The organism is Actinomycetota bacterium, from assembly GCA_030682655.1.
Classification (GTDB): domain Bacteria; phylum Actinomycetota; class Coriobacteriia; order Anaerosomatales; family JAUXNU01; genus JAUXNU01.
Map to the genome: position 1 here is coordinate 1 of JAUXNU010000112.1, position 55,663 is coordinate 55,663.

The window sequence follows — 55,663 nt, forward strand, 5'->3', positions numbered from 1 at the left end:
TCGATGGTCCAGCGCTACAACGGCGATCTGGCGAACGACTGGGGCAACCTGTGCTCCCGCCTGTTCAACATGACCGAGAAGTACCTTGATGGCGTTGTTCCGGCCAGACCCTCCTTGGCGGACACAGATGCGGACGGGACGCTCAAGGCCATTGCGGGCTTCCTTCCGGAGAAGTACGAGGCGGCCATGTCACGCCTCGACTACGTGGCGGCGCTCGAGGCAACTTGGGATCTTGTGAAGGATGCGAACCGCTACATAGAGAACGAAGCACCATGGAACCTTGCAAAGGCCGAGGAAACGCGCGGCCGCCTCGAGGCAGTGCTCTACAACGCGCTTGAGTCGGTGCGAATCGCGGCATTGTTCTGCGCACCGGTGATGCCGGAGACGAGCGCTGACGTTTGGCGTCGACTGGACCTTGGGGATATCCAGCGCGTAACCGATATCGCCGCCGAGGGCCGGTGGGGTCAGCTGCCGGAGGGCAACAGGGTGAGCAAGGGCGAGCCGCTATACCCTCGTATCTACGAGGACAAGTAGGCACTGCAAGGGAGATCGGAATGGTGAAGGGACCGGTTGAGCTGCCCCGTGTCGGCGCGCCGACGGCGGACACTCACGCACACCTGGACATGCTGGACGACCCTGCGGGCGCCCTTGAGCGTGCTGCGGTCATGGGGGTCGTGTACATCCTGACGATCGCCGATGTCACCGAATCGCCCCGCGCCACCTACGAGCACCTCCCGAACTGGCTGGCCGTCGCCCGCCAGAGGCTCGACGACTGGGACGTCCCACGCGATCTGCAGCCTCACGTCCGTGTCGTCGTCGGGGCGCACCCCCACAATGCCAAGGACTACGACGACGCGGCCGAGAAGGAGCTCCTGGCGTTGCTAGATGAGCCTGAGACCGTTGGCGTCGGGGAGATCGGCCTCGACTTCCACTACGACCATTCTTCGCGCGATGATCAACGCCGCGCCTTTCGTGCCCAGCTCACGATCGCCGTCGAGAGGAATCTCCCGGTCGTCATTCACTTGCGGGAGGCGCACGAGGAGGGTATCGCAATCCTGGAGGAGATCGGCATTCCGACTGCCGGGTGCGTCGTGCACTGCTTCACCGGTGACGAGGAACTCGCCAAGCGCTTCCTGGATCTTGGCTGTTACATCTCGTTCGCCGGGCCGGTCACCTTCAAGATGGCCAGCGCCATCCGGTCGGCCGCGGCGGCGGTGCCGCTCGAACGGCTCTTGGTCGAGACGGATAGTCCCTTCATGGCTCCCGAACCGCACCGCGGTCGCACGAATGAGCCTGCCTGGGTCACGCTCACGGTCGAGAGAATCGCGGAAGTGAAAGGCGTCCATGCGGCAGTGGTCGCTGAAGCGTGCCTCGAGAATGCACTCGAGGTCTTTGGCGAGACCAAGGGAGAGTAGCCTGCGTGGCCCGCGACCCGATTTCGGGCGCGCCGCGTATCTTGTGCATCGCCGGCAGCCCAAGACGCCACGGGAATAGCGAGCGCCTTCTGGACGCCTGCGCCGCGGGCGTCGAGTCGGCCGGTGGCCTCGCCGAGACCCTCGTCGTCGTGGAGCGGGACATTCGTCCCTGCCAAGGATGCAACGCCTGTTCGTCCACGGGCGAGTGTGTCGTCCAAGACGGTATGCAGTCGGTCTACCCGATGCTTGATGCCGCCGCCGCGATCGCCATATCGTCTCCGGTCTACTTTGCTACCGTACCTGCGGTCCTCAAGGCGCTATACGACCGCTGCCAGCCGTACTGGGCACGTACTCACGTGCTGCACGAACCTCCGCCCGCAAGGCGTCAGGGCGCGCTCATGCTTGTGCGTGGGGGTGGCGATCCCTATGGGTTCCAGGCGGCCGTGTACACGACCAAGAGCGTCTTCGCGGGGCTCGGGGTGGACTATGCGGCGGAGCTCAAGGTAGAGGGACCGGACTCGCCGAGCGACATCGGGCGTCATCCGGATGCACTGCGAGATGCAGCCGAGATCGGGGCACAGATGGTACGCACTGTCCTCCATGACGGTGATGCGCTGGAGTGCGGACCAGCCTCGGACTGACCCTTCTGCGCTGTCTCCGAGAGGCTTGTTCCGTGGCGACCTGGCGGTTTGTGGGCGTCGGAAAAGTTCGGATATACTAGGCATTCGTCCCGTTGCCAGACTGTTGAGTTTCGAGAGGGTTGTATGGGAGAACGGCCGGCCAGCCCGGCGCGATTCCTCAAACCCCACTACATAGCCGCAGCTCTCATCCCAGTAATCATCGTTCTCCTGAGTGTCACTGGATTCGTATGGGCACATAAGGGCATCACCCTCGTTGTCGATGGGGACTCCCGCTACATCAAGACCCAGGCTGAGGATGTCGCCGGGCTGCTCGACGAAGCCGATGTCGTCATCGGCGAGGGAGATGTCGTGACACCCGCCGGGGATGCTTCCCTTCAGGACGGAATGTCAGTCGTCGTGTGTCACGCAGTCCCTGTGACTTTGTCGTTGTCAGGCGACCGCATTCGTCTGTATGTCGTCGGGCAGACGGTCGCCGATGCGCTTGTGGCGGCCGGAGTCGATGCGGGTACCGGGACTGTTGCGGATCCTCCGCTTGAGACGCCCCTCACTCCCAACATGCTGATCACCGTCAACGACGTCTTCCTTCGCGTGGTGCAGGAAGAAGTCGAGATACCGTTTGAGACCGTCACCGAGCGGGACGCATCTCAACCGCAAGGCGCGCGCGAGGTTATCACTCAGGGAGTGCCGGGCCGCATGCTTCGTATATACCGGGTCGTGGTCACGGACGGCGTCGAAGGCGCTCGCACCCTCACGGCGGAGCGGGTTCTGATCAAGCCGGTGGACGAAGTCGTCGCGGTTGGAATCAAGCGCTCCTCTGGGCGTTTGACCATTTCGCGCGGGAAGTCGAGGCCCCCCTCTTCGGGGGAGAAGATCTCCGTAGTGTCAACTGCCTACGCCCCCGGTGTTGACGGAGTTGACTGGCGTACGGCCACGGGCGCGCGCGCCGGCTACGGCGTTATCGCGGTCGACCCGAGCGTCATTCCCCTCGGCACCCACGTCTACGTTTCCGGATATGGATACGCGGTTGCCGCCGACACGGGTGGCTCCATCCGGGGAAATCGTATCGACGTGTGCTTCGACACCAGGGCCGAGGCGATCGCCTGGGGCCGCCGCACCGTGACCGTTACCATCCTGCCGTAGGGGTCGCACGTGCCTCACTCACCGCTGGCCACGCCGCGGGCGACAATCGACGTGCTCGAGGCTCACGGACTGCGCCTTCGGGCGTCTCTGGGCCAGAACTTCCTGGTTGACGACAACATCGTCGGACGCATCCTGGCGCTGGCGGCGCTTTCCGGGGACGAGTCCGTGCTGGAGGTCGGACCGGGAATCGGGACGCTCACGCTTGCTTTGTGTAGGGTGGCTGGAGCTGTGGTCTCGGTGGAACGCGACGAGCGATTCGCTCGCGTCCTCGCGGACACGGCCGAGGAGTGCGACAACCTCTCGGTTGTCATGGGCGATGCGGTGAACGTCCCCTCCCACGAACTGCGGACCCGCCTCGGCCCACCGACCGATTTCGTCGCGAACCTGCCCTATGGGGTGGCAGCGACGGTCATCCTCCGCTACTTCCAGGAGATCGACTCACTCGAAACAGCCGTGGTCATGGTTCAGGCCGAGGTTGCGGACCGCATCTCCGCGGTGCCCGGTACCAAGGACTACGGGTCGTACACGGTCAAGCTGAAGCTTCAGGCCGACGTTGCGGGTCGTTTCGCCGTGTCCCGCACGTGCTTCCTGCCGCCCCCGCGGGTCGATTCGGCAGTCGTGCGTCTCGAAAGGCGTGTGCACTCGGAGTCGCCCGAGGTCGTAGCGGCTGCCTCCCGGATGGCAGATGCGGCGTTCGCCCAGCGCCGCAAGACACTTCGCAATTCTGTGCGGGCGGTGCTTGCCGCCGACGCGGACCACATCGAGTCTGTGCTCGCGGCCTCCGGAATCGACGGTTCCCGTCGCGCCGAGACACTTTCGGTGGAAGAGTACGTCTTCCTTGGCCGGAATGCGCTCGAATTGGGCCTTCTACCTTGAGTTTCGCCTTTTCCTGGGGTATAATGCCCGTTTGAGCCAGAAGGAGGATGTGTATGGATTTGCAGTCCCAGCATGAGGTAGTCGGGCGCATTCGCGGAGATCTCGAGTCCCTCATGGGAACGCGAATGCGTCTGAAAGCGAACATGGGTCGCTCAAAGATCATCGAGCGGGAGGGCACCCTAGAACAGACTCATCCGTCTCTGTTTGTGGTCAAAGTGGACGAGAAGCGAGATCGGACGGCCCGTGTGTCATACAGCTACGTGGACGTCCTAACGGGAACAGTTGAACTGACGCACGTCGATAGCGGAGAGAACCTGCTGCCCTGGCTGAACTAGCAGGAGCGAAATCGGCAGAAACGACGACGCGGGGCCACAACGCTCCGCGTCGTGTCGTTAGGGGAGTGAATGGGTCCGTCCGTAGTTGCCGTCAAGGCCCACGCGAAGGTCAATCTGTATCTGGAGGTCGGCGCGAAGCGCCCTGACGGATACCACCGGGTCGACACGGTGCTGCACACCCTTGCACTCCACGACACCGTGACAATCCGCGAGGCAAACGGACTAAGCGTGGTCTGCGCGCCCGATATCGGGGTGGCGCAGGAACACAACCTCGTCTACCGAGCTGCGGTGTCGCTCGCTGAGACGCTCGGCCGGCGGGTGGATGTCGCGATATCTGTCGACAAGCGCATTCCCGACGGAGCAGGCCTTGGAGGCGGCAGCTCGGATGCCGCAGCCACACTGGCGGGTCTTGCGATGATGTGGGAAGTCGATCCGGAAGACCCGCTGCTCATCACGGTCGCTGCCGCGCTCGGTGCGGACGTCCCCTTCTTCCTTGGCGGCGGAGCTGCGCTCTATGCTGGCCGAGGAGACGAACTCGTGACCGCCCTGCCTCCCATGTCCGTGCCTGTTGCACTGGTCAAGCCGCGCGAGTCGGTGTCGACCGGCGCGGCCTATGAGGCGTTCGATCGGCTCCCGCATTCGGCAGGTCCTGGAGCGAATCGCCTCTCGGACGCATTGCGCGCGGGGGATAGGGTAGATACGGTCGCGTCGCTTCACAACAACATGACGGAAGCGTCCGTGGGGCTGGTTCCGGCCATCGGTGAGGCGCTAGCATGGTGTCAGTCGGCACGGGGTGTTCTCGGCGCTGCGATGGCGGGGAGCGGGTCGGCGGTGTTCGCTGTGTGCGAAGACGCCGGGGCGGCGGACCGGATTGCACGGGACTCGAGCATGCAGGGCTGGTGGGGATCTTCCACCACCACGGCTCCGGAAGGCGCGGTAGCGGTCAGAGTGGAGGAGCGGCAGTGAAGGTCGATGTTGTCATTCTTGCGGGGGGCGACGGTGCCGTCATCGACCCCGCGTGCCGGTTCAAGGGCCTCGTGACGATCGCCGGCAAGCCAATGGTGGAATGGGTTGTCGACGCAATGAGGGACGCTGAACTCGTCGCCGAGGTGGCCGTCGTCGTTCCCAGTGCGGAGGACTTGGGTGTGTGGGCAGATTCCGTAGACAAGCTGGTCATTTCCGACGGCTCCTTCCTCGACAACCTTCTGGCCGGCATACGATCGTTCCGCTCCGACAGGCGTGTTCTCCTGGCGACCGGCGACGTTCCTGCCCTCACAGGAGAGGCAGTGGACGACTTCGTGAGCCGCAGTCTGACCTCAGGGGCGGACTTCACCTATCCACTCATCCGCAGGGCAGACATGCTCGAGCAGTTCCCGGGCAGCGAACGGACCTTCATCAAGCTGCGGGACGGAGAAGTCACCGGCGGGAACATGATGGTCGCCAATCCGGTGCTCGCGGAGCACTGTCGTGAAGTCGGCCAAAGACTGTTCGACACCCGGAAGAACGCCGTGCAGATGGCGCGCGTCCTTGGCTTCCGGTTCGCGTTCAAACTCGTCACCGGCCGCCTCGAAGTCGCCGAGGTCGAGGACAAGATTCGCGACTTGCTAGGGGGAAGCGGAGCGGCCGTATACACGCCATATGCGTCCATCGGGGCCGATGTCGACAAGCCGGTGGATGTGGTCGTTACCGAACGCGTGCTGTATGAGGGGTCAGCTCGCGGTAGGATTGTGGGGACCGGCGCAGAATCAAACAGCTAGAACTCGGGTCTCGGTACTATGGGGGTGTCCGAAGGCCAGAGTGCCGCCAAGGGGGGAACAAGCACGATGGACATCACAAAGGTGACCCTGCGCCCGGTCTCGATGAACAAGGTGTGCGCGATAGCAAGTATCGTGCTGGACGACGCCTTCGTCGTCCACGACCTGCGGGTTGTCAACGGCGACAAGGGTTTGTTCGTGGCGATGCCGTCCCGGAAGCTTCCGAGCGGGGAGTTTCGCGACATCTGTCATCCGATCAACACGGACACGCGGTCGCGCATCCAGCAGGCCGTACTCGATCAGTTCAACGTCGAGGGCGGTGTGGGCGCCTTCGCTGCTGCTGCCGCCGCAGTGCCAGGCGAGTAGTACGCCGTCTCCCTCCCGGTTCGACATCTGCTCGTGCGTGTGAGCGCGTCCCGGTTGACGCTGCCCACACCCATTCATACACTCGGTATGCTCTGGGGCGTAGCCAAGTGGCAAGGCAGCGGACTTTGGCTCCGCCATCCGTAGGTTCGAATCCTACCGCCCCAGCCATTCAGCCTTGACCGGGAAACCCGTTTCAGCACATGACCGAAGGAGCGCACATGAGCGCAGTGGCCCTCATCCTGGCCGCGGGCGAGGGGACTCGGATGAAGTCCGACATCCCCAAGGTCGCACACCGGCTCCTTGGCGAGCCGATGGTGCGTCTCGTTGTGCAGGCCGCTGCGGAAGCCGGTTGTGAGCGGGCTATCGTCGTCACCGGTCATCGCGCCGATATTGTCGAGACGCTTGTCGAGGATGTGGGGTTCGTGCGCCAGGACCGCCAGCTCGGAACAGGGCATGCGGTCATGTGCGCGCGTGACGCACTCGCGGACTTTGGCGGTTCGCTCGTGGTGCTCTCCGGCGACACGCCACTGCTGCGGCCCGAAACCATTCGCGCGCTTGTGGACGAGCGCGAGTCGACCGGTGCTGCTGTTGCGGTACTCACGACCCGTATGTCCGAGCCCACCGGCTATGGGAGGATCGTCCGTTGCCCGGACGGTACGGTGGAGCGAATCGTGGAGCAGAAGGACGCTTCCGCCGCCCAGCTCGCGATCGACGAGATCAACACCGGCACATACTGCTTCGACTCCCGCGCTCTCTTTGAACACCTGGAGCGGCTGGACACGGACAATGCCCAGGGCGAGTACTACCTGACCGACATGGTCGCCATCTTCGCGGCCGAGAACCTGGGCGTGGCCGCTGTCATGACCGAAGACCCGATGGAGACCATGGGCGTCAACAGCCGTGTCCAGCTTGCCGAAGCATCAGGTGTGCTGCAGCGCCGCATCAACGAGCGGCATATGCTCGCCGGTGTGACCATGACCGATCCGGGACTCGTATGGATCGGGCCGCGCGTGGAACTCGGTCGCGATATCGTGATCGAGCCGATGACGTTCCTCATGGGCGATACCCGCATCGGCGACCGGGTGGTTCTGGGTCCCGGCACGCGCATCACCGACTCCTTCATCGCCGAGGATGCGACCGTCGATTCTTCCGTAGTCACGGGCGCGAGCGTAGGTCCCGCGGCTACCGTCGGGCCCGTCGCGTATCTCAGGCCAGGCACGGTGCTCGGAGCACGCGCGAAGGCGGGAACCGCCGTCGAGATCAAGAACTCCACGGTGGGCGAGGGTTCGAAAGTCCCGCACCTCTCCTACATCGGGGACGCCACGATAGGCAAGGAAGTGAACGTCGGAGCGGGTACGATAACGTGCAATTACGATGGTGTACGCAAGCACAAGACCGTCATCGGCGACGGCGCTTTCATCGGCTCTGATACCATGCTCGTAGCTCCGGTTCGAATCGGCCGCGGAGCGGTCACCGGTGCGGCGAGCGCAATCACGCGCGACGTCCCCGACGACGCCCTCGGAGTCGAGCGTTCGGAGCAGCGCACGATCGAAGACTGGCTCGAGCGCAAGAGCGGAAGTTCGACCGGTGAGAACGACTAGGGAGTGAGTGGACAGACGATGAGCGAGTCTGGCAAGCGCATGATGGTCTTCAGCGGGACCTCCAACCCCGAGCTCGCCGAGGGCGTTGCGAGTCATCTCGGTATCGAGCTCGGCAACGTCAAGATCTCGAAGTTCGCCAACGGCGAGATCTACGTGCGTTTCCTTGAGTCGGTCCGTGGAGCAGATGTGTTCCTGCTCCAGTCGATCAGCGCACCAGTCAACTCGTCGCTCATGGAGCTGCTCATCATGGCCGATGCGGCCAAGCGAGCGAGTGCGCGGACGATCACCGCTGTGATCAGTCACTATGGATATGCCCGTCAGGACAAGAAGTCCGCAGCTCGCGAACCGATCACGGCCAAGCTCGTTGCGGATCTTCTGACCACCGCCGGCGTGGACCGCGTGATCGCGATGGATCTGCACCAGGGTCAGATACAGGGGTTCTTCAACCAGCCCGTGAACCATCTCACGGCGCTGCCGATCCTCGAGGATTACTTCCGCAGTCTCAATCTCGAGGACGTGTGCATCGTGTCCCCGGATGTGGGCCGCGTGAAGGTCGCCAAGAAGTTCGCCGACATGCTCGGAGCATCGTTGGCCATCATGCACAAGGGCCGCCCGCAGCACAACGTCGCAGAGATCACGCACGTCATCGGTGAGGTCGAGGGCAAGAACTGCATCATGATCGACGACATGATCGACACGGCGGGCTCGGTATCCGAGGGTGCCAAGAGCCTGATGAATTCCGGAGCGCGTTGCGTCTACGTGTCGGCAACGCACGGCATATTCTCACCGCCGGCTTTCGAGCGGATCGAGTCATCGCCGATCGAAGAGGTCGTTGTGACCAACACCTTGCCGGTGCCCGAGGACAAGCGCGGCAGCAAGATCAGGGTACTGTCGGTCGCGCCGCTGTTTGCGCATGCCGTCCAAAACGTGTACAACGACGAGTCGGTGTCCGAGCTCTTCGATCCGGACTTCCAGCTATAGTCACGAGACAAGGCACGCGGCGAGCGCACGACGCCGCCGCTCGAAAGGAGAACGCGAGATCATGACCGAGAGCACCACGATAATCGCACGACGCCGCGACATCATCGGCAAGGCGAACCGCCGCATGACCGATGAGATTCCCGCTATTCTGTACGGAACCGGCCGCGAGGCTCTGCCCGTCGCTGTCGACCGGCACGACTTCGAGCTGTTCATAAGCCACCACGGTGCGGGCTCGACGCTCGTCTCCATCAGCGTTGAGGGCGAAGCCACGCCCGTCAACGCCATGGTCAAAGAGGTTCAGACGAGCCCGGTGAAGGGCACGATCCTCCACATCGACTTCCTGGCCGTACGCATGGACCAGATCATCCAGGCATCGGTCGGTCTCCACTTCATCGGCGAGAGCCCCGGCGTGAAGGCCGGCGGTGTTCTGATGCAGAGTGTCCACACGGTCACCGTCGAAGCGCTGCCGGCGGAGTTGCCGGAGGCTATCGAGATCGATGTCTCCGCGCTCGAATTGGGTGATTCGCTGCACATGAGCGATCTCGTCGGCCCCGAGGGCGTCACCATCGTGGACGACCCCGAGGTACTCGTCTGCTCCGTGACGACGCCGACCGCCGAGCCCGTCGAAGAGGAACTCGTTGCCGAGGAAGGCGCGGAGCCGGAGGTCATTGGCGAAGAGTCTGACGACGGGAAGTCCGAGGAGTCGTAGGGCAACAGATGGCCCATCTGGTCGTGGGCCTGGGCAATCCAGGCCCGGAGTACGGCAATACGCGGCACAACGCGGGGTTCATGGTCGTCGAGCTGCTCGGCGAGAACCTCCGGGCGTGCTATTGGCGGGACGATGCAGGCGCCAAGACGGCCGTGGTGCGCTTTGGCGACGACGATCTCGTGCTGGCAAAGCCGCAGACCTTCATGAACCTTTCGGGCAAGACGGCGGTCAAGCTCTGCGCCGCCTACGAGGTCCCATTGAGCAGCCTCGTGGTCGTACATGATGACCTCGACCTGCCGCTCGGGACGGTGCGTGCCAAGCGCGGCGGCGGCCATGGAGGGCACAACGGGTTGCGTTCCGTCACAGAGGAGCTCGCCTCCGATGCGTACGGGCGCGTCCGCATCGGTATCGGGCGCCCTCCGGGACGCATGGATCCCGCCGATTTCGTGCTCGAGCCAATGAGCGCCCGCGTCGCCGAGGAACTTGCGGCATCCATACCGGCCGGCGCCCAGGCGGTCATCCACATCCTCGAGCACGGGATCGAGGATGCCATGCAGGAGTTCAATACGCGGGAATAGGGCTTGCGCCGTCCTTGGCGCCTACTGCAGGTAGTTCATCGGATTCTCGCTCGCGTACTCGCTGCCGTTCCACACGCGCACCTCGAAGTGCAGGTGCGGACCGGTCGAGTAGCCGGTAGATCCCACTTCGGCGATGTGTTGGCCCTTGACGACCGCCCGCCCGTTCGAGACGAGGATGCCCCCGTCGAGCAGGTGGTTGTACGTGGAGACGACGCCGTCGCCGTGGTCGACCCAGACCACGTTGCCGTATCCGCCGTTCCAGCCGTAGCTGGTCTTGATGACGGTTCCGTCACCGGAGGCCACGACATCGGCGCCCGAACTCGCACTGATGTCGATGCCGTGATGGAACTTCTTGGTTCCGAAGATGGGGTGGATGCGCCAGCCGTATGCCGAGGAGAGCGATCCTCCCGGAACGGGCCAGGCCATGACGCCGTTGTAGACACCGCCACCCTGCGAGGCCCGCATGGCCGAGGCGATCCGCGCAGCCTCGCGCTCCTCCTCCTCGGCCAGTGCTTTCATGCGGGCGGCATCCTTCTCGGCCGCCTCCATCATCGCGTTCTTCTGATTCTGAACAGCCCGCTGCTGGTTCGCAACGGCCTGGCGTGCGCCGCGCATCTCGCGGAGGTTCTTCTCGACGGTCTCTGCCTCGGCGCGTTTCGCCGAGACGGTCGAGAGATCCCGATCGAGTTCCGCCTTTGCGGTCTCGAGGTCGGTCTTGGTTGCGGCGAGACCGAGCGCGATGTCGTTGTTCGACTCGATGACCCGTTGCACGAGGGTCGTGCGGGCGATGAGGTCGCTGAAGTCCTTCGCCCCGAGGAGTAGTTCGAGGTAGAAGAAGTCGCCTTGCTTGTATGAACTCGTCATCCGGGCCTCGAGCAGCGCCTGCTGTCGCTCGAATTCCGCCTGGGTGGCGGAGATGGCAGCCTCCTTGGCACCGATGTTCGCGCGTAGCTGCGCCACCTCGGCGCGGAGGCGCGATGTGCGCGCAGAGGCGTCGGCGATCTGCGGGTCGAGCTTGGAGACCTCGGCCTGGAGACCGGAGATCTTCTCGTCGAGAGCTCTCGTCTCGGCCGCCAGCTTGTCGGCGAGGTCCTCGGCTTGCTGTTGCGCCTTGCGTGCGTCGATAGCGCGCTGTCTGGCGGCGTCGAGTTCGGCCTGGGTGGCAGCACCGGACATGGCGATGCCGGAGAAGACCATGATGATGGCGAGGAGGATCGAAAGATATGCGCGGCAACGTCTCATGCTGTGGTTCCTCCGGACAGCGCAAGCTGCGATGTTGGGTTTAATGCCGCCGGAAGGCGCAGTTCCGTTCCCATGGTAGCAGCGAGAAGGGGTATATTCAACGTGGGAAGAGGAAGCCTCTCCCAACGGTCTTGCTGAAGACAAGGAAAGGAAGATGTCCCAGATGGACGACAACATGGGCACTCCCGATGTGACGACAGATCGTCCCGGTCCCGTGAACGACACCAGCAAGTTGCTCGCTGCGCTCGGCTACGTGATCTGGCCGGTGGCTCTCGTCGCTATCCTTATCGATCCGTACAAGGACGAGAAGTTCGTGAAGTTCCACGCTGTCCAGGCGCTTGGTCTCAACCTCGTGATCTACGTGCTGTCAGCTGTCACGACACCGGTATTCGGACTCGGTATCGTTGTTGGAATCGTGGGGTTCATCTACAGCATCATTCTTGCCGTGAAGGCATACAGCGGCGAGAGCACCGAAGTGCCGGTCATCTACGGTCTGGTCAAGAACTACATCTAGCATTGCTCGTACGGTTGTGATCAGGGCTTCTCGGAGCCTGAGCCCTCAGTGATCGAGAACGACGCACCTTCGGGGGCGGGCACGGTTTGTGCCCGCCCTTCGCTGTCCACGAGAAACAGCGCCAGCCCGCTCTCGAGCGCGTAGGCAGGCGCGCCGTCGGGCCCCGCGACGAACAGCGCGGTCGAAAGGATGTCCGATTCGACCCCGCTTGATGCGCCGATCACGGTCAAAGACCGAAGCCCGGACGCGGGGAGGCCGGTCGCGGGATCGAGAATGTGGTGGTACCGCACGCCGTCTCGCTCGAAGTACTGCTGGTAGTCACCTGACGTTGAGACCGTGAACGGTCCGGTTCCGCGTGCGACCGCCACGACCGAACTCGTGTCGCGAGGATCCTCGATTCCGACCTGCCACTGCGACCCGTCGGGCTTGCTGCCCATCGTTACCGTCGTGCTGCCGCTCGTCAGGATCGCGGCATCCACGGCTCCGCTGCTTGCGAGCGTACGGAGCGCCTCGTCAAGCGCCAGCCCCTTCGAGGCCCCGCCGAAATCGAGCGACGGCGGCGGCACGGTGCCCGCCTTGCCCAGCCCGAACGGCTTCAGGTAGATGTTCCGGCCGCGGCGCTCGAGGCGCGGCTCCAGCACTGCATCGAGCTCCGCCGCGGTGGGCACGTGTCCCGAACCCCCGAAATCGTAGAGACCCACTGCTGCACCGATGGTGACCGAGAACTGTTCCGAGACACCCAGACGTTCGACGCTGTTCAGGATCTCCAGCGAGTACGGGGGCAGGGGTGCCCGTATCGCGTTCTTGGCAAGGTACGCATTGGCGGCTGAGATGGCCGAGGACGCGTCGTAGCTGTCGAGTTGGCCCGCGACACGGTCCATGGCGTCAAAAGCCGCGTCGACGGCGTCCCCCACGGCTACGCGGTCCTCGCCGTAGGCGGTGACGGTCACTACCGTGCCGAGTTTCTCCCGGGCATCCACGACCGGATCGTTGCGGTCGCACCCGGCTAGCGCGAGCGATGATGCACACAGCGCGGCTACCAGCGACACGGTCCCAAGGACCGAAAGTGCGGCCTTTCTTTCCACGGTGCCTCCAGCGATTGCCTGATGGGCGGGGCTTAGTATACTTGTCCGACGCGTCACTGTGGAACGCGTTGGCGCATGCAGCCACTTGGTCGCGGGAGGCCGGATGTTCCCGATCGTGCACACACGACAGCTCTCGGAGTCTGTCTTTGAAATGGGTGTCGAGGCTCCCCGGATCGCACGCAAGGTGCGGGCGGGGCAGTTTCTGATGCTGCGCGTCGACGATGCGGGCGAGCGCATCCCGCTCACCTTCAGCGACTGGTCTGCCGAGGAGGGCTGGGTCCGCTTCATCTTCATGCGCGTCGGCAAGACGACGCACAAGCTCTCTCACCTCGGCGTCGGGGATTCGCTTGCGGATGTCGTGGGGCCCCTTGGCAAGCCCACCGAGGTGGAGGGGCTCGGTCGCGTCGCTGTTGTCGGCGGAGGTGTCGGTGCCGCCGTTGCGTATCCGGTTGCGCGGGCGATGGCGGAGGCGGGCTCGCAGGTCACGGTGATCCTTGGCGCGCGGGCCGAGGAGCTGCTCATCCTGCGCGACGAGTTCACGGCGATTCCGGGCGTGGAGCTCGTCGTGACCACCGATGATGGCTCGGCAGGTCGCAAGGGGCTTGTGACCGCGCCGCTCAAGGAACTCTGCGAGGCCAAGGCGATCGACCACGCGATGGCCATCGGACCCGCGATCATGATGAAGTTCTGCGCCGAGACGACCCGCGAGTACAAGGTGCCCACCACCGTGTCGCTCAACCCGATCATGGTCGACGGCACGGGGATGTGCGGCGCGTGCCGGGTGAGCGTGGGCGGCGTGACCCGGTTCGGGTGCGTCGACGGGCCCGATTTCGACGGGCATGCCGTCGACTTCGAAGAGCTCCTGAGCAGGCAACGCGTCTATGTCGATGACGAAAGGCTCGCCGATTCCGAGTACTCCAAGGAGTGCTCATGCCACAAGTAGACGACATGCACCCCGACACTTCCGGCGAAACGGGCCCCGAGAAGCCGCGCCACAAGCCCTCGCGCGGGCCGCGCACGGCGATGCCGGAGCGTCCAGCCGCCGAGCGCGCGCAGGACTTCGATGAGGTCGCGCTCGGCTACACGGAAGAGCAGGCCGTTGCCGAGGCGATGCGCTGCCTACAATGCAAGAACCCGACCTGCCAGCAGGGCTGTCCGGTCAACATCGACATCAAGGCCTTCATCGGCCACATGATCGACGGCAACTACGCCGACGGCGTGTCCGTGCTCAAGGAGCGCAACGCGTTGCCCGCGGTGTGCGGCCGTGTGTGCCCGCAGGAGGAGCAGTGCGAGATCGCGTGCGTTCTCGCCAAGAAGGGCGACCCGGTCGCGATTGGACGGCTCGAGCGCTGGCTCGGCGACTTCGACCTCGCGTGCGACCTCGAGCACCGGTGTGTCCCGGTCGTTGGTGAGCCCACGGGCAAGCGAGCCGCCGTGATCGGCTCCGGACCGGCAGGCCTGGCGTGCGCGGGGGAGCTGGCTCGCCTTGGCCACGGGGTGACGATCTTCGAATCGCTACATGCGCCCGGGGGAGTGCTCACCTACGGCATCCCGGAGTTCCGGCTGCCGATGCACGTTGTCGGCGTCGAGATCGACATGCTCTCGCAGATGGGCGTCGAGATCGTCACCGACATGGTCGTTGGCGCCACGGTCACCATCGACGAACTCCTGGCCGAGGAGGGCTTCGACAGCGTATTCATCGGCAGCGGGGCGGGTCTGCCGGTATTCATGGGAATTCCCGGCGAGAACCTGGGCGGCGTCTACTCGGCCAACGAGTTCCTCACGCGCGTCAACCTGATGCGCGCCTACGAGTTCCCGCGCGCCGACACACCTGTGTGGCGCGGTCGCAAGGTGGCGGTTGTCGGCGGCGGCAACGTCGCGATGGACTCCGCGCGTACCGCATTGCGGCTTGGGGCGGACGAGGTGTTCTTGGCGTACCGGCGTACCGATGAGGAGATGCCGGCTCGTCGCGAAGAGGTCCACCACGCCCGCGAGGAGGGCGTCCAGTTCAAGATGTTGTGTTCGCCGGTGGAGATCACGGGCCACGACGGCTGGGTGACCGGTATGGTCGCGACGCGGATGGAGCTAGGGGAGCCGGATTCGAGCGGTCGGCGCGCACCGGTGTGCGTGATGGGGTCGGAGTTCGTGATCGATTGCGACACCGTGATCATCGCGGTGGGGACCCGGGCTAACCCCCTTCTCAGCAAGGCGGCTCCGAACCTCGAGCTGACGAGCCGGGGATACGTGCTCGCAGATGATGACGGGGCAACGAGCATCCCGGGCGTGTGGGCTGGAGGCGACATCGTGACGGGGTCGGCGACCGTCATTCTGGCGATGGGGGCTGGCAAACAGGCTGCGCGCGCGATGGACCGCTACATGCGCGGCTAGGCTGCGTTGCGCTTGCCAGCGGTGTAGTTGGCCGGAGTGCGGTCAACTCGACGAAGAGCTGGTGATTGGCGCGCAACCCCTGTGCGGATACGGATGGAGCGGTCTGGCGGAATGGCGATCTCATTTCGAACGAACCGTCCCGCGGCTCGTTCGGTGAGCAGCAACATGCAAACGTAGCCCACAGAGAATGTGCCGTAGACAACTACGTCGATGAGAGCCATGATCGCTGTTCGCTCCTTCAGTGTGGGTTGCCGTTCAGCCTTACTATCGAACCGTTGGTCGCATCAACATGAGGATAACGCGACAGACGGATACCTTGTGTACCCGCCATCACACCGTTGAGCTGTTCGGAAGACGGGCTACACGCCGTTAAGAACCCGCTGCAGCCTTTGGGCGCCAACGCAGCAGTCACCGCCCGTTGCGCACCCCAAGGTGCTCTCTCATCGGCCGACGGGGTATACTGAGAGGCATAATGCAAGGATGAACGGCGCTATGCGTCGTTTGGCGACCGCGGGGATGGTGCCAGTGGCGACCGAAGCTGCGAACGTGCTGGTCATCGACGACGACGAGTCCATCGTCGAGATGATCAAGATGGGGCTCGAGGCCGACGGCATGAAGGTCCACAGCGCCGGCGACGGAGCCGAGGGGATCGAAGTCCTGAACCGCGAGCTTGTCGATGTCGTTGTTCTCGATATCATGATGCCCCGCGTGGACGGCTGGATGGCCCTCATGGAGATTCGCAACAATCCCATGACGGCCGACCTTCCCGTGATCATGCTGACGGCCAAGACCCAGGACCTCGCGAAGATCCTTGCGTTCAAGCAGGGCGTCCAGCAGTACGTCACCAAGCCGTTCAACATCCTCGAGCTCTCCGCGCGCGTGGAAAGTCTCGTCAAGGGTCGCCGCCGCATGATGGGCGAGTCGGTCAGCGCGGGCGAAGCGGACTTCCGCAAGCTCGCCGTCCGCAAGGGTGGCAGGACCGTCCTGCTCACGATCGACGACATCGTCATCATCTCGGCGCGCAACAAGTCCACCTACGCACACACATACGAGAACCAGTATCTCGTTGACCTCACCCTCGGCGAGCTTGAAGGCAGGCTGGCCAAGGAATCCTTCGTTCGCGTTCACCGCAGCTACATGATCAACCTGAACAAGATCAAGGAGATCCTGCGAGTCGACGGTCAGTACGTCGTGGTCGTGTCCGATCGCGACGAGACCCACGTTCCGGTCGCGCGACGCCAGGTGCGCGCGTTCCGCGAGGCGGTGGGTATCTGATGCTTCGACCGTCTGTACGCCGCCGGGTCCTACTGGCGGGGCTGCTCGCTTTCGCCGTGCTCATTGGCGTGCCGGCCAGTTCGTACGCCGTCAAGACCCTCGCGCTGTCCACGGCCTCGTTCAAGTTCGAGGTTGCAGGCGGCAAGACGGTGGGCGGCGTGGTCAAGGTGGCCAACGACGGCGATGAGCCCATCAAGGTGCTCGTCTACGCGGCGAACCAGGAAGTGGACGAGCAGGGCAACGTCACCTACGTCGCTCCCAACAGGGCGGACCTGTCGTCGATGGCGAGCCCCGCCACGTGGGCGAAGGTCACGATGCCGGCCGACAGCAAGTCGGCGGGCAACATCCCCTACATCGAGATCGAGCCGGGCGAAGAGATCCCCATCAAGTTCAGCTTCACGCCACCCCAGGGCGTGGCACCCGGCGATCACAACGCCATGTTGTTCTTTGAGATGTTCGATTTCCCGGAGGGTGGGGACACGTCGCAGTCGCAGGTCACGGGGCGGCTCGGGGCTCGGGTGAGACTGCGTGTCGCGGGGGACATCGTGGAGCAGATGGAGGTCCGGCCATTCGAGCTTCCGTCGTTCGTCGTGGGTGACTCGATACCGTACTCGTTCTCCCTGCGCAACTTCGGCAACGTCGATCAGCGGATGACCGCTGATGTTCTGCTGCTCAACCGGGCGGGCGAGGAAATTGGACGGCAGACCGCCATAGCTTCGAAACTCGTCTTCGCCGATGAGAGCCTCGCGGCGACGGGGACAATCTCCCCTCCCAGCCCCCTTGGGCACTTCACCGCGCAGGTGCTCGCCGCAGCTGTGGACGACGATGGAGTACCGATCCCCGGAAAGCAGACGCTCGTGAAGGAGCTTTCCGCATGGATCGTACCGCTGTGGTTGGTGGCCGCCGCGGGTGTAATCGCGGGACTGCTTGTTCTCGGGCTCATCTGGTGGCTCGCGGGGCGCAGTGCTGTCCGCCGGAGCCGGAAACGCGATGATACGGATGCCGATCCCGGGCGCAGGAACTCGCGTTCGAGCAAGCGCCAGGAGTCCGATGAGCGCAGGGCTGCTCGAGAAGCACGGCAGCGTGGGAGCGAAGGCGAAACGCCGGAGCCCACAGGCAAGGACGGCGAGTCCGAGTACGGGGACTGACGCATTGGGAAGTCCCGGGCTACGGAGCCGCGCACGGTAGGTCGCGTGCGCGTGGGTGCGACGCGAGTGAACGCAAAGAAGCCCCCGGCGTGTGCCGGGGGCTTCTCCTTGAGCTTAAGCTTGATGTGAGCGTTCTAGTTCTGGGTGACGGTGTAGGTGACCGTGTCGACGTAGGTGCCGGGGTTGACGGTCCACGCGACGGCCGGAATGTCGTAGCTATCCGTGAAGGAGACGTTCTGGCCCTTGGCGCCAGTGGCAACGCCCAAGCCAGGAGCGTAGCTCATCGTCATGCCGAAGACTGTGACGAGATCGTTGCCAGCCACGGCCTTGTCGATGGCGAACGCCTTGTTCGAGGACACGAGGATACCGACTGCCTTCGCGGCGGGATCGTCGCCAGGGTTCAGCGAACCGAAGTCGAGCGTCTGGGCCGCGTCCGGAGTCGTGAGCGACAGCGTCAGTTTGGGGTTGACGACTGCGCGGACGGTGACGCTTCCAGATGCGGACTGGTTCGGTGCGCCGGCGCCAGGATAGACGACCGTGTCTGCGGTGGCATACGCAACGAGGCCAAATACGACGGCGACGATGAGGATGCTTACTACGACTAGCTTCTTCATTTGGTGCCTCCCTATTCCGGTCTTTCAGATGTGGGCGTTCGTCTGTCGTGTGCAGTACGTTTGCCCTGCCCTTGCAGAAGAACGCCGCGTGGTTCGCTTGGTGCTGTTTCGCGTCGTCTTCCCTTACAGTCTCTGAAATCGGCAATAGTGACGGAGAGCACAATGACGTCATGACAACAGGCATGAATGCGAGATGAACGGTAGCCGAACGGCACGGAAGAGCTGACGAGCGGAGCAAATGGGCACTTGCGGCTACGTGCGGGGGCTACTGCGCAACGGTGTAGAGCACCGTCGCAGTGAGCGGGACCGAGGGGTCTGTGGTCCACGGAGGGTTGAGCGTGTAGTCGTCGACCCACGACACGTTGGTGCCGATGGGCTTCGCGCCCGTTGCCGTACCCGTCACGACGAGGCCCATCTTCGCGGTGTCCCCGGAGATGGCACGTGTGATCGTATAGGCGAGCGTCGACGTGACCTGGACGGTGACCTGGAGCGGTGCGGTCACGACGCCCGGGTTAACGGCTCCGAAGTCGACACTCTGTCCTGCATGCGGAGTCGTGATCGACACGGAGAGGTAGTTGCCCGTGATCGTGTAGTCGCCGGTCGGGAGTGCCGTCGTTCCCGTCGGCACGCCGTTCAGGTCGGTTGTCCAGAACGTCATGTTCCCGGCGTTGTACGTTCCTGCGGGGGGATTCGTGATTCCGCCGATGTCGACATTGAACGTCGTCCTGTCAGGAATGACGGGGTTGCTGAAAACGATGCGCACGGTCTGACCCGTGACTGTGACTGTTCCCGGCGGGTCGATGGCTGTTGCTCCGGACACGATCGTGCCGACAGGGAACGTGATCTGGCATCCCGTCACCAGTTCCTTGTTGTCGGTGCGGTAGCGGCCGGAGGAATACACAGCACCCGTTGAACCCGCAGCGGCGGGCGTGACTGTCGTCTGGATAGCACCAAGAGTCTTCACCGCATGTACGGACGTTGGCAGCGCCAGCGCCAACACAAACAGGCCGAGGGTGAGCACACCGCCCATCAGCCGTTTCGCGTGCACAGTATGTAGTCGGGGTCGATGCATCAGATGTACCCGTGCTTCGCCAGGGTGACCCGTCTCACTAGTATAGTCGGTAAGAACTGCCGTTCGCTTCATGTGGTGCGTGACGAGCGGCAAGAGCTAGTTGCGCAGACTCCCGAGGGGAGCAGGTACGCGGCCACCACGCCGGACCAGGCGCGAGCCAGCCCAGGCGTTCACCGCCATGATGGGCGCCGAGCCGAACAGCCCTCCATACTCGACCGTGTCGCCCACGGATTTCCCGACGACCGGTATGAGTCGGGTGGCGGTGGTCTTGCCGTTGATGACGCCGATCGCGCATGCGTCGGAGATTATCGCGGCAATCGTCTCTGCGGGTGTGTCCCCCGGAATGGCGATCATATCCAGGCCCACCGAGCAGACCGCCGTCATGGCCTCCAGCTTCTCAAGGGTCAGGGCGCCGTCGTTGACCGCGCGCACCATGCCCATGTCCTCTGACACAGGTATGAAGGCGCCTGAGAGCCCGCCGATCGAGCTCGTCCCCATCGCGCCACCCTTCTTGATGGCGTCATTGAGAAGCGCAAGCGCTGTCGTGGTCCCGGGTCCGCCGCAGCGCTCAACCCCTATCGCCTCGATGATGTCGGCGACGCTGTCGCCGGGGGCGGGCGTGGGGGCGAGTGAGAGGTCGACAATGCCCATCGCAACGCCAAGCCTCCGGGCTGTCTCGCGCGCGATCAGTTCTCCCACGCGGGTGATCTTGAACGCCGTCGCCTTGATGGCCTCGGCCACGGTGGTCAGGTCGGCGTCCTCGGCAAGTGCGGAGACTACGGCGCGGACCACACCGGGGCCGGAGATGCCCACGTTGATGACCGCGTCGGCCTCGCCTGGTCCGTGCATCGCCCCGGCCATGAACGGGTTGTCCTCGACCATGTTGCAGAAGATCACGAGCTTCCCGCAGCCGAAGCCGTCTTCGTGCGCTGTGAGTGCGGCCGTTTCCCGGATGACCTCGGCCATGCGGAGGACCGCGTCCATGTTGATCCCCGCGCGTGTGGAAGCGACGTTGACCGACGAGCAGACGCGCTTCGTGCTCGAAAGGACGGCGGGAATGGAGTCGATCACGCGCCGGTCGCCTGCGCCGATGCCCTTCTGCACGAGCGCGGAGAACCCGCCGATGAAGTCGACGCCCACCTCGTGAGCCGCGCGGTCGAGCGCCACTGCGAGCGGGGTCACGTCGGTCACGTCGCATGCGGCCGCAAGGTTGGCGATCGGGGTGACGGCGATGCGCCGGTTGACGATGGGGACGCCGTACTCGGCCTGGATCGCCTCGGTGGTCGGTACGAGCTTCTCTGCACGTGAGCACACCGCCTCGTAGACGTTGGCCGCCATCGTGTTGAGATCAGGGTGGGCGCAGTGGTCGAGTGACATGCCAAGAGTGACCGTGCGTATGTCGAGGTTCTGCTGGGTGATCATCAGCAGCGTCTCGACGATCTCCTCGGGAGATAGGTTCATCGTTGCTCCTGTCGTGGTGCGAAGGGCCCGTCCGGGCCGTAGCGTCTAAATGCGGTGCATGTACCGGAAGACGTCCTCGCGCTGAAGGGTCACCTGTAGCCCGAGACCCTCGCCGACCTGCGACAGATGGCGCTGCAGCTCGTCGAATGGCGTGGCGTCCTCGTCGACGGTGACGAGCATGGTCATCGAGAAGATCCCGCTGATGATGGTCTGGCGGATGTCTTCGATGTTGGCGCCCGATTCTGCGAGCACCTTCGAGATGCCGGCTACGATGCCGACCCTGTCCTCGCCGAGGACGGAAAGGATAGCTGGCGTATGCATGATTCCCCTCCAGGAAGTGAGCTTGTGTGGCGGTTATACTCCCTTATACCGTGAGATGTCGCGCGTGACACGTGCGCGGAGAGTGGCAGAGGAGGCTTCACCGGCGTGGCAGTGCCCATCACACCCGTTCGCGTTGGCGATGTGGTCAAGCTCAAGAAGCCCCATCCTTGCGGCGGAAACGAGTGGGAGATCACGCGCGTGGGCATGGACATCGTGCTGCAGTGTCTGGGGTGCGGCCGCAAAGTGCGCCTCGTGCGATATGAGTTCGACCGGCGCTTTCGGGGCTTCGTGAGGCGGTCTTCGCACGAGCAGAACGACTCGTAGGGCTGTCTGCCTCGAGGCACGGACTCCTAGGAGCCGCCCGCCGCATCGAGCTTGCCCGGCACATCCATCTTGTTGAGCTGAAGGTGCACGTGGTCGCCATCGCTCTTGGTATAGGCGGAGATCTGGGGCGTGACGCGATTCGCCAGCCGACGCACCGACGCGATTGGGGTCACTCCTCCCACGACGCGGTCGCCTTCCGAGATTGTGACTTTGTCGACGTGAATGAGCACGACGTCGACCTCGGGCCAGCCGGTCGGCTGGATATGTATCTCGTAGTCGTCGTACTCGTCGTACAGCTTGTAGGCCTTCACCTTGATGACCTTGCCTGTGACCGGGGAGCGAACCTGCGTCCCGGCGACCGCTCCGACATCCGCCGCGGAGTCGGGTTTCCCACTGCGGTTGGACCTCCACATCCGCAGGACCGCGCCCGTGAGCTTCTGTGGGGTGCCGTCCGTTGATGCTGGCTGGGGTTCTCTGCCCGTCCCCTTGTTGTTGAACGCCTTCGTCATGTTCGCGTCGGGCAGGAGTGACTCCATGTGCAGTACCTGGTCACCGGATGCCTGGTGGAAGGCCAGCTCGGTCAGTTTGCTTGCGGGAACCGGCAGATACAGGTAGAGGCTGCGGTACGTGGCGAAGAACGGTGTGGGCGAGCAGTCAGCTTCGCCATACACAGCGACCTCCTCGGCAGGTATGCTTGGTTGGGTCGCCTGTGCCGAGGAAGGCGGTTCGCTTGCGTTGAGTCGCCATCCGACCAGCAGGGCCACGAGCACGGCGCCGCACAGGACGAGGGCCTGGAGTGTTTGGCGTCGCCGGCGGATCTGCCGCCGCCGCTCGCGCGCTGAGGCGCCGCGGAGGCGGACGCCCGTGTCGCGCATCGGCTCCAGCCTCGAGGCGCGTGCCGGGGACGCGGGGCGCACCCGCCCCTGCCCGTCGACCTCAAGTCGCTTGCGCTCCTGCGGGCTCACGGGAGAACCTGCGCTCTGTTGTCGCGAATCTTCACGTTCGTGCCGTGTTTCGCCGAAATGTCGGTCAGGCGTTCCAGGATGACGGTAGCCTCGGAACCCTGTACCAGCTTAGGTGCTCCGTATGTATCGAGGTAGACCGGGATCGCGGAAACGTCCGTGACGCCGCCGGGTCCGAGCGATGCATTGAGCACGAACGCCTCGCCGGTCTTGCGAGAGTAATGGTCGAAGACGAAATCGCCAAGGGAGTACGCGATGAGTCGCCCCTTGTAGAACTCGATGCCTTGTATGACATGAGGGTGATGGGCGAGCACCATGTCGGCCCCGGCGTCGATTGTCGCGCGCGCGTCACGGACCTGGTCGCCGTTGGCGTCGTCCTTGTACTCGACACCCCAGTGGAACGACACGAGCACGTAGTCGTACTTCTTCTTGGCGGACCGCACTGCCTCGGTGACGTTGTCCATATTGTTGCGTCCCTGCGCGAGGCCGGCCTTGCTCGACGTCGCGACGAATCCCGGCGGCAGGATGTGGCTGAATGCCAGGTACGCTGCGGTTGTGCCGCCGTCGAGCTCGATGACGGCCGGCTTCCACGCGGCGTCGCGATCAGCACCGGCCCCCGCGTGAGCGATTCCGGCGTCGCCGAGAGCGCTCACCGTGTCCGCAAGCGCGTCCGGCCCGTAGTCGAGAACGTGATTGTTCGCGATGGATAGGAAGTCGAAGCCGGAAGCCGTCAGGCCGATGATGGCGCGGGGGTCTCCTCGGAAGGTCACGTCCTTGTCGGCGTCCATCGTGCCGCCGTCCGACAGCGGACTCTCGAGATTTCCCACCGTGAGATCGGCCCGGCCAAGGAGGTCCGCGACGTGTCGCAACGGAGCCGCGCCACCGCTGGCGCGGATGAGCTCCTTTACGCGGCGGTCGAAGATCATATCGCCGACCGCAGAGATCGTGATCGTCGCGGGCCGGCTGGCCTCGGGATCGGGCGCAACTGTGTGCTCGACGGTCGCGACCGGGCGGGGGTCGGGCGGAGCGTATGCGCCGGGAGCCGCGGCTTCCGAATCTTGGGAGGACTTAGGGAGGCCGACCGCGAAGTAGACCGCAGCAACGGCGAGTGCGACCAGAAGGGCGGCTGCAGACACGAAGACGACGCGAATCCGGCTCCGACGGCGACGCCGGGAGCGCATGTCCGTCCGGTTGTGGGGGGAGTTCGACTGCATGCGGTTGGGTCGTGTCGGGGCCATCTTGCGCCCCCAGATTATAGCGCGCCGCGTCCCACAGCCCTGCATGTTGAATGATAGAATCGGGTCGTTGTCGCGCACACCCCAGGGGAGGCCGGATACCGCATGGAAAAGCTAGAGCAGATAATGCGGGCCGAAGAGTCCGCTCGTAGGGCGCTCGCGGACGCCACTGCGCGCGCAAGGGAGATTCGCAAGCAAGCTCTCGCCGAAGCGGACTTGGTTCTCGCGTCGGGAGCTCGAGAGGCCGCCGACGCCGCCGGCGCGGTACGCGCACGCATTCTTCGCGAAGCCGACGCGCAGGCAGCGACCGTCGAGCGCGACGCAGAGTCCGAGCTCGGCGCCTTGGTGAAGGCGGCAGAGACCCGGCTCGACAGCGCTGTGTCTGCCGTCGCCGACAGTCTGGTCGGGTGACGCGCGAGTGGCCATTGCCCGAATGCTCAAGGTCGAGGTCATCGCCCACGGAGATGTCATCGACGAGGCCGTCGAGCGGCTTCAGCGCGTCGGGGTCCTCGAGATCGTTCGAGCTGAGATCGACGACGAGCGCGTCACACCGTTCGTGCCCGATGAGCGCAGGCTCAACGAACTCGACGAGCAGATAGCCCGCGCCCAGTTCGTGCGCGATTTCCTTGGCAGGTATCACACGCCGGACATCGCGTTCGCATCCTTCATTGCCGAGAAGATCCACATCGCCGAGGACGACTTCGATCGCCTCGAGACGGATCCGGAGTTCAACTCGCTTTACCGTGAGTGCAACAGCATCGCCGCGCGCCTCGCCGACATCGAGCGCGAGCGGGCGCGCGAGCGGGCACTTGCCGAGGAGCTCGAGCCCTGGCGCGAGCTGCACCTGCAGATCAGCCAGTGGAAGGGCACGGGGCACGTCCGCCTGTTCACCGGCGTCGTTCCCGCGGCCCAGTCTGCGGCCATCCGGCAGAGCCTCCGAGACGCCGTCGACGAGGTCACCGTGGCCGAGGTCGGTGCAGCCGGCGACCGCGAAGCGTGGATCGTGATGGCGCACCGCGGCAGGTTCGAAGAGGTCCGTTCGCAGCTCGCGCTCACGGAGTTCACGGAGGTCACGTTCCCCGGACTCGAGAACTACCCGACCGAGGAGATCCACCGCATCGGGGAGCACCTCGACCATCTTGCGAAAGAGGAGGAGGGCCTCCGCGCACGCGCGCAAGAGCTCGAGTCCCGCCACGCTCATGCCCGCGCACTCGTGGAGGCGCTGCTCAGCCAGCGTGAGGCGGAATCGGTGCGGTCGGACTTCCACGCGACGGATCGCGCGTTCGTGGTGACCGGCTGGTTGCCCGAGGCGCGCAAGAGCACGCTTGTCGAAGCGCTCGCTCCGATCGGCTCCGACCTCGACATCGACTTCTCGAAGCCGACCGCAGACGACCTCGTGCCGGTCGAGCTCACCAACCCGTGGTTCATACGACCCTTCGAGGTGCTCACTGACCTCTACGGACGTCCTGCGTACGGGGCCGTCGATCCTACGCCGCTGCTCGCGGGCTTCTTCTTCCTGTTCTTCGGGATGTGCCTGGGGGATGTGGGATACGGCATCGCGCTGGCAGTAGCCGCTTACCTCATGAAGACCAAGCTCGACGTTGCCCCCGGCGTCAAGAAGTTCATGGATCTGCTCATCGCTGGCGGCATCTCGTCGGTTCTCGTGGGCGTGGCGACCCGGAGCTACTTTGCTCTTACGGTCGAAGAGCTTCCGGCGTTCTTGCGCTATACGCCGCTGATCGATCCGCTCGACGACATCATCACGCTTCTTGTCGTGTCCATCGCTATCGGCGTCGTGCACGTGCTCCTTGGCGTGTTCGTGAACGTGTACCTGCAGGTGAAGGCCGGGGCGTGGATGGACGCCGTGCAGGACGACATCTCGACCGTTCTGTTGCTGATTGCGCTCGGGCTCACGGCTGCTACGGGACAGGTCGCCTTCCTGGGATGGGGGGCGGTTGTCGCGGTAGTGCTGAAGGGCCACATCCTGGAGCGGCTGTTCGTGGACCGCGCGCCCGTTCGCGCACTGATAGGGATAGGCAGTGGTTTGCTGGGAATCTACGGTCTCACGGGCTTCATGTCGGACTTCTTGTCCTACTCGCGACTGGCCGCTCTCGGGCTCTCGAGCCTACTCGTAGGCCAGGTGATGAACTTGCTTGCCGGCATGGTCTCCGGAGCGCCGTGGGGACTCGGATTCCTCGCAGCCGCTCTCATCCTGATCGTTGGCCACACGTTCAACTTGGTCATCAATCTCCTTGGCTCATTCGTGCATCCTGCACGTCTGCAGTTCGTCGAGTTCTTCAGCAAGTTCTACGAGGCCGGAGGGCGGGTCTACAAGCCGTTCTCACGGCAACGCGCATTGTTGGTGCTCCACCCGGGGACGGGTGAGCAGGAAGGAGGGTCCCCCCAGTGAAGGACTTCGTTCTTGGGATGGGCGGCGCCGAGTGGGCGCTGTTCGGTGCCGCACTCGCTGTCATTGGCGGCGGGGTCGGGTCGTCGATCGGCATCACGTCGATCAGCAACACGGCCACGGGCATCATCTCGGAGGAGCCGGGCAAGTTCGGCAAGCTGCTGCCGTTGGCGGCAATGCCGGGTACCCAGGGCATCTACGGCTTCATCACGGGATTGCTCGTGCTGATCTTCTTCAACTTCTTCGAGGGTATCCCGGACCTATCTGCAAGCGAAGGCATCCGCATCTTCTTCGCGTGCTTGCCGGTCGCATTCGTATGCATGGTGTCCGCCATCTACCAAGGCGCGACAGCCGTGGGCTCAGCGGGAATGGTCGCGCGTCGCGACGAGGATGCAGGCAAGTCGCTCATCTTCCCCGCGCTCGTCGAGACCTACGCGGTGCTCTCGCTTATCGTCACCGTGCTCATGCTCATCACCCTCTCGAGTTAGGTAGCGCCGTGGCACTCGCTGACATACTCAAGCGCATCGACCGCGATGCCGAGGACGAGGCCAACGACGTTCTGTTGACCGCGGAGCGCGAGGCCCAGCGGCTGCATGCCGAGGCGGAGGCTACCGTTGTTGCCGATCACGAGCGTGAAGTCGCGCATGCACAGGCGGTAGCCCAAGACGACGCTCGCACCCGCATCGCAGGCGCTCGCCTGCGTGGGCGCGACCGGGTCCTTGGCGAGAAACGCGTGCTCATCGATCGGGTGCTGCATCGTTCGGTCGAGAGCATCGAGAAGCTGGCCGATGACCGCTACGCTACGCTCCATGCACGTGAGGTCGCGCGTGCGACTCGCGGTGGCGAGCGGATCTTGGTCGCGGAGGCGGATGGTCCGCGCTTGAACGCCACGCTTCCCGCTGCGCTGGCGGCTGTCGGTGTCGACGCGGAGCTGTCGGGAACGACGGGCGATATCGCGCACGGCGTGCTCCTCCAGGGCGAGCGCATGCGCATGGAGATATCGCCTGCCGCGATGGTGGACGCGCGTCGTGCAGAGCTGGAGGCCCTCGTGTCGAAGCATCTCTTCGGAGGTGACGTGTAGCCCGTGGCCCGCACGCGCGTCATAGCCGATCCGATCAGATATGGCTTCGCGGTCGGCCGCGTCCGCGTTCTCGAGACGAGGTTGCTGAGCCGGTCTCACTTCGAGCGTCTGCTCGACGCCCCCTCCTTCGTCGAGCAGAAGCGCGTGTTGTCCGAGACCGTCTACGGGGGCTATCTCGAGTCGGCGACGACCGCGGACGACGTGGAGCGTGCGGTTGATCACGCACTAGCCGATGTCTACGAGGACTTCCTCGAGAGCGCGAACCTCCCGGCAAGCATGGTCAAGTTCTTCCGCACGCAGCACGATTTCGAGAACCTGCGCGGCATGCTCAAAGCGGAGGCTGTGGGCATCCCAGCCGATGACCTCCTCAACGACCTGGGAAGCATACCTGCCGAGGACTTCCTGTCGGGGAATCTTCCGCAGCGGCTCGCGAAGATCGAGCGCCGCGTGCGTGCGAAGATCGAGCGCGACGACGAGACGCTGCCGGTCGACCTCGTGGATCCCGCCGTTGATGCCGAGATGTACGTGGAGATGTGCGAGGTGGCGGGAGAGTCCACGAGCGAGCACATACGTGAGATTGCGCAACTGGGGTCCGATTTGGCCAACATCAAGGCATTCCTTCGCACGCGGTCACGCAACATGCCCGTGGCCGAGGCCGAACGGTTCTTCGTACCGTGTGGCCATGTGCCTATCGCGAGGTTCATCGCGCTGTACCGGCTGCCGCTTGCCGATGCCGCTGCGCAACTGGCAGCGTTGCCGGCCCTGAGAGTCGCGGACCCGGCGGCGCTGCTGGATCCCGGTCGCGTCGACGTGCTGGTCGACGTTGCACTCGCGCGCGCACTGCGCGGCGCGCTCATGGTTGCGATCGGCCCCGAGCCGGTCATCGGGTATGTGTACGCGCGACGCGCTGAAGCATCGATGCTGCGAATGCTGCTCATTGGCAAGTTGTCCGGCGTGAGAACCGACGTGCTGCGCGCCCGGCTAAGGGACGTGGCCTGATGTCTGCATCGGCGCAGATCGCCGTTGTGGGAGACGGAACGAGTGTGGCGGGGTTTCGCCCGCTGGGCTTCACGGTGTTTGCGGTGCGTGAGGCCGCCGACGCGCGTGGCCTGTGGCGAGACCTCTCGAGCGGGAAGTACGCGGTGGTGTTCGTGACAGAGCCCGTGTGGGATGCCATCTCGGACCTCGCAGCTGAGGTGCTCGACAAGGCGGTTCCCGCCGTGACGGTGATTCCGGGGGCGGGCAGTCCCGGAGGACTTGGACAGAAGAGACTCGATCGCGCCATCGAGCGCGCACTTGGAACGACGGTACTGATCCGGGAAGAGGACTGAGTTCATGGAGCAAGGGAAAATCGTCAAGGTCGCCGGACCGCTCGTTGTCGCCGAAGGGCTCTTGCGCTCCAGGATGTACGACCTGGTACGCGTAGGGGACGAGGGTCTCATGGGCGAGATCATCGAGATGCGTGGTGACCGGTGCTCGATACAGGTGTACGAGGAGACCGAGGGCCTCGGCCCCGGTGACCCGGTCGAGTCGACCGGCGCTCCGCTGTCGGTCGAGCTCGGGCCGGGCATGCTCGGAGCGGTTTACGACGGCGTCCAGCGCCCCCTCGACGCGCTCGAGGCGACGGTCGGCGCCTTCCTGAAGCGCGGCATCAGCGCCCCGGGTCTGGACCGCGAGAAGAAGTGGACCTTCCACGCGACGGCCAAAGCCGGCGACACGGTCTCCGAGGGTGACGTGATCGGCATCGTGCAGGAAAACGAGGTCATCACGCACCGGATCATGGTGCCGATCGGTCTGTCGGGCAGGGTTCAGCATATCGAGAGCGGCACGTACACGGTCGAACAGCCGGTGGCGCACCTGCTCGCCGGTGAGAAGGGCGAAGTCGATCTCACGATGATGCAGACCTGGCCGGTGCGTGTTCCTCGGCCATACAAGAAGAAGCTGTCGGTCGCCGAGCCGCTTGTGACCGGCACTCGCGTCATCGATACGTTCTTCCCGCTCATGAAGGGCGGCGTTGCGTGCATTCCGGGCCCGTTCGGCGCCGGCAAGACGGTCACGCAGCACCAGATCGCCAAGTGGAGCAACGCAGAGGTGGTCGTCTTCATCGGCTGCGGTGAGCGCGGCAACGAGATGACCGACGTGCTCATGGAGTTCCCCGAACTGATCGACCCGTATTCCGGCGAGCCGCTGATGAAGCGCACGGTGCTCGTAGCGAACACCTCCAACATGCCCGTGGCGGCACGTGAGGCAAGCGTCTACACGGGTATCACGATGGCCGAGTACTTCCGCGACATGGGCTACAACGTCGTGTTGCAGGCCGACTCGACGTCGCGCTGGGCCGAGGCCATGCGCGAGATATCCGGTCGACTCGAAGAGATGCCCGGCGAGGAGGGCTTCCCGGCCTATCTCGGCACCAAGCTGGCGGCGTTCTACGAGCGGGCCGGCAAGGTCTCCACTCTCGGCGGCGCGCTGCCGCCGGGCAGCGTCTCGGTCGAGGAGGCGGCATCGGAGAAGTCCGTCGGCGACGTGGCGGAACCTGCGGCCAGGGAGGGTGAAGAGGATCACGAGCGCGTCGGTTCGGTGTCAGTCGTCGGCTCGGTCTCTCCTCCGGGAGGGGACCTTTCCGAGCCCGTCGTGCAGAACACCCTGCGCGTCGTGAAGGTCTTCTGGGCGCTGGAAGACCGTCTCGCGTATGAGCGCCACTTCCCCGCGATCTCGTGGCTCACGAGCTACTCGCTCTATCTTGACAAGATCACGCCCTACTGGCGCGAACATGTCGGGCCTGAGTTCCGGCTCCGCCGCGACCGCTGTATGGAGATTCTGCAGCGCGAAAGCGAGCTGGTCGAGATCGCCCGTCTCGTCGGCGTAGAAGCGCTCTCCGTCGAGGAGCAGCTGCTCATGGAGACCGCGAAGTCCATTCGCGAGGACTTCCTCCAGCAGAACGCGTTCCGCGACGACGACCAGTTCACATCGCTGGCCAAGCAGAACAACCTGCTCCAGATGATCCTGCTGTTCCACGAGAAGGCGCTCGAGGCCGTGCGAAACGGAGCCTTGCTCAAAGACATCTTCGCCGCGCCGGTCCGCGAACGCATCACGCGGGCGAAGTACCTGACCGAGGAAGATGCGGGAGTATTTGCCGAGATCGCCTCCGACATCGAGACGCAGCTTGTCGCCGAGGGTGTCGAGGAGGGAGTCCGCTAGATGGAACGCGAGTACATGACAACACGCGACATCGTCGGCCCGCTACTGCTGGTCGAGGACGTAGAAGGCGTCACTTACGGAGAGCTTGTCGAGCTCGACTTCCCGGACGGGACTCACTCGCTCGGGAACGTGCTCGAGGTGAACGGCGACGTCGCTCTCGTGCAGGCGTTCCAGGGCACACAGGGCTCGAATCCGAGCGAGACAAAAGTGCGCTTCCTTGGCCGGGGCATGACGCTTGGCGTGTCGCGCGACATGCTGGGCCGCGTGTTCGACGGCCTCGGTCGCCCGCGCGATGGCGGCCCCGAGATCCTGCCCGACGTGCGGCTCTCGATCCACGGCGCGCCGATCAATCCGACCGCGCGAGACTTCCCTGACGACTTCATCCAGACAGGCGTCTCTTCGATCGACGGACTCAACCCGCTCGTGCGCGGGCAGAAGCTGCCGATCTTCTCGGCCTCGGGCCTTCCGCACAACCAGCTGGCGGCGCAGATCGCGCGCCAGGCAGCCGTTCTCCAGCGGTCCGACGACCCGACGAAAGTCGGTGCCAAGATGGAGGGCGAGTTCGCGGTCGTCTTTGCGGCCATGGGAATCACGTTCGAGGACGCCGACTTCTTCTCGAGCGAGCTGCGCAACACCGCGGCCATCGAGCGCGCGGTGCTCTTCCTGAACCTCGCGGACGACCCGGCCGTCGAGCGTATCGCGACCCCGCGCATGGCGCTCACCGCAGCCGAGTACCTCGCGTACGAGTGCGACATGCACGTGCTCGTCATTCTCACCGACATGACCTACTACTGCGAGGCGCTGCGGGAGGTCTCTGCCGCGCGCAAGGAGGTCCCCGGTCGTCGCGGGTATCCCGGCTATCTCTACACCGACCTCGCGACGCTGTATGAGCGTGCCGGCCGCATCAAGGGGCGCAAGGGCTCCATCACGCAGATCCCGATCCTGTCGATGCCCGAGGACGACAAGACGCACCCCATCCCCGACCTGACCGGCTACATCACCGAGGGCCAGATCATCCTCGATCGCAACCTGCACCGCCGTGGCGTCTACCCGCCGGTCGCAGTCCTGCCGTCGCTGTCTCGTCTCAAGCAGAAGGGCATCGGCCCGGGCAAGACGCGAGAGGACCACGCGGACCTCAGCAACCAGCTGTTTGGCGCCTACGCCCGTGGCATCCAGGCCAAGGAGCTCGCAATCATCCTCGGCGAAGCAGCTCTGTCCGAGTCGGACAAGGCGTTCGTTGCGTTCGCCGATGCATTCGAAGATCGCTTCATCCGGCAGGGCGAGCACGAGGAGCGCACCGTCGAGGAGACCCTTGCGATCGGCTGGGAGCTCGTTGCGCTGCTGCCTCGCAGCGAAGTCAAGCGCATCAAGGACGAGTTCGTCGAGAAGTACCTGCCCGTCGACGAGCTGGCAGAAGAGCCGGTCGCCGAGGAGGTCAGTGCGTGACGCTGGCGCCCTGGATAGCGCTCTTTGTGCTCGTTGCGCTGCTCGGCGCGATGCAGGTCGTAGGCGTGCGCGCTCTCGAAGCGTGGGGCGTGCAGCCCTCGCGGGCAGTCGTGGCGCTTCGTGCGGTGAACTTCATGGCCGTGGTCGTGGTGGTCGCATACGCCGTGTGGTGGAAGGTGGCGAGGTAGCGTGGCGCAGTTGCGGGTGAACCCCAACCGCATGGAGCTGCTCAAGCTCAGGCGTCGCCGCGCCGTGGCCGAACGAGGACACAAGCTGCTCAAAGACAAGCTTGACGAGCTCATGAAGGAGTTCCTTGGCAGGATCGGCCAGAGCCGCAAGGTGCGCGGAGCGGTCGAACGCGAGCTGGCGGGCGCTTACGGCATGTTCGCCATCGCGCGCGCAGAGGCAGGACGGGCGAACCTGGCGCAGGCGCTTTCCGCCGGACAGCCGGTGGGTCTTGTCGATGTCGTCGAGCGCAATGTCATGAGTGTTCGCATCCCGCACTACACTCCGCTTCCCATGCCGCAGCCGGGCGGCTACTCGCTCGTCGCGACGCCGGTGGTGCTCGACGCAGCGCTCGATTCTTTGGCCGAGGTCGCGCCAAGGCTGATCGATCTTGCCGAGCGCGAGAAGGCGATCGAACTGCTCGCCGCCGAGATCGAGACCACGCGCCGACGCGTGAACGCGCTCGAGCACGTTCTGATCCCGCAGCTGGCCGAGGCCATCCGGGACATCGGCATGAAGCTGGAAGAGGCGGAGCGAGGCAACCTGACGCGGCTGATGAAGGTCAAGGACATCATCGCTGCCCAGGAGGCCCGTGGGGCAGACCGATAGGCTCTCGTACGCTTGCACGCCGGAGCCGTCGGGCCGCCAAGGAAGGGGATCCATGTCACGCCGCCTCACTGTGACGAAGGCCACAACGCAAAGAGCTAAAGCCCCCCTCTGAGCTGGCCGATAAAGCTATTGTCAGGATTCAAATGAGCCTCCTGACTTAGGGATTCGCTCCTCACCGTGGCGCCCCTCCACCAATCGGAGCTGATTCCGTCTCCGGACCCCGGCGTGTGAAGATCGCCGGGGTCCGAGCATTTCCCCTGGGCACGCGGAGTTGCCCTACGGCGTCGAGGCGAATGACTCGGGGTGGCGAAGCGCGCTCACCTCTGCGAAGACGTCCTCGGCCAGCTTCTCCCGAACGAGGAGCCGCTCGATGAGCGCGTCGGTCTTGCGAATCCGCTTGCTCATCCGCTCAAGGAACTGGAGTGCGATCTCCGGGTTCGCACGGATCCCCGCTTCGAGATCCTTGCGGGATACCTTCCGGAGCTGGACGTCGCCGACTGCGGTTGCAGTCGGCGAGCGACGCGCCACATCAAACAGCGCCATTTCGCCGAAGAACGCGCCGGGGCCGATCTCGGCCAGCGGAGTCACGATCTCTTCCGATTCGTGCGTCGCCGTGCGCGTACGCCGGATTCGCCCGGATTCGACAACGAACATGGAGCGGCCCGGTTCGTTCTCGGAGAAGACAACAGCGCCGTCTTCGAACTGCTTGATTCGTCCGACATCCTCAAACACTACTCTGTCCACTCGTACTCGGCTTCCGTACCCCAAGCAGGCGCTTCCTCTCGTCGGCAGTCGTGGCCGAAGAAGGCGCGCCTAGGTGATTCCCGCCATCGCCGTCAGGACGAAGACGAGCAGCATCGCAATCGCAATCCCGACGTTGAGACCGATGTCACGCACATAGCGCTGGATGGCGAGGCGGGCGCTCGCGAGGCGCCTGTTGTCCATGTGATCGTCGATTATCCAGGGGATGCGCTCCTGGATGATCGACTCGATCACGGTGGTGGCCGTGTCCGAGAGCCAGCCTCCCGCTCTCTCGATCTTGGTGAGGCCTCCTGCGCGGTAGGCCGATACGACTTCTTGGCTTGGAACGGCCTGGCCGACACGGTGCCCGAGCCGGGCTGCCGCGAGCGATCCGGCCTGGTAGGCGGATGCGACTTCCTCTCTTGGAACGGCCTGGCCGACACGGTGCCCGAGCCGGGCTGCCGCTTGCGATGCACTCCACGAAGGAATCGATTCGCGAATGAGCACATCGAATCTCTCTTTGGCCATGATGTCGTTCATCTCGCGAGCTATCTCGCGCAGGATGTTTTCGCCTCTCATGCGCCGTGGCGCGAGTTCGAGAGCGAGGTCGGTGACGGGTTGCCGCCACTTCTCCACGCGGATCATGGATTCGTTGAGTGCTACCCTGAGAGGCTCGATCCGACCGGTTCGGGCGAGCTCCGCCACCGCGTCGATTCGCTCGTCGAACAGCCGGGTGGCCATGTACATGGCGGTATCGCGGACCGAGTTCACGTACTGCTGCCGAAGCGCCTCGTCCATGTCGCGGGAGTTCTCGGCCTTCATGACGGCGGCATCGACGGCATGCCGCACGGTCTCGTGACGCTCACGCTCGATGATGACGTACGCGGTCTCGATGAACTGCTGGTGTCGGAGTCCCGGTGCCCCTGTTCCGAGCGTCACGATCACCCGCCGCCAGTTTCGCTGGATTCGCACGCCATAGCGGGAGGTCATACGCAGCGTGCGTATGATTGCCCTTGACATGAAGCCCGTGTATGCCTCGTAGGACTGGTTGGCCGAAACGCAGAAGGCCAGGAATGCCCTTGCCGTGCGGCGATACCAGTAGTCGATGCTGAGCCACGCCGGGAAGTGCGCGTGGAAGAGCCCGAAGCGTACACCGACGATCACCACCGTTGTGCCTATTGCGAACGCGATGAGCACAGCCATCAGGTCCCCGCCAGCGAACAGCACGAAGTGGTCCAGAATCTCAGAGTGCAGGCCCCATGTGTGCAGGCCGGGTGATATCACGCCCTTCAGCATCAGGTTCGGTGCGAGACCGAGGGCTACGATCGGTACCGCCAGTGCGCCCATCGCAACGAGCATCCGAGCAGGGGCGTCCTTCACGCCGGGGAACTCCTGCTTCGGTTTGCCAAGGAAGACGAACACGATGAGCTTGATGAACGAGGCCGCCGTTCCTCCGCAGGTGAGCACGAAGATCTTCTCGGCGACGGACAGCGCAGTAGCCTGTCTAGCCAGCCCCGTGGAGTGGGCCGCGTGCGCGAGGTGGGAGGCATGCTCGACCGCCTCGACGAGCCCATGGTGCAGGAGGGTCTTGCTGACGAAACCGTTGAACAGCGGCACGCCTGTGATGCCGCATGCCGCAATCAGCGTAAACAGAAACGTCAGCGGCATCTTTTTCCACAGTCCGCCGAGCTTGTACATGTTGAGCTCGTGCGTGCGGAAGTACACTGCTCCCACGCCAAGGAAGAGGCAGGCCTTGAATAGCGCGTGGTTGACGATGTGGTACAGCCCGCCAGCGAAGCCCATGGCCCCGTGCGCCCCAAGGTACCCGGCGACACCGATGCCGGTGATGATGAAGCCCATCTGACTCACGCTGTGATAGGCGAGCATCCGCTTCGCGTTCTCTTGCAGAAGCGCGAGCACCACACCGATGAACATCGTCGCGATGCCGATCCAGATGACGGCGAAGCCCAGCTGCGTCGTGAAGTGCCACAGCTCCTCGGCCACCTCTTCCATGATCGGAGGTCGGAACAGTGCTGTCACCACGCGGAAGATGCCGTACGCCCCTGCCTTGATCATGATGCCGGAGAGCAGAGCGCTGGCCGGAGAGGGGGCCACCGGATGCGCGTCAGGAAGCCAGACATGCACCGGCACGATACCCGCTTTGACTCCGAAACCTACGATCATGAGGATCGCAGCGGCCCACATGAGCAGCTCTTGCCCCTCCGCCATGGGCACGGGTCCCAGATGGCCGGTCGAGCCGAGCCCGAATGTGATGAAGATGCCAGCGACCAGGGCGAACCCGCCCATCACCGTCATCCAGAGGTACTTGGTCGAGGCCTTCAGGGCCTCCGGCGTCTCGGTGTGGACCACGAGCCAGTACGCGAGAAGGCCCAGGGCCTCGAAGAACAGATAGAGAGAGATGAGATCGCCGGCGAGCACCACGCCCATGTTTGCCCCGAGTACGGCCAGGTTGACCGTGAAGTACCGGTCGCGCTTCTGCTCGTGCTGCATGTAGGAGCCGGCATAAAGAGTCGATGCCATCCAGACGAACGACGTGAACAGCGCGAAGAACATCCCGAACGAGTCGACCTCGAAGGTGATGTGCCCGAGCAGCACCGGGATCTTCGAGCCGACTATGTGGTGCTCCGCCACAAGCGGTATGAGTGCTACCGAGCCAAGGAAGGTGAGGCCCGTGACGACAACGGCGAACCAGTTCCGCAGCGGCTCAGAGCGACGACCGAGAGGTCGCGCCAGCAGCGCCGCCGCGAACGGCAACGCGACAATCGCCGCCGGAATCGCGCTGTATGTCACGTGGCTCTCCACAAGATCCTCCTTTGGGGCCTACGGCAATGTCTCGGCGGCGAGCTTTGCGAGCGAGAGCGGTAGTCCGGGAGCCCACGCGAAGATTCCAAGGACGACGGTGAGTGCGGCTCCGGCCAGTAGCGGACCGAGCATCGTCCAGGGGGCTTCGAGTCGGGTCGTAGCCTCTGGGAGATCGCGCACGATCGGCGACGGCTCCTTCAGGTAGGCGGCGTAGACGATGGGAAGCAGGTACACGGCGGCAAGCAATGCCCCGCCAAGGAGCACCGCCAAGTACCAGGGCTTTTCCGCGTCGAGGATGCCGAGGCCCAGATACCACTTGCTTGTGAAGCCGGAGAGCGGCGGCGTGCCGATCATCGAGAGAGCTGTGAGAGTGAAGACGCCCATAGTGATGGGATGCTGCTTGGCGATTCCGGCCATCTCGCTCACCTTGTGAACGCCCGCCCGCTTTATCACGATGCCGACGCAGAAGAACAGCGTCGCCTTCATGAACGCGTGGTTGGCGATGTGGACCAAAGCGCCGGTCGTTGCGTTGACGCTCAGAAGCGATGCGCCGAAGATCACGTATCCCATTTGGCTGATGGTGGAGTAGGCGAGTCGACGTTTGAGGTTGTCCTGGGCTACGGCGAGCACGGCGGCGGTGATAATGGTCGCTGCGGCGATCAACCCCAGCGGGACCGCCACGCCGAGCTCCCTTAGCAGCGGGATGCCGAAGACGTTGTGAATCACCCGCAGGATGCCGAAGCTGCCGGCTGCCACCATGATTCCGGACAGGACCGCTGAGAAAGGTGCCGGAGCGGCGGGATGTGCGTCGGGTACCCACCCGTGCAACGGCATGAGGGCCGCCTTGACGCCGAAGCCCGCGATGAAGCACCAGAAGACGGCGAGCAATGCCGTCCTGCTGGACTTGGATGCGGCGAAGAACGCGGTGCGTCCGAACTCCTGCGAGTCGGCGAGGAAGTACGTTCCCATGATGGCGAGCAGCACGAAACCGCTGCCGATGATGATGTAGGTGATGTACTTCGTGCCGGCCGCCATCGCCTCGGGCGTCTGCTCGTGGACTACGAGCGGATAGGTGAGTATCGAGAACAGCTCGTAGAAGACCAGGAACGACAGCAGGTTGCCGGCAAAGGCGACACCAAAGGTCCAGGAAAGCGCCAGCATGAGGAAGGAGAAGTAGCGGTTCTTGCGGTGCCCGTCTGCCATGTACCCGATCGAGAAGACTACCGCCAGCAGCCATAGCACGCTCGCCGTGATCGCGAAGAGCACGCCGAGGGGGTCGACACGGAGGTGCATCCAGATGGTAGGCGTCATCTGGAACATGCGCATCCCGTATGTCTCGCCCTCGAGCGCTCCCGGTATGAGCAACGCCACGAGTCCGGTCACGAGTGTGACCACGAAGACCAGGCCGACCGCGCGAGCACGCTCCGAAATCCTCGACAGCGGAACGACGAGAGCTGCGCCGAGCATCGGCAAGAACACCACTGCGGGGAGTACTGCTGAGGGATTCATGAGCCCACCACCCCGATCACTCCTCTCACAATCCGAAGAAGTACTCTACTGCCGTTCGAGCCAGGGACAGAGGCATCCCCGGGACCTCGGCGAAGCTGCCAAGCAGAATCACGTACACGGCGCAGATGAGCGTTGGGAGGAGCAACATCCAGTGGGCCTCCTTGATATGGAGGCTCGTACCGGGCGGTACCTTGAAGAACGCCATGTAGATGATCGGAAGCCAGTACGCGGCGTTGAGTATCGAACTCGTAATCAGCACGACAACGAATACCCAGCCGCCCATCTCCATCGCACCGAGAGACAGGTACCACTTGGTGATGAACCCTGCCGTGAGAGGCACGCCGATGAAGCCGAGGGCGGCGACGGTGAATGCTCCCATGGTAAACGGCATCTGATACCCGATGCCGGCGAACTCGTGGATGTTCGTGCGTCCGGTTGTTTTCTGGATGGCCCCGGCAACGAAGAACATGGTGATCTTCATGAACGCCTGGTTAGCGATGTGGACGATTGCGCCAAGCGCTGCCAGGGGGGTTAGCAGCGCGGCGCCAAGGATGATGTAGGAGAGCTGGCTGATTGTCGAATATGCGAGGCGTCGCTTGAAGTTGTCCTGGGTCAGCGCGATCGCGGACGCCATGACGATCGTGAACGATGCGGCGGCGGCAAGCCACACGCCGATACCGAGCTCCCTCAGCAGCTCCACGCCAAAGACGCAGAACACGACGCGCAGTATGCCATAGACCCCGGCCTTCACAACGGCCACTGCGTGCAGAAGGGCGCTAACCGGCGCCGGAGCGACCATTGCCGACGGCAGCCATCCGTGCAGCGGCATGATCGCGGCCTTCACGCCGAACCCGATGATGAACGCCGCGAACAGGAGTGTGAGCCCCTGTGTGCCCGCCGAGATGTCGAGGATTCCTCGCCCGCTAAGCGTGAGCGTTCCCGCCCACTGGTAGGTGACAGCGGTGGCGAGCAGCACGAACACACCGCCGATGAGCGTGTATGCGAGGTACTTGCGGCCAGCCGCCATCGCCTCCGGAGTCTCCTCGTGCACGACCAGTGGATACGTGCAGATTGTGAGCATCTCGTAGAAGAGGAACAGTGTGAGGAGGTTCTCGGCAAACGCGATACCGACCGTGGTCGACACGCACAAGGCGAAGAAGCCGAAGAAGCGAGCCTGCTCGTGCTCATTCTTCATATAGCCGATTGCGTAGAGGGTCGTGATCAACCACAGCGTCGATGAGACGAGAGTGAAGAACATTGCGAGTGCATCGACCCTGAATGCTAGACCGATGCCAGGCGTGAACTCGACGAGCGAGTATCTGTAGACTGTGCCGGCCAGCACGCCTGGCAGCATCGAGAAGATGAGGACGAGCTTGACGGCCGCAGTACTCAGGCTCCAGAAAGCCCTCCAGAAGGGACGTGAACCACCGAAGAACATCAGAAGTCCGCACGCGAGTGATAGCGCCGGTGCGAGGAGCGGTCGAATATCCCATACTTCCATGTCAACCCCCGATGGGCGCCAGCATGCTTCTTACGGCGGGCTCGATGAAACTGAGCGGGATTCTGCCGAAGATCCCCATGACGAGACAGAGAATCGCAAGCACGACGACGGGCACAAGCATGGAGATGGGAGCCTCGCCCACCTCCAGGATCTCCGGGTGCGTTGGGGCCATGAAGTAGAACGCATTCACCATCCGGATGTAGTACACGAAGATCAGCAGCGCACCGAAGAGCAGGAGGATCGCGAACAAGAGCCTCCCTGCCTCAATGGCGCCCAGGGCGATGTACCACTTGCAGAGGAAGCCTGCCGTAGGCGGGATACCGACGATCGATATCGCGCCGATCGCGATTGCCGCCGTTGTGATCGGCATGGCTTTGCCGATTCCCCGGAGATCTCGAAGATTGCGATAGCCGGTCTGGTGGATCAGAGCTCCTGCCCCAAGGAAGAGTGTCGCCTTGATCAGCGCGTGGTTGAAGATGTGCACCGATGCACCCATGATTCCGAACGGTGAAGCGAGACCCAGTCCCATGAAGATGTAACCGATGTTGGAGATTGTCGAGTAGGCGAGCATCATCTTGATGTCCTCTTGGACCATCGCGAACAGCGCGCCCGTGACGATTGAGATCGCGCCTAGCCACATGAGCACGGTATTGAGCGATGAGAGGTCGAACAACTGAGCCGCATACAGGATCTGGAACATCCGCAACATGCCGAGCACGCCGATCTTGACCACGAGGCCCGACAGGATGGCACTCACCGGTCCGGGGGCGATCGAGTGTGCGTCGGGCAACCAGATATGGAGGGGGAACACCGCCGCTTTCATTGAGAATCCCAGCGTGAGCGCGGCTACCGCAACGGCCGCGGGGAAGGGCGCGACACCCCCAAGTCTCGTTGCCAGGTCCGTCATGTTCAGCGTACCGGTCAGGGAGTACAGCAGGCCGATGGCGAGCAGGACACACAGCGACGAGATTGCCCCCATGATCAGGTACTTGAAGCCGGCGAGTTCCGCGATGCGCTCACCCGTTATCGCAACCAGCGCGTAGCCGGCGAGCGAGAGGACCTCGAGGAACACGAACATATTGAAGATGTCGCCGGTGACCGCGAAGCCGTTCATTCCTCCAAGGCAGAGCAGCACCAGCGCGTAGTAGTACGGAATCCTCTGCTCGGGGATGGCGTGTTTCGCATAAGCCAAGGAGAACAGGAGCGCGAGCCAGCCAACGAGGCAGATGACCCCGATGGAGACGCTGAACTCATCGAACCGCAGCTCGATGCCTAGCGGCGGTGCCCAGCCGCCCATGTGATACGAGAAGGATCCCTGCGTCGACACACGGTAGGAGAGTACGACCGCCGCCAGGGAGACGATGCTGAACACGAACAGCGCCCAGTATCCTGCGAGCTGGGTCCGATATCTCCCGACTATGGGAGTAAGAGCGGCGCCGACGAGAGGGGTGATGATGAGTACCACGGGCCACTGGCCGCCACCCATCGCTACTCAACCCCCCACAGGTCGTCGGACTCGATCGTCCCGTACTGCTCGTAGATACGGATGATCAGACTGAGTGCGAGCGCTGTGGTGCTGAATGCGACAACGATGCCCGTGAGGATGAGGCCCTGGGGAAGCGGATTGGCGAAGGGCGGAGCCGCGCCGTGGCCCATGATCGGAGCATCACCGTCGGTCACGATCCCCGCCGCCATGACGAACGCGAAGACCGCAGTCTCGATGATGTTGAGCCCGAGGAGCTTCTTGATGAGGTTGCCCTTGGCGATGATCGCGTAGAGCCCGATAAGGAACAGCAGGACTGACGCGACGTAGTCGATATTGGCCCACAGTTCCTTCATCCGTTGCTCCCCTCCATGGTCCAGTAGACGGACGCGACGATCGCCGCGCCTCCGATTGCAATGCCGGCCTCGATGACCGTGAGGAAGGGAACCCGGAGGAACAGCCACCGGCCATCGATGGGATACGAAAGGTACTCGCCAAGGAGGGCCATTCCGGCGACCCCGACCACGGCGAACAGGAGCACGGCGGCGGGCTGCAACCACGGGCGGATCCGTTCGGGCAGCAGCTTCTGCGCCTGCTTGCTCCCCTGGACGAGGCTCGTGGCGATCAGAAGCGCGCCGATGATCGTGCCTCCCTGGAAACCGCCGCCCGGCGTGGAGTGGCCGTATATGACCATGTAGACCGAGAAGACCACGATGAATGGCGCCAGCACGCGGACGATGAATCGGGTGACGGGGCTAACCGGGGTTGCGGGCTCGGCGGGCTGTTCCTGCTTGGCGGTACGCGGAATCAGGAGCACGCCGAAGACGGCCATCATGGCCGTGAAGATGACGGTGACCTCGCCGTCGGTGTCGTAGCCTCTGTAGTTGAGGATGATGGCGGTCACGATGTTCTCGCATCCGGTCTCCTCCGGGCCCTCTTCGAGGTAGTGCGGGACGATGTGCGTGTAGGTGGGGTTCTCAACCGAGCCGATCGGCGGAAGCAGGGACACGGCATACAGAAGGGGTACGGCCGCCAGTATCAGCAGCGCCAGGGTGAGTGCGCGTCTCATCGCTCTCGCCTCGTTGTCCGGGAGACGGCAATGAGGAACAGCACCGTCGTGACTCCGGCGCCCACCGCAGCTTCGGTAAGAGCGACGTCGGGCGAACCTCTGAGCTGCCACAGAAGACACATGATGAGGCTGTAGGTCGAGAAGATGATCGCTGCGGCGAGCAGGTCCTTCGTTCGGATGACCGCCAGTGCGCATGCGATGAGAAGGCCGTAGAGGACCAGGTCGAACGCGCGACTCATGTCTGGTCACCGTCCGCCCTTGGGCTGCGCGTCCAGGGGGCAAGCCCCGATCTGAAGGCCGCACGAGCAAGGGCATGGCCTGCAGTGGGGCTCGTGAGGAGCACGAACGCCGCAATCGCCAGGATCTTGAAGGCATCGGGTTTGAGTCCCGTGTACACGGCGAGGGCGACCAGGATCGATCCGGCTCCGAGCGTGTCGCATTTGGTCGCCGCATGAGTCCTTGAGTAGAAATCGGGCAGGCGCAACATGCCGATCGTTCCGACGAGGAAGAAGAAGGCCCCGATGCAGGCGAACACGATGGTTATCGCCATTACGATGGGATGTACGTTCACTGCTGCCACTCCTCCTCGAATCGCCCGGTCTCGAGGAATCTCGAGGCAGCGAGCGTTGCCACGAGATTCAGGAGGGCGTAGACGAAAGCAACATCGATATACAGACCGCGATCGAAGACGAAGGCCAGCAGAACGAGTACGACAAGCGTCTTCGTTCCCACGATGTTCACGGCGAGGATCCGGTCGACGGCAGTGGGGCCGCGATACGCCCGGTAGAGACAAATGAAGGCATTCACGAGCAGGAAGATAGCCGTTCCCCAGAAGAAGACGTCCATGCCACTACTCCTCGAAGACCTTGGCGATTATGTGGTCGAGCTTGCGTGAGGCGATGTCGTCGGCGAACTCGCGATCGAGGCAGTGGATGAAGAAGACGGAGCCGTCCACGTCTACCGTCAGCGTGCCCGGCGTGAGAGTGATCGAGTTTGCCAGCGCGACTCCGGAGACCGGTCGCTTGAGCGCTGACAGATGCTCGATGATCAGGGGGTCTATCGGCAGCCTGGGATCAAGCACCTTCTCGGCGACGTAGATGTTGGCCCAGACTATCTCCTTCACCAGGAACCCTACATAGACGAAGAAGCGTCCCGCTTGACGTAGCGTGAGGTAGGGCGCGTCGTCCTCGGTCCAGAGAGTTCGTTCTGTGAACCAGGCCACGAGCACCGACAGGACGAGGCCGGTAGCCAGTCCGCTTGGGTTGAATGAGCCGAGTATGAGAACCCAGAAGCCGAACAAGACGATGGAGAGCTGGAGCACGGCCATCAGACGCTGCCTTCTAGCACGCGCTCGACGTGCGGGGCTGCCCCGGTTGCGATCTTGCCCGCCTTCGCCTCGCTCAGACTGGACTGCGCCAGCGCGAGCAGGGATTCGGCGTCGCACGCTGGCTCCGGGCAGGTGGCAATGCCCGTGCTTATCGTCTGTCGAGTGACGGGTTCGAGCTCGTCGCCCTCGAACTCGGTACCGGCGACGAGGTTCTCGAGACGCCGAGCGATCAGATGCGCTTCGTCTTGGGTGCAATGGGGGCAGATGAGCGCGAACACGCCGTCGGCATGTCGGGCAAGCACGTCGGTGCTGCGGACCGAGATCTTGGTTACCTCGGCCAGATGCTCAAGGAGCAAGGCGGCCCGATGGCTGCCAAACGTTTCCTTGAATACTTTGATGTCATCCAGTTCGATCAGCAGAAGCGCCATGCTCCCGCCGTAGCGAGCTCTCCGCCGGGTCTCCTCCTCGAGGCGCGTGGCGAAGTAGCTTTCCGAGTACAACCCGGTGAGCGGGTCGTACACGGACGTTCTCTCGAGCTCCTGGGCGTGCACTCCCTGTCTCTGGGTGAGGATCCCGACGATCAGGCCCGTCACCAAGAACACAGCCAGCCCGACGGCGGACTCCGTGACCACATCGGTGGTCAAGCGGGAGGCTGCTGCGAGCGCGTGGAATCCGAGGAGAGCTGCCGTGATGGCGGTCATCAGAATCGCGCCGCTGGCATGGTAGGTGAGAGCTGCGACTATGACGGGCACGCCGTAGAGGGGCCACAGCCAATGGAACTCACCGGTGAACTGAACGAGGAGTGCGACGAATATCGTCGATAGTGCGATAAACAGCAGTCGGTGGAGATGAATTCGTGAAGCCATCACTGCCCCCCCCAATACAAACAAAGCAGTACGGCGGGGGCGTCCACAAAGCCGATTATATACCCTCGGTGGCGCAGAGTGCAGTTAATCGTTGTTCATGCACAGTTGGCGTTTCATGCGGGCTGTAGTGCGTGTTTGGAGGTTGTCAGTCGTCACCGTAACCACTCTCCGGGCGCCTACGGATGGGTCGTGCGTGCTTGCCGCCCTACTCGGTCTGACCGGTGAACGCGAACGACGTGAGCAGCAGGGCGGGGACGTAGCTGCCGCTTAGCTCGCTGCCGAAGAGTCGGCGCTCGCGGGTTGCCCCCTGGACGCCCGCAAGCGCCTCGACCATGGGTTGGGTGAAGCGCAGGTTCTTGAGCGGGCGCGTCAGCCTCCCGTTCTCGATCAGGAACGTCCCGTCGCGTGTCATGCCCGTTAGCGTGACGGGCACGGGATCCTCCACGTTGGCGTAGTGGAATCGCGTCACATATACGCCATGTTCTACAGCTCCAACGAGATCGTCGATCGTGGCATCGCCTGCCGAGAGTTCGAGGTTCATGGGCATGGGGCCGTGTGGGTTGGGCGCGGGAAGAGCGTGCCCGGTGTTGTGCGTGCCGGTTCTGGCCGCCCAGTATGAGTCGGTGACGGGCTTCCCTATGACACCGCGGTCCACGAGGGTGACCTGTCTGCGGGGCACGCCCTCGAAATCGAACGGGAGACCCAGGGCGTGCGTCGCCAGCGCGTCGTCGACGATCGTCACGCTCTCCGACATCAGGCGCTGACCGGAAGTGCCACTCATGAACGAGCGCCCTTCCTCCACGGCCTTGGCGGAGAACCCCACGTAGCCAAGGAACTCCAGGATGTCGGCGACCGCTTCCGCGGCCAGCACGACGGTGTAGGCGCCGGGCTCGAGATCGCCGGGATCCGCCGAACGCTCCGCAAGCGTTGCCGCTTCGTCGCCGAGAGCCGCGGGTGCGAGGCCGGAAGAATCCGGGCCCAGGTACGACGCCCAGCCTGCGCCGCCATCACTGCCCATGGAAAGCACGGTCGCGCGGACGCCTGTGGCCGTGCCGGCGACATCCGTTCCGCGCGTGTTTGCGACCGCGATCGCATGCTCGTTCGCAGAGACCGTACCCGCGGCGACGAGCGAACGCGACGAGGATTGGTCTATGACGGAACGGGCAGCCAGTGCGCGCGCTTCGGCGTCGAAGGCGTCAACGACTGCGCTTGCAGCTGCAGGGGCCACTTCGCTGGGTCCCGGCAGCCCCGGGAAGCTTGCGTCCTCGGGTGCCGCCGCAGCCGCGCGGGCGGCGGCGGCGCAGCACGCGAGAAGTCCGTCATCATCGACGCGGCTCGTCGAGGCGACACCGATGCGTGTGCCAAGGACCGCGCGGACGGAGACAGAGACGCCGTTCTCGGCCACGTTCTGATGGATGTGGTTGTTCGCGAATCGCGTGAGTGCGGTGTTGCTGGCCGAGACGAGTGCCTCGGCCTCGTCCGCCGACGTGAGTTCGAGCGCGCGCAGTGCCAGCCCCCGTGCGAGGCTCTCTTGAGCGGTCATCGGCCCACCCCCACGGTCACGCCGCGGAACCTGGCGGGCGCGGCACCATGCGCGACGTGAGCAACCTGCATGGGCTCTCCCTTGCCGCAGTTGTTCAGTCCCCATACCTTCCAGTGGTTTCGCGAACACACGGCATCGCACGAGTTCCAGAACTGCGGAGTGATGCCGGTGTAGTTGGGGCTCTTGACCATTCTGCCGAGCTTGCCGTCCTTGATCTCCCAGCCTATCTCGCAGGCGAACTGGAAGTTCAGGCGCTTGTCGTCGATGGACCACGAGTTGTTAGTCTCTATGTAGAGGCCGTCCTCCGTGTCGGCGATCAGGTCGTCAAAGGACCAGGCGCCGGGCTCGAGGGAGACCGTGTTCATCCTGATGAGCGGGATGCGATTCCAGCCGTCTGCCCGCATGCAAGCGTTGCTCGTGCGCCCGATCGTGAGCGCCGATTCGCGCGATGTCAGGAAGCCGGAGAAGAGCCCGTCCCGGATGATGTAATCGCGCTGGGCCGGTACGCCCTCGTCGTCGTAGGCGTAGCTCCCGAGCGACCCGGGTACGGTGGCATCCGCGGTCACCGTAACGTGTTCGGAGCCATAGCGAAGCACGCCCAGGTCCCGCAGGTCCAGGAAGGACGTCCCGGCGAACGCGGCTTCATCGCCGAGGACGCGGTCGAGCTCGGTCGGGTGTCCGACGGACTCGTGAACCTGCAGCGCGAGCTGGCTCGCGTCGATGACGAGGTCGGTCGTGCCGCTAGGGTAGTAGGGCGCCGAACGGAGGGCGGCAGCCTCCTCGGCCACGCGCGGTGCGTTGCCGAGGAGATCGAGAGCGAGGATCGTCTCCCATCCGCCCTGGGTCCATGCGCCGCCGTGCGAGTTCGGGTAGCTGCGCGGGAGCACCTCCCCGTCACCGATAGCGTGCGCGACGATCCCGGCCCCGGACTCGACGTACTCCTGCTCGATGAGACTGCCTTCCGAGGACCCGAAGTACTTGTGGACCTTGTAGAAGCCGAGGTGCGCCTTGGAGAGCTTGATCGACGGTTCCGCACGAAGTGCCTCGTCGGCGGCGAGCAGCAGTGCCAACTTGTCCTCGACACTGATCGCGAACGGATCGATCTCACACGCTCCGCGCCAGCTGTCCTGAGCCACCGGGGCATCCGAGAGCCGCACCGATGCGGCTGGCGCGAGGGTCGAAGCCCGTGCTATGGCGACCGCGTGTCTTGCGGTCTCGGCGACGTCTTCGCCGTCGATTCGCGACATGGCCGCGAATCCCCAAGCTCCGTCGCAGATCACGCGAATGCCTATGCCGAAGGAAGTGGCCGACTCGATTCCCTCGACTCGGCCGTTGGCTACCGTGATCTCCTCGTGCGTCGTGTCGACTACTCGCACGTCCGCGTAGGTGGCGCCGGCAATCTGGGCAGCATCGAGCGCGGCCGAGACAACGTCCTTCACGTGGTTCCTCCCCCTCATGACCTCCGTCGGTCGATTCGCGTTGGCATGGATGTACCCGTCGACAGCGCGTGCCAAAAACGATTCGCTAGCGTGTGTGCGAAGCCGGCTGGAGACGACGTGCCGCGTCTACGGCAAAGAAGGAAGGGTGCCTTCCTGCCAGTCGCCTGCTATGCCAGCAGGGGGGGTTGTGCGTGGAATCCACGGATAGCGGCGCGCACCCACGTAGTCTCTTCGGTCGACCAGAGGGGATATCTTGACGAAGTCCCCCGTGCGCGGAGCGTGCAGGAAGTACCCGCCGCCGATGTAGATTCCTACGTGGTGGACGGGCGAGCCAAAGAAGACCACGTCACCCGGGAGCAAGGCTGCCGGAGCGATCTTCGCGCCCATGAGGAACTGACTGCCGGAGTAGTGGGGCAGTTCCACACCGTGCTGTCGATAGACGTACTGCACCAGGCCGGAGCAGTCGAAACCTGCCGGTGTTGCACCGCCCCAGAGATACGGTATGCCGTGGTATGCGAGGGCGGTCTCCACCGGCGTGCCCGCCACGACAGAGATCCCGGCCTCGTTGGCTCCCGAGAGGATCGCCCTCAGGAGATCCGACTCTACGAGCTGGCGGCGCAAGGCTTCCTCGTCGAGCAGGGACAGGAGGTCCGCTTGTGTCGCAGAGAGCATCTCCTGGCGTTCTTGGATCCTGAGCAAGATTTCGATCTGGCGTGCCTTGAGCTCGAACTCGATCGCCTCGGCTTGCTTCGCGGCTTCGGCGAGTCCGGTTGCGGTCTGCTCGACTAGCTCCTTCTGTCCCTTCAGTGCCTTCGCAACATCGGCGTCAGCCATGCCGATCGTGTTGAGGAACTGCACGCGGGCAACGAAGTCGGACAGCGATTTTGAGTCGAGCAGAACCTCGATGGTGGCGAACGTGCCCTGCTTGTAGATCGCGTTGGCCCGATCGTTCAGCAAGTCCAACTGAAAGTCGTAGGCACTGGCGGCATTCGTGAGATCAACCTGGGTAGTCACGGCTCTCTGCTGGGTGTTCGCGAGTCTTTCAACCGCGGCGTTGTACGCCTCGGAAGCGATTGCGAGCTCGCTGTCGAGAGCATCGAGCTGTGCCATGAACTCGTCCAGTCGCGCCTGTTTCTCGGCCAAGTCGCGTCTGAACTGCTCGGTTTCGGGGCCCAGGGGAACGTCGATTGGCTCCTGCGAGGGAGTCGGGGGGGTGCGGCCGGTGTCCGGCGCGCTGGCGGTTGGCGTCTTGGATGCGGGAGCCGGGACGGGTGTCGAGGTGGTTTCGGGCGCCGCGTAGACGGGTATGCCGAACGCGAGCACGGCAACGAGTGCGAGTGCCCACGTACGACGCATCATTCTTCCGCGTAGTACCGTCATCCAACCAGGCCCTTCCGTACATCCGGCTTCCCAGCCACGTGTCGCGATTCCGCCCGTGGCGACGCGCCATGAATCCAGCTAAATAGTCTACCACAAACCTGCAGGTCACGTTCACAAGTACCGACCGAGCAGGCGTCCTGCACGCCATGCCTGCACGCCATGGTACGATACGTATCTTGCCATTCTCTTGCCAGAATTGGAATCTCCACATGGAAACCATGCAAATCGGATGCCGACCGTGCGGGTACGAACATGGGTGTATGCTCAACGTGGGTTCAGGAGGCTGGGATGACTGATCGGGGGAAGGCCGGGTCTTCTCAAGCATGGGGGGTAGCAGGGGGTAAGGGCAATGGAACTGCGCAGACGGTGTCTTATGCTCTGCCTGGCGGCGGCGATGCTCACAGTGACTGTGACAGGCTGCTCCTCGGCAGATGATGTAGGTGGTACGACCGGGCATCCAAGGAGCGAGCCTGCAGAAGCGGGGGGCGAGTGGATCGTCGGGACCTGGACGGTGCGCCACGAGCTGCTCACTGTCGATCCCGAGATCATGCGCCCGGCGGCGGAGCGGGACGAGACCACGTGGTCTTGCACGCTTGAGGGAGGCACGCTCACGCTCAAGACCGCGAAGCATACCTACACGGGCCCGCTGGTGGTCGACGGCGACTCGTTCAGCTACGATGCCAAGGCGACATACCTGGATGAGGCCGGCGAGCAGTGGACGAGCGTCATCAAGGTGGACGGGACGCACTCGGGAGAGACTGCGTTAGCCGCCGAGATGTGGGGCGAGATCAGCTCGGCCGAAGAAGGGGTGCTCTACACGGCGACCTGGAGGCAGATCGGCCTCAAGACGGCTGACAAGTAGCGGACCCTCGTAGAGTAGAGACGGTTGACGCTGCCCGTGCGTGGGGGCGGGATCGCCGACATGATCTGGTCGTGATCCAGCCGGATTTGCGCCGCTCTTGGCGGGTATGATATACATACAGTCCGCCGAAGGGCGGCATGCATTGCGGGGTGGAGCAGTCTGGTAGCTCGTCGGGCTCATAACCCGAAGGTCACAGGTTCAAATCCTGTCCCCGCGACCAGAATCTTCGCAGGTCCGAGACTCACACAGTCTCGGACCTGTTTGCTGTGTGTGATCCGTCGGGCGTCGGTCCCTCACGGGGCAGCTCCAGCGTGAAGACCGAACCCTCACCGAGGGTGCTACGGGCCTCAAGAGCGCCGCAGAGCAACTCAGCAAGGTGCGCCGAAACAGGTAGGCCGAGGCCGGTTCCCGCGGTGTTGCCTGCATCGGGGTTCCTCACCTGGTAGAACTCGTCGAACACGCTGTCGAGCTCCTCGGGAGAGATGCCTCGGCCGATGTCTCGCACGGTGAATCACACCCTCGATTTGTCGGGGCAATCCACCTCGATCGTCGCGGACCCGTGTGAGGTGAATCTCACGGCATTCGACAGCAGATTGAGCAGGATCTGCTCGAACCGCATCTTGTCGGCCACGATCTCGCCGCATCCCGGTGGGATTTGCGCTCGCAGCTCCAGACCCTTCGCGTCGGCCGCCGGGAGCAGGGTCGCAACGAGCCGTCCGACGACCTCCGCGATGTCGACCACCTCCGGGCTCAGAGTCACCTGCCCGGCCTCGATCTTCGACAGATCGAGAATCTGATTGATGAGTCCGAGCATGTGCTTCCCGGAGTTGCTGATCATCCCGGTCTGCTTGAGTTGCTCGTCGTTCATCGGACCCGCCAACCCCTGTGCGAGGATTCCCGAGAAGCCGATTATCGAGTTGAGCGGCGTGCGCAGCTCGTGGCTCATCGCCGAGAGGAATTCGCTCTTGGCTCGGCCCGCCGTCTCGAGTTCTGCCGTGCGTTCGGTCACCAGCCGTTCGAGATGGGTGTGGTACTCTTCCAGTTCTCGTTTCTTGTCCTCCAAGACGACGAGTGTCGTGGAGAGTTCCAGCACGACCAGGAAGATCGCCCCAAGCATTGCCACAGCGGTCGTGACTATCCACGGCCACACAGGCGTGGGCTTGTCCGGCGCGAAACTACTCGGGAGCCAGATGATCGCAGACAGTCCGGCCCGCCCCAAAGAAGCCCACCAACCAGTAGTAGGCGTGCCCTCCGACTCGAATGAACTCGCGGCGATGAAGCAGCCCATACGCTGCCGGGGCTGTTAGTGCGAGCATCTGGGCGAGCGTGCCCAGGGCTCTGGAGTTTAGGACGGCCAGGAACAGGACGAGCAGGAGCGTGCAGATTGCGAGGATGGCCAAGCACGCGCGCGCGGCCGAGAACGCAATGAAGTACGAGAGGGCTCCGGCGACGAGAAGCAGGACCCCGGCAAGCATGGTCATCTCGAAGAGTGCGCCCCACAGGCCGCCGGCGGTCTCCGAGGCAAGGTAGAAGAGGGGTGACAGGCCGAAGAGAACCCAGCCGAGGGTGAACAGATAGAGGTAGCGGGGCTCTCGCCTTCTGATGTAGATCTCGACGGGGAAGGGAAGCACTACGAAGCACGGCGCGGCAAATACGTACATCGCATACTCGAGCATGAGATTCGCAACGCCTCTCTGCGCTCGCCCAGATGGGGCGTGTTCGCCGTCGCTTCACCGTGGTTCATCATTCCCTGTCACTGACCACAGGAAACTGTTTCCCCGCACCGCAGGGGCGCGCTTCTGGCGGCGTCCGACACAGCCGGGAGGGGACTCGAACTCTCGGACCTGCGGTCTGGTGGGGGTACGATTCGGAAGCACACGCTATATACTGCTGGAGGCAAGGGGCGCTCGAGGCACCATGCCCGCAGTTCGAAAGGAAGGGGGCACACATCAGACTCAGTCCGGCAATCACACGCTCCAGTCCGATTCCGTTCTTCACGAAGCGAGGCGATAGAACTTGAGCAGAATGAAGAGACTCTCCCTGTTCCTCTCCCTATTGATGGTCGCGGCGATGATGCTCACCGCATGCGCCGCCAAGGACGAGGGCACTTCCGGTTCGACCTCAGGCGGAGACGATAAGATCATCATCGGCGCGGCTTTGTGTCAGACCGGTATACAGGCGCCGCTCGACGAGCCCGCTCTGCGCGGCGCGCAGCTTGCCGTCGACGAACTCAACGCCAAGGGCGGCATCCTTGGCAAGCAGGTCGAGCTGTTGAACATGGACGGCAAGAGCGACCCGGTCACGGTAGGCAACGTAGCCAAGCAGATGATCGACAAGGGTGCGGCAGCGATCATCGCTCCGAGCGACTTCGATTTCGGTGGCCCGGCCAGCCGCGAGGCGCAGAATGCCGGCGTCGTCGGCATCTCGCCGTGCGCGTCCTCTCCGCTGTACGGTTCGGCCGCTCTTGGCGACAAGCAGTTCACGATGTCCATGTGGAACACCACGATGGGCGCGGCGACTGCCGAGTACGCCTACGACAAGGGCTACAAGTCCGCGTACGTCATCACCGACGATTTCATCGACTACACCAAGAGCCTCAGCCGCTACTTCATCGTTCGCTTCGAGGAGCTCGGTGGCGAGGTCATCTTCGAGGACAGCTACACCCAGGGTCAGGCCGACGTCTCCGCGCAGCTCGCGCGCATCAAGGCGCTTCCCAAGCAGCCCGACTGCATCTACGTGTCGTCCTACATGCCGGACCTCGCGCTCATCATCCGTACACTGCGCGAGAGCGGCATCGATGTCCCGATCGTCGGTGGCGACTCCTACGACGATCCGGCGCTGTTCGAAGCGCTTGGCGCGCAGTACGGTAACGACATCGTCTTTGACACCCATGGCTACCTGTCGGACGCTGCGAACCCCAACTACGGCGCGTTCGCGACCGCCTACGAGGCGAAGTTCGGCAGCGCTCCGGATGCCGTGTGGATCATGCCTGGCTACGACGTCGTGATGTTGCTTGCGACGGCCATGGAAGAGGCCGGAACGACTGACGGCGCGGAGGTTGCTAAGGCAATGGAGACGACCGAGTTCGATTTGCTCACCGGGAAGCTCAAGTGGTCTGACGCCGCTTCCGGTCACGAGCCGAACAAGGCGGCCGCGCTCGTCAAGATCGAGGGCGGCAAGAACGTGTTCATGGAGTGGGTCGTACCTGAGAAGATCCCTGCTCCGTAGGTCCCGAGGAACACACGCTTCAAAGCGACGGAACACCTCAGGAGAGAGTCCGGAAGCGGGCTCTCTCTTGGGGGTTTCGCGACACTCAACGGGCGCGAGCCCGACTCGTGATTGTGGAGACCTGCATGGAAGCAGAGCACAACCAGATCAGCACGCTTGAGATACACAACCTGTGCAAGTCCTTCGCAGGCCTGAAAGCAGTCGACGACGTCAGTTTCGATTTGCGCACGGGCGAGATTCTTGGTCTGATCGGCCCGAACGGGTCGGGCAAGACCACACTCATCAACGTCGTGACAGGTCTCCTCCGCGCGACGAGCGGGACGGTGACCGTCGACGGCATGGTGACGACCGAGAAGCCACCACATCGTGTCGCGCGCGCCGGTCTTGCGCGCACATTCCAGACCATCCGTCTGTTCCGCGAGCTCACGGTTCTTGAGAACGTCGAGGTCGCGGCGGTCAGCATGGGCAACTCGCGTCGTACGGCCGTCCCCCTCGCCAAGGAATTGCTCGTCGAGATGGGCATCGAGGAGTACGCCGATCGCCTTGGCAGTGAGATACCCTTTGGCCATCAGCGCAAGCTGGAGATTGCACGTGCGCTCGCCATGAAACCGAAGTTCCTGCTGCTCGACGAGCCGGCCGCCGGTCTCAACGAAGAGGAGAGTGACCTGCTTCTCGGGCTGCTGAGGTTGATTCCCGAGCGCAAGAACGTCGGCGTGCTGATCGTCGAGCACGACATGCGCCTGATGATGAATCTGTGCGACGCCCTGCACGTTCTCAACTACGGCAGGACCATCGCTCACGGCACGCCGGAAGAGGTGCGCTGCGATCCAGAGGTCGTCAGTGCCTACCTCGGAAGCAGCGCATGAGAGAGGAACCCATGCTCTCGGTCACGGATCTGCAAGCTTCATACGGTGCGATTACCGCACTTCACGGAATCTCGCTCGAGGTCAACGAGGGTGAACTTGTGGCTCTCCTTGGCACGAACGGCGCGGGCAAGTCGACCACGCTCAAGTCGATTTGCGGCGTTCTGCGCCCGATCCAAGGCTCGATCGAGTTCCTTGGCAGGAGCATCGCTAACAAGAAGCCCGAGGCTATCCTCCGGCAGGGCATCTCGATGGTGCCGGAGGGACGCGAGATCTTCACAAGCCTCACCGTGGCGGAGAATTTGCGGCTCGGCGCGTTCACCTCGTTCGAACGCACGCGCTACCAGCGGGATCTGAAGGAGATGTTCGAGCTCTTTCCGATCCTCGAGGAGCGTATGAACCAGCCCGGCGGTCTGCTTTCGGGCGGCGAACAGCAGCAGCTGGCCATCGCGCGGGCGCTCATGAGTCATCCGAAGCTTCTCATGCTAGATGAGCCGTCGCTCGGTCTGTCGCCGACGCTCGTTGACCAGATCTTCGAGCTCATCTCGGTGTTGCGCGAACGTGGCATGACGATCCTGCTCGTGGAACAGAACGCCGAGCGGGCACTCAAGATCGCCGACCGCGTCTACGTGCTCAAGACCGGGCAGTTCGAGTTCACGGGCACACCCGAGCAACTATCGAGCGAACTGGATATCGCCGCGGTCTACTTCGGCGGCAGCAACGACGGAACGTGCGAGGTGACCGTGTGAGCGGCGAGTTTGTAATCAACACACTCAGCCTCGGGAGCCTCTACGCTCTCATGGCTCTCGGGCTGGTGTTCGTGTACGGCATCCTAAAGCTCGTGAACTTCGCGTATGGCGAGTACATCATGGTCGCCGGGTACACGATGTTCGTGCTCGGGCTGTACACGAGCACACCATGGTGGGCGACGATGATTGCGGCCGTGTTATTCGCGGCGCTGACCAGCTACTTGACGGAACTCGTGGCATTTCGGCCGGTGCGTACGAAGTCGATGACCGCCATGCTCGTCACTTCGTTCGCGATCAGCGTTCTGCTCCAGAACGCGGTGCTCCTCATCGTGTCGCCGCGGGCGCGGGCGGTGGCCTTGCCGGCAGCGTTCAACGCGTCGGTCTCGGTCTTCGGCGTGGTTACGCCCCTGCGCAACGTGGCGACCATCGTGACCACGGTCGTGCTGCTGAGCGGGCTTACGTTGCTCATGAAGTACACGGTGCTTGGCATCGCGATGCGTGCGGCGGCAGACAAGTTCACGACCACGCGACTCATGGGCGTGCAGGCCAACCTCGTCATTTCGGTGGCCTTCCTCATCAGCGGCTTTCTCGCGGGAGTCGTCGCGATCTTCTGGGTCGGACGGTCGGCCTCGGTCGACCCGCTCGTTGGGGCGGCCCCGCTGCTCATCGCCTTCATCGCGACTGTCATGGGCGGTATGAACTCGCTCCTTGGAGCGGTCGCGGGTGGGTACGTGTACGGTCTGCTCTTCAACGTCCTGAGCATCACGCTGCCCGCGTCGATGGTCAACTACCGCGACGCCTTCATGTTCGTGATCGTGATCCTATTCCTGCTGTTCAAGCCCGAGGGCTTGATACGGGGCTCCTATACCGAGGAGCGTGTCGGATGAGTTCACGACGAACCGTCCTCGATATGCTTCGGGAGCGCTCGACCATGCTCGGTCTGATCGCCGTGCTGGTCGCCGGAGCGTTCGTGATCACCGCCGTTGCCCCGCGGGTGTTTGCGGATGTCTACACTTACTTCTGCGTGAGCGTGATGATGGTGCTCGGCTTGCAGATGTTCATGGGCAACTCCGGGATTCTGAACTGGACCTATGTGGGATTCGTGGGCATCGGGGCCTTCGTTGCCTCGATCATGTCGACGCCGTCCTCGGTCAAGTCGATGGGCGTGCCCAACATGTACCCGGTCCTCGTTGACCTGCAGATGCCGATCCTGCCTGCGCTGTTCGTGGGTGCGCTCGTGGCCGCCGCGATCGCGGCTGTGATCGCGTGGCCGC

At 63.8% G+C, this 55,663-nt stretch carries 62 protein-coding genes and 2 tRNA genes (1 of these 64 cut by a window edge); 37 read left to right on the top strand and 27 right to left on the bottom strand.

Annotated elements, in window-relative coordinates:
* From Q8K99_06375 to pth, 14 genes are all read left to right on the top strand, one after another.
* On the top strand, positions 1-534 hold a 534-nt coding region (locus Q8K99_06375; GenBank protein MDP2182177.1), incomplete at its 5' end, for a methionine--tRNA ligase.
* 20 nt (positions 535-554) lie between these two features.
* On the top strand, positions 555-1,415 hold the full coding sequence (locus Q8K99_06380) for a TatD family hydrolase (protein MDP2182178.1): 861 nt from the start codon (positions 555-557) through the stop codon (positions 1,413-1,415).
* A gap of 5 nt (positions 1,416-1,420) precedes the next feature.
* Positions 1,421-2,056: a flavodoxin family protein gene (locus Q8K99_06385; GenBank protein MDP2182179.1), complete on the top strand. Its 636-nt coding sequence runs from the start codon at positions 1,421-1,423 to the stop codon at positions 2,054-2,056.
* Between the two features lie 123 nt (positions 2,057-2,179).
* Positions 2,180-3,196, top strand: coding sequence for a 3D domain-containing protein (locus tag Q8K99_06390; protein MDP2182180.1), 1,017 nt, complete (start codon positions 2,180-2,182; stop codon positions 3,194-3,196).
* A gap of 9 nt (positions 3,197-3,205) precedes the next feature.
* Positions 3,206-4,072 (top strand): 16S rRNA (adenine(1518)-N(6)/adenine(1519)-N(6))-dimethyltransferase RsmA, encoded by an 867-nt coding sequence (gene rsmA, locus Q8K99_06395; protein ID MDP2182181.1) that lies wholly within the window; start codon positions 3,206-3,208, stop codon positions 4,070-4,072.
* 53 nt (positions 4,073-4,125) lie between these two features.
* Positions 4,126-4,407, top strand: coding sequence for a Veg family protein (locus tag Q8K99_06400; protein ID MDP2182182.1), 282 nt, complete (start codon positions 4,126-4,128; stop codon positions 4,405-4,407).
* A 69-nt stretch (positions 4,408-4,476) separates the two neighbouring features.
* The gene (gene ispE, locus Q8K99_06405; protein ID MDP2182183.1) at positions 4,477-5,373 is read left to right on the top strand and encodes a 4-(cytidine 5'-diphospho)-2-C-methyl-D-erythritol kinase; all 897 of its coding nucleotides are present in this window, start codon (positions 4,477-4,479) and stop codon (positions 5,371-5,373) included.
* Positions 5,370-6,164, top strand: coding sequence for a nucleotidyltransferase family protein (locus Q8K99_06410; protein ID MDP2182184.1), 795 nt, complete (start codon positions 5,370-5,372; stop codon positions 6,162-6,164). Before ispE ends, Q8K99_06410 begins: the two co-directional genes overlap by 4 nt.
* Positions 6,165-6,230: 66 nt before the next feature.
* Positions 6,231-6,527, top strand: coding sequence for a septation regulator SpoVG (gene spoVG, locus Q8K99_06415; protein ID MDP2182185.1), 297 nt, complete (start codon positions 6,231-6,233; stop codon positions 6,525-6,527).
* Positions 6,528-6,620: 93 nt separating this feature from the next.
* Positions 6,621-6,695, top strand: a tRNA-Gln gene (locus Q8K99_06420).
* A gap of 50 nt (positions 6,696-6,745) precedes the next feature.
* The gene (gene glmU / locus Q8K99_06425) at positions 6,746-8,128 is read left to right on the top strand and encodes a bifunctional UDP-N-acetylglucosamine diphosphorylase/glucosamine-1-phosphate N-acetyltransferase GlmU (protein ID MDP2182186.1); all 1,383 of its coding nucleotides are present in this window, start codon (positions 6,746-6,748) and stop codon (positions 8,126-8,128) included.
* Positions 8,129-8,146: 18 nt separating this feature from the next.
* Positions 8,147-9,109, top strand: a complete 963-nt coding sequence (locus Q8K99_06430) for a ribose-phosphate pyrophosphokinase (protein ID MDP2182187.1) — start codon at positions 8,147-8,149, stop codon at positions 9,107-9,109.
* Positions 9,110-9,170: 61 nt separating this feature from the next.
* On the top strand, positions 9,171-9,818 hold the full coding sequence (locus Q8K99_06435) for a 50S ribosomal protein L25 (GenBank protein MDP2182188.1): 648 nt from the start codon (positions 9,171-9,173) through the stop codon (positions 9,816-9,818).
* An 8-nt stretch (positions 9,819-9,826) separates the two neighbouring features.
* Positions 9,827-10,396 carry an aminoacyl-tRNA hydrolase gene (gene pth, locus Q8K99_06440; protein ID MDP2182189.1) on the top strand — a complete coding sequence of 190 codons (570 nt, stop codon included), beginning with the start codon at positions 9,827-9,829 and terminating at the stop codon, positions 10,394-10,396.
* A 21-nt stretch (positions 10,397-10,417) separates the two neighbouring features.
* Here the strand turns inward: pth and Q8K99_06445 are convergent, their stop codons facing one another.
* Positions 10,418-11,638 (bottom strand): peptidoglycan DD-metalloendopeptidase family protein, encoded by a 1,221-nt coding sequence (locus tag Q8K99_06445; protein MDP2182190.1) that lies wholly within the window; start codon positions 11,636-11,638, stop codon positions 10,418-10,420.
* Between the two features lie 163 nt (positions 11,639-11,801).
* Here Q8K99_06445 and Q8K99_06450 point away from each other — a divergent pair, with 163 nt between their 5' ends.
* Positions 11,802-12,152, top strand: a complete 351-nt coding sequence (locus Q8K99_06450) for a DUF4870 domain-containing protein (protein ID MDP2182191.1) — start codon at positions 11,802-11,804, stop codon at positions 12,150-12,152.
* A gap of 20 nt (positions 12,153-12,172) precedes the next feature.
* Here the strand turns inward: Q8K99_06450 and Q8K99_06455 are convergent, their stop codons facing one another.
* Complete coding sequence (locus Q8K99_06455; GenBank protein ID MDP2182192.1) at positions 12,173-13,237, bottom strand: FAD:protein FMN transferase; 1,065 nt, start codon at positions 13,235-13,237, stop codon at positions 12,173-12,175.
* A gap of 103 nt (positions 13,238-13,340) precedes the next feature.
* Between Q8K99_06455 and Q8K99_06460 the strand changes: the two genes are divergently transcribed.
* Together Q8K99_06460 and gltA are read left to right on the top strand one after the other, a co-directional pair.
* A complete protein-coding gene (locus Q8K99_06460) occupies positions 13,341-14,180 on the top strand; it encodes a sulfide/dihydroorotate dehydrogenase-like FAD/NAD-binding protein (protein ID MDP2182193.1) in 840 nt (279 codons plus the stop codon).
* An 80-nt stretch (positions 14,181-14,260) separates the two neighbouring features.
* Positions 14,261-15,625, top strand: a complete 1,365-nt coding sequence (gltA, locus tag Q8K99_06465; protein ID MDP2182194.1) for an NADPH-dependent glutamate synthase — start codon at positions 14,261-14,263, stop codon at positions 15,623-15,625.
* Here the strand turns inward: gltA and Q8K99_06470 are convergent.
* Positions 15,622-15,846, bottom strand: coding sequence for a hypothetical protein (locus Q8K99_06470; protein MDP2182195.1), 225 nt, complete (start codon positions 15,844-15,846; stop codon positions 15,622-15,624). The two genes, gltA and Q8K99_06470, sit on opposite strands and share 4 nt — an antisense overlap.
* Positions 15,847-16,150: 304 nt before the next feature.
* Between Q8K99_06470 and Q8K99_06475 the strand changes: the two genes are divergently transcribed.
* The gene (locus tag Q8K99_06475; GenBank protein MDP2182196.1) at positions 16,151-16,900 is read left to right on the top strand and encodes a LytTR family DNA-binding domain-containing protein; all 750 of its coding nucleotides are present in this window, start codon (positions 16,151-16,153) and stop codon (positions 16,898-16,900) included.
* Positions 16,900-18,048, top strand: a complete 1,149-nt coding sequence (locus Q8K99_06480) for a hypothetical protein (protein ID MDP2182197.1) — start codon at positions 16,900-16,902, stop codon at positions 18,046-18,048. The genes Q8K99_06475 and Q8K99_06480 overlap by 1 nt, the downstream gene beginning before the upstream one ends.
* Before the next feature lie 134 nt (positions 18,049-18,182).
* On the opposite strand, the gene Q8K99_06485 is transcribed toward Q8K99_06480, so the two are convergent.
* From Q8K99_06485 to Q8K99_06500, 4 genes are all read right to left on the bottom strand, one after another.
* Positions 18,183-18,662 (bottom strand): hypothetical protein, encoded by a 480-nt coding sequence (locus Q8K99_06485; GenBank protein ID MDP2182198.1) that lies wholly within the window; start codon positions 18,660-18,662, stop codon positions 18,183-18,185.
* 265 nt (positions 18,663-18,927) lie between these two features.
* Positions 18,928-19,692 (bottom strand): hypothetical protein, encoded by a 765-nt coding sequence (locus Q8K99_06490; GenBank protein MDP2182199.1) that lies wholly within the window; start codon positions 19,690-19,692, stop codon positions 18,928-18,930.
* Positions 19,693-19,830: 138 nt separating this feature from the next.
* Positions 19,831-21,195 carry a PFL family protein gene (locus Q8K99_06495; GenBank protein ID MDP2182200.1) on the bottom strand — a complete coding sequence of 455 codons (1,365 nt, stop codon included), beginning with the start codon at positions 21,193-21,195 and terminating at the stop codon, positions 19,831-19,833.
* 45 nt (positions 21,196-21,240) lie between these two features.
* Complete coding sequence (locus tag Q8K99_06500; GenBank protein MDP2182201.1) at positions 21,241-21,516, bottom strand: ACT domain-containing protein; 276 nt, start codon at positions 21,514-21,516, stop codon at positions 21,241-21,243.
* A gap of 105 nt (positions 21,517-21,621) precedes the next feature.
* Here Q8K99_06500 and Q8K99_06505 point away from each other — a divergent pair, with 105 nt between their 5' ends.
* Entirely contained in the window at positions 21,622-21,840 is a 219-nt protein-coding gene (locus Q8K99_06505; GenBank protein ID MDP2182202.1) for a DUF951 domain-containing protein, read from the top strand.
* Between the two features lie 26 nt (positions 21,841-21,866).
* On the opposite strand, the gene Q8K99_06510 is transcribed toward Q8K99_06505, so the two are convergent.
* Complete coding sequence (locus Q8K99_06510; protein ID MDP2182203.1) at positions 21,867-22,715, bottom strand: hypothetical protein; 849 nt, start codon at positions 22,713-22,715, stop codon at positions 21,867-21,869.
* A gap of 86 nt (positions 22,716-22,801) precedes the next feature.
* Entirely contained in the window at positions 22,802-24,040 is a 1,239-nt protein-coding gene (locus Q8K99_06515) for a CapA family protein (protein ID MDP2182204.1), read from the bottom strand.
* A 102-nt stretch (positions 24,041-24,142) separates the two neighbouring features.
* Between Q8K99_06515 and Q8K99_06520 the strand changes: the two genes are divergently transcribed.
* Genes Q8K99_06520 through Q8K99_06565 form a run of 10 tightly spaced genes read left to right on the top strand, consistent with a single transcriptional unit; the run spans position 24,143 to position 33,006 of the window.
* Positions 24,143-24,448, top strand: coding sequence for a hypothetical protein (locus Q8K99_06520; GenBank protein ID MDP2182205.1), 306 nt, complete (start codon positions 24,143-24,145; stop codon positions 24,446-24,448).
* Between the two features lie 7 nt (positions 24,449-24,455).
* Entirely contained in the window at positions 24,456-26,447 is a 1,992-nt protein-coding gene (locus Q8K99_06525) for a V-type ATP synthase subunit I (GenBank protein ID MDP2182206.1), read from the top strand.
* Positions 26,444-26,932 carry a V-type ATP synthase subunit K gene (locus Q8K99_06530; protein MDP2182207.1) on the top strand — a complete coding sequence of 163 codons (489 nt, stop codon included), beginning with the start codon at positions 26,444-26,446 and terminating at the stop codon, positions 26,930-26,932. Before Q8K99_06525 ends, Q8K99_06530 begins: the two co-directional genes overlap by 4 nt.
* An 8-nt stretch (positions 26,933-26,940) precedes the next feature.
* Positions 26,941-27,525 carry a hypothetical protein gene (locus Q8K99_06535; GenBank protein ID MDP2182208.1) on the top strand — a complete coding sequence of 195 codons (585 nt, stop codon included), beginning with the start codon at positions 26,941-26,943 and terminating at the stop codon, positions 27,523-27,525.
* A 3-nt stretch (positions 27,526-27,528) separates the two neighbouring features.
* Positions 27,529-28,524: a V-type ATPase subunit gene (locus Q8K99_06540; GenBank protein ID MDP2182209.1), complete on the top strand. Its 996-nt coding sequence runs from the start codon at positions 27,529-27,531 to the stop codon at positions 28,522-28,524.
* A complete protein-coding gene (locus tag Q8K99_06545; GenBank protein MDP2182210.1) occupies positions 28,524-28,856 on the top strand; it encodes a V-type ATP synthase subunit F in 333 nt (110 codons plus the stop codon). The genes Q8K99_06540 and Q8K99_06545 overlap by 1 nt, the downstream gene beginning before the upstream one ends.
* Before the next feature lie 4 nt (positions 28,857-28,860).
* Positions 28,861-30,726 carry a V-type ATP synthase subunit A gene (locus tag Q8K99_06550; protein MDP2182211.1) on the top strand — a complete coding sequence of 622 codons (1,866 nt, stop codon included), beginning with the start codon at positions 28,861-28,863 and terminating at the stop codon, positions 30,724-30,726.
* Positions 30,727-32,172 (top strand): V-type ATP synthase subunit B, encoded by a 1,446-nt coding sequence (locus tag Q8K99_06555; GenBank protein MDP2182212.1) that lies wholly within the window; start codon positions 30,727-30,729, stop codon positions 32,170-32,172. It begins immediately after the preceding gene.
* Complete coding sequence (locus Q8K99_06560; protein ID MDP2182213.1) at positions 32,169-32,360, top strand: hypothetical protein; 192 nt, start codon at positions 32,169-32,171, stop codon at positions 32,358-32,360. Before Q8K99_06555 ends, Q8K99_06560 begins: the two co-directional genes overlap by 4 nt.
* Position 32,361: 1 nt before the next feature.
* The gene (locus Q8K99_06565) at positions 32,362-33,006 is read left to right on the top strand and encodes a V-type ATP synthase subunit D (protein MDP2182214.1); all 645 of its coding nucleotides are present in this window, start codon (positions 32,362-32,364) and stop codon (positions 33,004-33,006) included.
* Positions 33,007-33,282: 276 nt separating this feature from the next.
* Here the strand turns inward: Q8K99_06565 and Q8K99_06570 are convergent, their stop codons facing one another.
* The 15 genes from Q8K99_06570 to Q8K99_06640 form a co-directional block, all read right to left on the bottom strand.
* Positions 33,283-33,750, bottom strand: coding sequence for a cyclic nucleotide-binding domain-containing protein (locus tag Q8K99_06570; protein MDP2182215.1), 468 nt, complete (start codon positions 33,748-33,750; stop codon positions 33,283-33,285).
* A 69-nt stretch (positions 33,751-33,819) separates the two neighbouring features.
* On the bottom strand, positions 33,820-36,558 hold the full coding sequence (locus tag Q8K99_06575) for a complex I subunit 5 family protein (GenBank protein ID MDP2182216.1): 2,739 nt from the start codon (positions 36,556-36,558) through the stop codon (positions 33,820-33,822).
* Between the two features lie 30 nt (positions 36,559-36,588).
* Entirely contained in the window at positions 36,589-38,079 is a 1,491-nt protein-coding gene (locus Q8K99_06580; protein ID MDP2182217.1) for a proton-conducting transporter membrane subunit, read from the bottom strand.
* 25 nt (positions 38,080-38,104) lie between these two features.
* Positions 38,105-39,580, bottom strand: a complete 1,476-nt coding sequence (locus Q8K99_06585; GenBank protein ID MDP2182218.1) for a monovalent cation/H+ antiporter subunit D family protein — start codon at positions 39,578-39,580, stop codon at positions 38,105-38,107.
* Between the two features lies 1 nt (position 39,581).
* A complete protein-coding gene (locus Q8K99_06590) occupies positions 39,582-41,066 on the bottom strand; it encodes a monovalent cation/H+ antiporter subunit D family protein (GenBank protein MDP2182219.1) in 1,485 nt (494 codons plus the stop codon).
* A gap of 2 nt (positions 41,067-41,068) precedes the next feature.
* Positions 41,069-41,419 (bottom strand): cation:proton antiporter subunit C, encoded by a 351-nt coding sequence (locus Q8K99_06595; GenBank protein ID MDP2182220.1) that lies wholly within the window; start codon positions 41,417-41,419, stop codon positions 41,069-41,071.
* Complete coding sequence (locus tag Q8K99_06600; protein ID MDP2182221.1) at positions 41,416-42,132, bottom strand: MnhB domain-containing protein; 717 nt, start codon at positions 42,130-42,132, stop codon at positions 41,416-41,418. Before Q8K99_06600 ends, Q8K99_06595 begins: the two co-directional genes overlap by 4 nt.
* Entirely contained in the window at positions 42,129-42,371 is a 243-nt protein-coding gene (locus Q8K99_06605; GenBank protein ID MDP2182222.1) for a DUF4040 domain-containing protein, read from the bottom strand. The genes Q8K99_06600 and Q8K99_06605 overlap by 4 nt, the downstream gene beginning before the upstream one ends.
* Positions 42,368-42,703, bottom strand: a complete 336-nt coding sequence (gene mnhG, locus Q8K99_06610) for a monovalent cation/H(+) antiporter subunit G (GenBank protein ID MDP2182223.1) — start codon at positions 42,701-42,703, stop codon at positions 42,368-42,370. The genes Q8K99_06605 and mnhG overlap by 4 nt, the downstream gene beginning before the upstream one ends.
* Complete coding sequence (locus tag Q8K99_06615) at positions 42,700-42,978, bottom strand: monovalent cation/H+ antiporter complex subunit F (protein ID MDP2182224.1); 279 nt, start codon at positions 42,976-42,978, stop codon at positions 42,700-42,702. Before Q8K99_06615 ends, mnhG begins: the two co-directional genes overlap by 4 nt.
* Before the next feature lie 4 nt (positions 42,979-42,982).
* A complete protein-coding gene (locus Q8K99_06620) occupies positions 42,983-43,459 on the bottom strand; it encodes a Na+/H+ antiporter subunit E (protein MDP2182225.1) in 477 nt (158 codons plus the stop codon).
* Positions 43,459-44,325 (bottom strand): GGDEF domain-containing protein, encoded by an 867-nt coding sequence (locus Q8K99_06625; GenBank protein ID MDP2182226.1) that lies wholly within the window; start codon positions 44,323-44,325, stop codon positions 43,459-43,461. The genes Q8K99_06620 and Q8K99_06625 overlap by 1 nt, the downstream gene beginning before the upstream one ends.
* Before the next feature lie 205 nt (positions 44,326-44,530).
* Positions 44,531-45,868 (bottom strand): TldD/PmbA family protein, encoded by a 1,338-nt coding sequence (locus Q8K99_06630; GenBank protein ID MDP2182227.1) that lies wholly within the window; start codon positions 45,866-45,868, stop codon positions 44,531-44,533.
* Positions 45,865-47,307, bottom strand: a complete 1,443-nt coding sequence (locus Q8K99_06635; protein ID MDP2182228.1) for a TldD/PmbA family protein — start codon at positions 47,305-47,307, stop codon at positions 45,865-45,867. Before Q8K99_06635 ends, Q8K99_06630 begins: the two co-directional genes overlap by 4 nt.
* Positions 47,308-47,433: 126 nt before the next feature.
* A complete protein-coding gene (locus Q8K99_06640; GenBank protein MDP2182229.1) occupies positions 47,434-48,687 on the bottom strand; it encodes an NlpC/P60 family protein in 1,254 nt (417 codons plus the stop codon).
* A 349-nt stretch (positions 48,688-49,036) separates the two neighbouring features.
* Here Q8K99_06640 and Q8K99_06645 point away from each other — a divergent pair, with 349 nt between their 5' ends.
* Both Q8K99_06645 and Q8K99_06650 read left to right on the top strand, forming a co-directional pair.
* Positions 49,037-49,549 carry a hypothetical protein gene (locus Q8K99_06645; GenBank protein ID MDP2182230.1) on the top strand — a complete coding sequence of 171 codons (513 nt, stop codon included), beginning with the start codon at positions 49,037-49,039 and terminating at the stop codon, positions 49,547-49,549.
* Positions 49,550-49,692: 143 nt separating this feature from the next.
* Positions 49,693-49,769 (top strand) — tRNA-Met (locus Q8K99_06650).
* 21 nt (positions 49,770-49,790) lie between these two features.
* Here Q8K99_06650 and Q8K99_06655 read toward each other — a convergent pair.
* Genes Q8K99_06655 through Q8K99_06665 form a run of 3 tightly spaced genes read right to left on the bottom strand, consistent with a single transcriptional unit; the run spans position 49,791 to position 51,225 of the window.
* Positions 49,791-50,054, bottom strand: a complete 264-nt coding sequence (locus Q8K99_06655) for an ATP-binding protein (GenBank protein ID MDP2182231.1) — start codon at positions 50,052-50,054, stop codon at positions 49,791-49,793.
* Positions 50,055-50,060: 6 nt separating this feature from the next.
* Positions 50,061-50,768: a histidine kinase dimerization/phospho-acceptor domain-containing protein gene (locus Q8K99_06660; GenBank protein MDP2182232.1), complete on the bottom strand. Its 708-nt coding sequence runs from the start codon at positions 50,766-50,768 to the stop codon at positions 50,061-50,063.
* Positions 50,725-51,225, bottom strand: coding sequence for a hypothetical protein (locus tag Q8K99_06665; protein MDP2182233.1), 501 nt, complete (start codon positions 51,223-51,225; stop codon positions 50,725-50,727). The genes Q8K99_06660 and Q8K99_06665 overlap by 44 nt, the downstream gene beginning before the upstream one ends.
* Positions 51,226-51,574: 349 nt before the next feature.
* On the opposite strand from Q8K99_06665, the gene Q8K99_06670 reads away from it, so the two are divergent.
* From Q8K99_06670 to Q8K99_06690, 5 genes are all read left to right on the top strand, one after another.
* Positions 51,575-52,777 carry an ABC transporter substrate-binding protein gene (locus Q8K99_06670; protein MDP2182234.1) on the top strand — a complete coding sequence of 401 codons (1,203 nt, stop codon included), beginning with the start codon at positions 51,575-51,577 and terminating at the stop codon, positions 52,775-52,777.
* A gap of 125 nt (positions 52,778-52,902) precedes the next feature.
* Positions 52,903-53,643, top strand: a complete 741-nt coding sequence (locus Q8K99_06675; GenBank protein MDP2182235.1) for an ABC transporter ATP-binding protein — start codon at positions 52,903-52,905, stop codon at positions 53,641-53,643.
* On the top strand, positions 53,640-54,389 hold the full coding sequence (locus Q8K99_06680; protein ID MDP2182236.1) for an ABC transporter ATP-binding protein: 750 nt from the start codon (positions 53,640-53,642) through the stop codon (positions 54,387-54,389). The genes Q8K99_06675 and Q8K99_06680 overlap by 4 nt, the downstream gene beginning before the upstream one ends.
* Positions 54,386-55,276, top strand: a complete 891-nt coding sequence (locus tag Q8K99_06685) for a branched-chain amino acid ABC transporter permease (protein ID MDP2182237.1) — start codon at positions 54,386-54,388, stop codon at positions 55,274-55,276. Before Q8K99_06680 ends, Q8K99_06685 begins: the two co-directional genes overlap by 4 nt.
* Positions 55,273-55,663: the beginning of a branched-chain amino acid ABC transporter permease gene (locus tag Q8K99_06690; GenBank protein MDP2182238.1), read on the top strand. 644 nt of this gene lie beyond the right edge of the window; 391 of the gene's 1,035 nt are visible here — the first part of the coding sequence; it begins with the start codon at positions 55,273-55,275; the stop codon falls past the right edge of the window. The genes Q8K99_06685 and Q8K99_06690 overlap by 4 nt, the downstream gene beginning before the upstream one ends.

Bases quoted from the DNA above. Each gene is read 5' to 3' on its own strand.
- Q8K99_06380 (MDP2182178.1), top strand. From the start codon at position 555: ATGGTGAAGGGACCGGTTGAGCTGCCCCGTGTCGGCGCGCCGACGGCG.
- Q8K99_06390 (MDP2182180.1), top strand. From the start codon at position 2,180: ATGGGAGAACGGCCGGCCAGCCCGGCGCGATTCCTCAAACCCCACTAC.
- Q8K99_06400 (MDP2182182.1), top strand. From the start codon at position 4,126: ATGGATTTGCAGTCCCAGCATGAGGTAGTCGGGCGCATTCGCGGAGAT.
- ispE (MDP2182183.1), top strand. From the start codon at position 4,477: ATGGGTCCGTCCGTAGTTGCCGTCAAGGCCCACGCGAAGGTCAATCTG.
- spoVG (MDP2182185.1), top strand. From the start codon at position 6,231: ATGGACATCACAAAGGTGACCCTGCGCCCGGTCTCGATGAACAAGGTG.
- glmU (MDP2182186.1), top strand. From the start codon at position 6,746: ATGAGCGCAGTGGCCCTCATCCTGGCCGCGGGCGAGGGGACTCGGATG.
- Q8K99_06430 (MDP2182187.1), top strand. From the start codon at position 8,147: ATGAGCGAGTCTGGCAAGCGCATGATGGTCTTCAGCGGGACCTCCAAC.
- Q8K99_06435 (MDP2182188.1), top strand. From the start codon at position 9,171: ATGACCGAGAGCACCACGATAATCGCACGACGCCGCGACATCATCGGC.
- pth (MDP2182189.1), top strand. From the start codon at position 9,827: ATGGCCCATCTGGTCGTGGGCCTGGGCAATCCAGGCCCGGAGTACGGC.
- Q8K99_06445 (MDP2182190.1), bottom strand. From the start codon at position 11,638: ATGAGACGTTGCCGCGCATATCTTTCGATCCTCCTCGCCATCATCATG.
- Q8K99_06450 (MDP2182191.1), top strand. From the start codon at position 11,802: ATGGACGACAACATGGGCACTCCCGATGTGACGACAGATCGTCCCGGT.
- Q8K99_06460 (MDP2182193.1), top strand. From the start codon at position 13,341: ATGTTCCCGATCGTGCACACACGACAGCTCTCGGAGTCTGTCTTTGAA.
- gltA (MDP2182194.1), top strand. From the start codon at position 14,261: ATGCCGGAGCGTCCAGCCGCCGAGCGCGCGCAGGACTTCGATGAGGTC.
- Q8K99_06470 (MDP2182195.1), bottom strand. From the start codon at position 15,846: ATGGCTCTCATCGACGTAGTTGTCTACGGCACATTCTCTGTGGGCTAC.
- Q8K99_06480 (MDP2182197.1), top strand. From the start codon at position 16,900: ATGCTTCGACCGTCTGTACGCCGCCGGGTCCTACTGGCGGGGCTGCTC.
- Q8K99_06485 (MDP2182198.1), bottom strand. From the start codon at position 18,662: ATGAAGAAGCTAGTCGTAGTAAGCATCCTCATCGTCGCCGTCGTATTT.
- Q8K99_06490 (MDP2182199.1), bottom strand. From the start codon at position 19,692: ATGGGCGGTGTGCTCACCCTCGGCCTGTTTGTGTTGGCGCTGGCGCTG.
- Q8K99_06495 (MDP2182200.1), bottom strand. From the start codon at position 21,195: ATGAACCTATCTCCCGAGGAGATCGTCGAGACGCTGCTGATGATCACC.
- Q8K99_06500 (MDP2182201.1), bottom strand. From the start codon at position 21,516: ATGCATACGCCAGCTATCCTTTCCGTCCTCGGCGAGGACAGGGTCGGC.
- Q8K99_06510 (MDP2182203.1), bottom strand. From the start codon at position 22,715: ATGCGCGACACGGGCGTCCGCCTCCGCGGCGCCTCAGCGCGCGAGCGG.
- Q8K99_06515 (MDP2182204.1), bottom strand. From the start codon at position 24,040: ATGGCCCCGACACGACCCAACCGCATGCAGTCGAACTCCCCCCACAAC.
- Q8K99_06520 (MDP2182205.1), top strand. From the start codon at position 24,143: ATGGAAAAGCTAGAGCAGATAATGCGGGCCGAAGAGTCCGCTCGTAGG.
- Q8K99_06545 (MDP2182210.1), top strand. From the start codon at position 28,524: ATGTCTGCATCGGCGCAGATCGCCGTTGTGGGAGACGGAACGAGTGTG.
- Q8K99_06550 (MDP2182211.1), top strand. From the start codon at position 28,861: ATGGAGCAAGGGAAAATCGTCAAGGTCGCCGGACCGCTCGTTGTCGCC.
- Q8K99_06555 (MDP2182212.1), top strand. From the start codon at position 30,727: ATGGAACGCGAGTACATGACAACACGCGACATCGTCGGCCCGCTACTG.
- Q8K99_06580 (MDP2182217.1), bottom strand. From the start codon at position 38,079: ATGAATCCCTCAGCAGTACTCCCCGCAGTGGTGTTCTTGCCGATGCTC.
- Q8K99_06585 (MDP2182218.1), bottom strand. From the start codon at position 39,580: ATGGAAGTATGGGATATTCGACCGCTCCTCGCACCGGCGCTATCACTC.
- Q8K99_06590 (MDP2182219.1), bottom strand. From the start codon at position 41,066: ATGGGTGGCGGCCAGTGGCCCGTGGTACTCATCATCACCCCTCTCGTC.
- Q8K99_06595 (MDP2182220.1), bottom strand. From the start codon at position 41,419: ATGAAGGAACTGTGGGCCAATATCGACTACGTCGCGTCAGTCCTGCTG.
- Q8K99_06600 (MDP2182221.1), bottom strand. From the start codon at position 42,132: ATGAGACGCGCACTCACCCTGGCGCTGCTGATACTGGCGGCCGTACCC.
- Q8K99_06605 (MDP2182222.1), bottom strand. From the start codon at position 42,371: ATGAGTCGCGCGTTCGACCTGGTCCTCTACGGCCTTCTCATCGCATGC.
- Q8K99_06615 (MDP2182224.1), bottom strand. From the start codon at position 42,978: ATGGACGTCTTCTTCTGGGGAACGGCTATCTTCCTGCTCGTGAATGCC.
- Q8K99_06620 (MDP2182225.1), bottom strand. From the start codon at position 43,459: ATGGCCGTGCTCCAGCTCTCCATCGTCTTGTTCGGCTTCTGGGTTCTC.
- Q8K99_06625 (MDP2182226.1), bottom strand. From the start codon at position 44,325: ATGGCTTCACGAATTCATCTCCACCGACTGCTGTTTATCGCACTATCG.
- Q8K99_06630 (MDP2182227.1), bottom strand. From the start codon at position 45,868: ATGACCGCTCAAGAGAGCCTCGCACGGGGGCTGGCACTGCGCGCGCTC.
- Q8K99_06640 (MDP2182229.1), bottom strand. From the start codon at position 48,687: ATGACGGTACTACGCGGAAGAATGATGCGTCGTACGTGGGCACTCGCA.
- Q8K99_06645 (MDP2182230.1), top strand. From the start codon at position 49,037: ATGGAACTGCGCAGACGGTGTCTTATGCTCTGCCTGGCGGCGGCGATG.
- Q8K99_06665 (MDP2182233.1), bottom strand. From the start codon at position 51,225: ATGCTCGAGTATGCGATGTACGTATTTGCCGCGCCGTGCTTCGTAGTG.
- Q8K99_06670 (MDP2182234.1), top strand. From the start codon at position 51,575: ATGAAGAGACTCTCCCTGTTCCTCTCCCTATTGATGGTCGCGGCGATG.
- Q8K99_06675 (MDP2182235.1), top strand. From the start codon at position 52,903: ATGGAAGCAGAGCACAACCAGATCAGCACGCTTGAGATACACAACCTG.
- Q8K99_06680 (MDP2182236.1), top strand. From the start codon at position 53,640: ATGAGAGAGGAACCCATGCTCTCGGTCACGGATCTGCAAGCTTCATAC.